The 55589-nt window shown below is 64.7% G+C and carries 55 protein-coding genes, 1 tRNA gene and 1 pseudogene (1 of these 57 cut by a window edge); 29 read left to right on the forward strand and 28 right to left on the reverse strand.

All coding sequences use genetic code 11. The features are described 5' to 3' along the window. Positions 1-42: 42 nt before the first annotated feature. Complete coding sequence (locus NCR34_RS04830) at positions 43-312, reverse strand: hypothetical protein (protein ID WP_250499196.1); 270 nt, start codon at positions 310-312, stop codon at positions 43-45. A gap of 269 nt (positions 313-581) precedes the next feature. Between NCR34_RS04830 and NCR34_RS04835 the strand changes: the two genes are divergently transcribed. Further along, positions 582-1283, forward strand: coding sequence for a TetR/AcrR family transcriptional regulator (locus NCR34_RS04835; protein ID WP_250499197.1), 702 nt, complete (start codon positions 582-584; stop codon positions 1281-1283). 52 nt (positions 1284-1335) lie between these two features. On the opposite strand, the gene NCR34_RS04840 is transcribed toward NCR34_RS04835, so the two are convergent. Next, positions 1336-2202 carry a shikimate dehydrogenase gene (locus NCR34_RS04840; protein ID WP_248321692.1) on the reverse strand — a complete coding sequence of 289 codons (867 nt, stop codon included), beginning with the start codon at positions 2200-2202 and terminating at the stop codon, positions 1336-1338. A 259-nt stretch (positions 2203-2461) separates the two neighbouring features. Here NCR34_RS04840 and NCR34_RS04845 point away from each other — a divergent pair, with 259 nt between their 5' ends. Next, positions 2462-4354, forward strand: a complete 1893-nt coding sequence (locus NCR34_RS04845; protein WP_248322265.1) for a bifunctional sugar phosphate isomerase/epimerase/4-hydroxyphenylpyruvate dioxygenase family protein — start codon at positions 2462-2464, stop codon at positions 4352-4354. A gap of 97 nt (positions 4355-4451) precedes the next feature. Then, the gene (locus NCR34_RS04850; RefSeq protein WP_248321693.1) at positions 4452-4634 is read left to right on the forward strand and encodes a hypothetical protein; all 183 of its coding nucleotides are present in this window, start codon (positions 4452-4454) and stop codon (positions 4632-4634) included. Between the two features lie 12 nt (positions 4635-4646). Here NCR34_RS04850 and NCR34_RS04855 read toward each other — a convergent pair whose 3' ends face one another. Continuing rightward, positions 4647-4958, reverse strand: coding sequence for a hypothetical protein (locus NCR34_RS04855; RefSeq protein ID WP_248321694.1), 312 nt, complete (start codon positions 4956-4958; stop codon positions 4647-4649). A gap of 202 nt (positions 4959-5160) precedes the next feature. Here NCR34_RS04855 and NCR34_RS04860 point away from each other — a divergent pair. Further along, positions 5161-5235: transfer RNA gene (locus NCR34_RS04860), tRNA-Arg, on the forward strand. A gap of 87 nt (positions 5236-5322) precedes the next feature. Here NCR34_RS04860 and NCR34_RS04865 read toward each other — a convergent pair. After that, positions 5323-6186, reverse strand: a complete 864-nt coding sequence (locus NCR34_RS04865) for an SDR family oxidoreductase (RefSeq protein WP_248321696.1) — start codon at positions 6184-6186, stop codon at positions 5323-5325. Positions 6187-6312: 126 nt separating this feature from the next. Between NCR34_RS04865 and NCR34_RS04870 the strand changes: the two genes are divergently transcribed. The 3 genes from NCR34_RS04870 (at position 6313) to NCR34_RS04880 (ending at position 9406) form a co-directional block, all read left to right on the forward strand. Further along, the gene (locus NCR34_RS04870) at positions 6313-7203 is read left to right on the forward strand and encodes a LysR family transcriptional regulator (RefSeq protein WP_248321697.1); all 891 of its coding nucleotides are present in this window, start codon (positions 6313-6315) and stop codon (positions 7201-7203) included. An 82-nt stretch (positions 7204-7285) separates the two neighbouring features. Further along, entirely contained in the window at positions 7286-7684 is a 399-nt protein-coding gene (locus NCR34_RS04875) for a cupin domain-containing protein (protein WP_371747386.1), read from the forward strand. A gap of 102 nt (positions 7685-7786) precedes the next feature. Then, complete coding sequence (locus NCR34_RS04880) at positions 7787-9406, forward strand: histidine kinase famiy protein (protein ID WP_284506469.1); 1620 nt, start codon at positions 7787-7789, stop codon at positions 9404-9406. 128 nt (positions 9407-9534) lie between these two features. Here NCR34_RS04880 and NCR34_RS04885 read toward each other — a convergent pair whose 3' ends face one another. After that, positions 9535-10698, reverse strand: a complete 1164-nt coding sequence (locus NCR34_RS04885; protein WP_250499199.1) for an alpha/beta fold hydrolase — start codon at positions 10696-10698, stop codon at positions 9535-9537. A gap of 110 nt (positions 10699-10808) precedes the next feature. On the opposite strand from NCR34_RS04885, the gene NCR34_RS04890 reads away from it, so the two are divergent. The 3 genes from NCR34_RS04890 (at position 10809) to NCR34_RS04900 (ending at position 13376) form a co-directional block, all read left to right on the forward strand. After that, positions 10809-11726 carry a LysR family transcriptional regulator gene (locus NCR34_RS04890; protein ID WP_250499200.1) on the forward strand — a complete coding sequence of 306 codons (918 nt, stop codon included), beginning with the start codon at positions 10809-10811 and terminating at the stop codon, positions 11724-11726. 103 nt (positions 11727-11829) lie between these two features. Beyond that, positions 11830-12633 (forward strand): bestrophin-like domain, encoded by an 804-nt coding sequence (locus NCR34_RS04895; RefSeq protein WP_248321703.1) that lies wholly within the window; start codon positions 11830-11832, stop codon positions 12631-12633. Further along, a complete protein-coding gene (locus tag NCR34_RS04900) occupies positions 12633-13376 on the forward strand; it encodes a class I SAM-dependent methyltransferase (protein ID WP_248321705.1) in 744 nt (247 codons plus the stop codon). Before NCR34_RS04895 ends, NCR34_RS04900 begins: the two co-directional genes overlap by 1 nt. A gap of 31 nt (positions 13377-13407) precedes the next feature. Here the strand turns inward: NCR34_RS04900 and NCR34_RS04905 are convergent, their stop codons facing one another. Further along, entirely contained in the window at positions 13408-13590 is a 183-nt protein-coding gene (locus tag NCR34_RS04905; protein WP_159835653.1) for a rubredoxin, read from the reverse strand. 191 nt (positions 13591-13781) lie between these two features. On the opposite strand from NCR34_RS04905, the gene NCR34_RS04910 reads away from it, so the two are divergent. From NCR34_RS04910 to NCR34_RS04930, 5 genes are all read left to right on the forward strand, one after another. After that, a complete protein-coding gene (locus NCR34_RS04910; protein ID WP_248321706.1) occupies positions 13782-14183 on the forward strand; it encodes a DUF4399 domain-containing protein in 402 nt (133 codons plus the stop codon). A 130-nt stretch (positions 14184-14313) separates the two neighbouring features. After that, positions 14314-16248 carry an ATP-binding cassette domain-containing protein gene (locus tag NCR34_RS04915; protein ID WP_248322266.1) on the forward strand — a complete coding sequence of 645 codons (1935 nt, stop codon included), beginning with the start codon at positions 14314-14316 and terminating at the stop codon, positions 16246-16248. A 310-nt stretch (positions 16249-16558) separates the two neighbouring features. Further along, positions 16559-18538, forward strand: coding sequence for a DNA topoisomerase IV subunit B (locus tag NCR34_RS04920; RefSeq protein WP_175939858.1), 1980 nt, complete (start codon positions 16559-16561; stop codon positions 18536-18538). Positions 18539-18571: 33 nt separating this feature from the next. Further along, a complete protein-coding gene (gene parC / locus NCR34_RS04925) occupies positions 18572-20893 on the forward strand; it encodes a DNA topoisomerase IV subunit A (protein WP_206467834.1) in 2322 nt (773 codons plus the stop codon). A gap of 145 nt (positions 20894-21038) precedes the next feature. Then, positions 21039-21497: a CopD family protein gene (locus NCR34_RS04930; protein WP_248321707.1), complete on the forward strand. Its 459-nt coding sequence runs from the start codon at positions 21039-21041 to the stop codon at positions 21495-21497. A 22-nt stretch (positions 21498-21519) separates the two neighbouring features. Here the strand turns inward: NCR34_RS04930 and NCR34_RS04935 are convergent, their stop codons facing one another. From NCR34_RS04935 to NCR34_RS04960, 6 genes and pseudogenes are all read right to left on the reverse strand, one after another. Beyond that, positions 21520-23958 carry a bifunctional diguanylate cyclase/phosphodiesterase gene (locus NCR34_RS04935; RefSeq protein ID WP_248321708.1) on the reverse strand — a complete coding sequence of 813 codons (2439 nt, stop codon included), beginning with the start codon at positions 23956-23958 and terminating at the stop codon, positions 21520-21522. Positions 23959-24301: 343 nt separating this feature from the next. Next, entirely contained in the window at positions 24302-25192 is an 891-nt protein-coding gene (locus NCR34_RS04940; protein WP_248321710.1) for a PhzF family phenazine biosynthesis protein, read from the reverse strand. Between the two features lie 80 nt (positions 25193-25272). Beyond that, the gene (locus NCR34_RS04945) at positions 25273-25734 is read right to left on the reverse strand and encodes a RidA family protein (RefSeq protein WP_248321711.1); all 462 of its coding nucleotides are present in this window, start codon (positions 25732-25734) and stop codon (positions 25273-25275) included. 49 nt (positions 25735-25783) lie between these two features. After that, on the reverse strand, positions 25784-26980 hold the full coding sequence (locus NCR34_RS04950) for an aminotransferase-like domain-containing protein (RefSeq protein ID WP_248321712.1): 1197 nt from the start codon (positions 26978-26980) through the stop codon (positions 25784-25786). Positions 26981-27065: 85 nt separating this feature from the next. Beyond that, entirely contained in the window at positions 27066-28007 is a 942-nt protein-coding gene (locus NCR34_RS04955; RefSeq protein WP_248321713.1) for a DMT family transporter, read from the reverse strand. A gap of 190 nt (positions 28008-28197) precedes the next feature. Beyond that, positions 28198-28860: pseudogene (locus NCR34_RS04960) on the reverse strand (VOC family protein); the annotation flags it as partial. 186 nt (positions 28861-29046) lie between these two features. Here NCR34_RS04960 and NCR34_RS04965 point away from each other — a divergent pair. Next, complete coding sequence (locus NCR34_RS04965; protein WP_248321716.1) at positions 29047-30495, forward strand: aminotransferase-like domain-containing protein; 1449 nt, start codon at positions 29047-29049, stop codon at positions 30493-30495. Here the strand turns inward: NCR34_RS04965 and NCR34_RS04970 are convergent. Beyond that, the gene (locus NCR34_RS04970) at positions 30492-31034 is read right to left on the reverse strand and encodes a Rhs element Vgr protein (protein ID WP_248321718.1); all 543 of its coding nucleotides are present in this window, start codon (positions 31032-31034) and stop codon (positions 30492-30494) included. The genes NCR34_RS04965 and NCR34_RS04970 overlap by 4 nt on opposite strands. A 177-nt stretch (positions 31035-31211) precedes the next feature. Here NCR34_RS04970 and htpG point away from each other — a divergent pair, with 177 nt between their 5' ends. Next, positions 31212-33116: a molecular chaperone HtpG gene (gene htpG / locus NCR34_RS04975; protein ID WP_250499201.1), complete on the forward strand. Its 1905-nt coding sequence runs from the start codon at positions 31212-31214 to the stop codon at positions 33114-33116. A 57-nt stretch (positions 33117-33173) separates the two neighbouring features. Here the strand turns inward: htpG and NCR34_RS04980 are convergent, their stop codons facing one another. Beyond that, positions 33174-33431, reverse strand: coding sequence for a hypothetical protein (locus NCR34_RS04980; protein ID WP_248321722.1), 258 nt, complete (start codon positions 33429-33431; stop codon positions 33174-33176). A gap of 126 nt (positions 33432-33557) precedes the next feature. On the opposite strand from NCR34_RS04980, the gene NCR34_RS04985 reads away from it, so the two are divergent. The 6 genes from NCR34_RS04985 (at position 33558) to NCR34_RS05010 (ending at position 38814) form a co-directional block, all read left to right on the forward strand. Further along, on the forward strand, positions 33558-34202 hold the full coding sequence (locus NCR34_RS04985; protein WP_248322267.1) for a chorismate--pyruvate lyase family protein: 645 nt from the start codon (positions 33558-33560) through the stop codon (positions 34200-34202). Continuing rightward, positions 34199-34681 carry a DNA-deoxyinosine glycosylase gene (locus NCR34_RS04990; protein WP_248321724.1) on the forward strand — a complete coding sequence of 161 codons (483 nt, stop codon included), beginning with the start codon at positions 34199-34201 and terminating at the stop codon, positions 34679-34681. The genes NCR34_RS04985 and NCR34_RS04990 overlap by 4 nt, the downstream gene beginning before the upstream one ends. Beyond that, positions 34678-35562 carry a class I SAM-dependent methyltransferase gene (locus NCR34_RS04995; protein ID WP_248321726.1) on the forward strand — a complete coding sequence of 295 codons (885 nt, stop codon included), beginning with the start codon at positions 34678-34680 and terminating at the stop codon, positions 35560-35562. Before NCR34_RS04990 ends, NCR34_RS04995 begins: the two co-directional genes overlap by 4 nt. A gap of 218 nt (positions 35563-35780) precedes the next feature. Then, entirely contained in the window at positions 35781-36035 is a 255-nt protein-coding gene (locus NCR34_RS05000; RefSeq protein WP_175939874.1) for a DUF3311 domain-containing protein, read from the forward strand. Continuing rightward, complete coding sequence (mctP, locus tag NCR34_RS05005; RefSeq protein ID WP_248322268.1) at positions 36035-37585, forward strand: monocarboxylate uptake permease MctP; 1551 nt, start codon at positions 36035-36037, stop codon at positions 37583-37585. Before NCR34_RS05000 ends, mctP begins: the two co-directional genes overlap by 1 nt. 128 nt (positions 37586-37713) lie before the next feature. After that, complete coding sequence (locus tag NCR34_RS05010; protein WP_248321727.1) at positions 37714-38814, forward strand: FUSC family protein; 1101 nt, start codon at positions 37714-37716, stop codon at positions 38812-38814. Positions 38815-38824: 10 nt separating this feature from the next. Here NCR34_RS05010 and NCR34_RS05015 read toward each other — a convergent pair whose 3' ends face one another. The 7 genes from NCR34_RS05015 to NCR34_RS05045 form a co-directional block, all read right to left on the reverse strand. Further along, positions 38825-39286 carry a VOC family protein gene (locus tag NCR34_RS05015; RefSeq protein WP_248321728.1) on the reverse strand — a complete coding sequence of 154 codons (462 nt, stop codon included), beginning with the start codon at positions 39284-39286 and terminating at the stop codon, positions 38825-38827. Positions 39287-39465: 179 nt separating this feature from the next. Next, on the reverse strand, positions 39466-40419 hold the full coding sequence (gene tal, locus NCR34_RS05020) for a transaldolase (protein ID WP_206467850.1): 954 nt from the start codon (positions 40417-40419) through the stop codon (positions 39466-39468). A 216-nt stretch (positions 40420-40635) separates the two neighbouring features. Continuing rightward, the gene (locus NCR34_RS05025) at positions 40636-40881 is read right to left on the reverse strand and encodes an energy transducer TonB family protein (RefSeq protein ID WP_248321729.1); all 246 of its coding nucleotides are present in this window, start codon (positions 40879-40881) and stop codon (positions 40636-40638) included. Positions 40882-40956: 75 nt separating this feature from the next. Then, positions 40957-42156, reverse strand: a complete 1200-nt coding sequence (locus NCR34_RS05030; RefSeq protein WP_248321730.1) for a benzoate/H(+) symporter BenE family transporter — start codon at positions 42154-42156, stop codon at positions 40957-40959. A gap of 25 nt (positions 42157-42181) precedes the next feature. Then, positions 42182-43357: a vWA domain-containing protein gene (locus tag NCR34_RS05035; protein WP_248321731.1), complete on the reverse strand. Its 1176-nt coding sequence runs from the start codon at positions 43355-43357 to the stop codon at positions 42182-42184. A gap of 25 nt (positions 43358-43382) precedes the next feature. Continuing rightward, a complete protein-coding gene (locus NCR34_RS05040) occupies positions 43383-43973 on the reverse strand; it encodes a GNAT family N-acetyltransferase (RefSeq protein WP_206467854.1) in 591 nt (196 codons plus the stop codon). A gap of 28 nt (positions 43974-44001) precedes the next feature. Beyond that, positions 44002-44844: an AAA family ATPase gene (locus NCR34_RS05045; protein WP_175939882.1), complete on the reverse strand. Its 843-nt coding sequence runs from the start codon at positions 44842-44844 to the stop codon at positions 44002-44004. 447 nt (positions 44845-45291) lie between these two features. Here NCR34_RS05045 and NCR34_RS05050 point away from each other — a divergent pair, with 447 nt between their 5' ends. Beyond that, positions 45292-45657, forward strand: coding sequence for a c-type cytochrome (locus NCR34_RS05050; RefSeq protein WP_175939883.1), 366 nt, complete (start codon positions 45292-45294; stop codon positions 45655-45657). A gap of 147 nt (positions 45658-45804) precedes the next feature. Further along, positions 45805-46209: a c-type cytochrome gene (locus NCR34_RS05055; RefSeq protein WP_248321732.1), complete on the forward strand. Its 405-nt coding sequence runs from the start codon at positions 45805-45807 to the stop codon at positions 46207-46209. A gap of 100 nt (positions 46210-46309) precedes the next feature. On the opposite strand, the gene NCR34_RS05060 is transcribed toward NCR34_RS05055, so the two are convergent. From NCR34_RS05060 to rsxB, 3 genes are all read right to left on the reverse strand, one after another. After that, positions 46310-46741, reverse strand: coding sequence for a DUF1841 family protein (locus NCR34_RS05060; RefSeq protein ID WP_250499202.1), 432 nt, complete (start codon positions 46739-46741; stop codon positions 46310-46312). 76 nt (positions 46742-46817) lie between these two features. Beyond that, on the reverse strand, positions 46818-47462 hold the full coding sequence (gene nth / locus NCR34_RS05065; protein WP_248321735.1) for an endonuclease III: 645 nt from the start codon (positions 47460-47462) through the stop codon (positions 46818-46820). Beyond that, positions 47459-48313 carry an electron transport complex subunit RsxB gene (gene rsxB / locus NCR34_RS05070; RefSeq protein ID WP_248321737.1) on the reverse strand — a complete coding sequence of 285 codons (855 nt, stop codon included), beginning with the start codon at positions 48311-48313 and terminating at the stop codon, positions 47459-47461. Before rsxB ends, nth begins: the two co-directional genes overlap by 4 nt. 365 nt (positions 48314-48678) lie before the next feature. Here rsxB and NCR34_RS05075 point away from each other — a divergent pair, with 365 nt between their 5' ends. Continuing rightward, positions 48679-49311 (forward strand): TetR/AcrR family transcriptional regulator, encoded by a 633-nt coding sequence (locus tag NCR34_RS05075; protein WP_244848279.1) that lies wholly within the window; start codon positions 48679-48681, stop codon positions 49309-49311. Positions 49312-49438: 127 nt separating this feature from the next. On the opposite strand, the gene NCR34_RS05080 is transcribed toward NCR34_RS05075, so the two are convergent. The 3 genes from NCR34_RS05080 to NCR34_RS05090 all read right to left on the reverse strand — a co-directional run bounded on the left by NCR34_RS05080 (position 49439) and on the right by NCR34_RS05090 (position 53288). Then, positions 49439-50710, reverse strand: a complete 1272-nt coding sequence (locus NCR34_RS05080) for a polyhydroxyalkanoate depolymerase (RefSeq protein WP_248321738.1) — start codon at positions 50708-50710, stop codon at positions 49439-49441. Positions 50711-51055: 345 nt separating this feature from the next. Next, positions 51056-52924, reverse strand: a complete 1869-nt coding sequence (locus NCR34_RS05085; protein ID WP_248321740.1) for a glycoside hydrolase family 15 protein — start codon at positions 52922-52924, stop codon at positions 51056-51058. Between the two features lie 208 nt (positions 52925-53132). After that, positions 53133-53288, reverse strand: coding sequence for a hypothetical protein (locus tag NCR34_RS05090; RefSeq protein WP_248321742.1), 156 nt, complete (start codon positions 53286-53288; stop codon positions 53133-53135). On the opposite strand from NCR34_RS05090, the gene NCR34_RS05095 reads away from it, so the two are divergent. Next, on the forward strand, positions 53287-53535 hold the full coding sequence (locus NCR34_RS05095; RefSeq protein WP_175939890.1) for a hypothetical protein: 249 nt from the start codon (positions 53287-53289) through the stop codon (positions 53533-53535). The two genes, NCR34_RS05090 and NCR34_RS05095, sit on opposite strands and share 2 nt — an antisense overlap. 139 nt (positions 53536-53674) lie before the next feature. Here NCR34_RS05095 and NCR34_RS05100 read toward each other — a convergent pair whose 3' ends face one another. Continuing rightward, positions 53675-53827 carry a DUF3096 domain-containing protein gene (locus NCR34_RS05100; RefSeq protein WP_175939891.1) on the reverse strand — a complete coding sequence of 51 codons (153 nt, stop codon included), beginning with the start codon at positions 53825-53827 and terminating at the stop codon, positions 53675-53677. A gap of 179 nt (positions 53828-54006) precedes the next feature. On the opposite strand from NCR34_RS05100, the gene NCR34_RS05105 reads away from it, so the two are divergent. Both NCR34_RS05105 and NCR34_RS05110 read left to right on the forward strand, forming a co-directional pair. Further along, complete coding sequence (locus NCR34_RS05105; protein ID WP_371747387.1) at positions 54007-55335, forward strand: lactonase family protein; 1329 nt, start codon at positions 54007-54009, stop codon at positions 55333-55335. 138 nt (positions 55336-55473) lie between these two features. Continuing rightward, positions 55474-55589: the start of an antimicrobial peptide resistance and lipid A acylation PagP gene (locus NCR34_RS05110; protein WP_248321743.1), read on the forward strand. It continues 406 nt past the right edge of the window; 116 of the gene's 522 nt are visible here — the first part of the coding sequence; its start codon is at positions 55474-55476; its stop codon lies off the right edge, out of view.

Consider the following 55589-nt stretch of genomic DNA (forward strand, 5'->3'; position numbering starts at 1 on the left):
TAAGAGGCGCCATGCCGCGATGCTCGATACAGGCGTCCGCCGCTATTGCAGCTGCGTGACTTCGTCGATACCGCGGTTCAGCGCGGGACACGCCTCGTCGATTTCCTTCTTGTACTCGGCCGGATTGCTCGTCTTCAGCTTGTCGAAGCGGTCCACCGTCGCTTGCGCCTGGCGATAACCGAGCGTCCATTCGGCCTCGAAGTCGGGCGCGTCCACGAAGTTGGCGCGCGCAGCGTCCTTGAAGCGCGCGACCTTGGCGGCATCGATATGGCAGATATCGGCCGCGCCGCGCGCGATGTTCGCGCTCGTCATGACGCCTTCGGCCGCGAGCAGTTGCGGCCTCGATGGATGGCCCGGCGGAAGCTGCGTTTGCGCCGACGCACTCGCGCAGAGCGTGCAAAACAAGGCCAAGCATGCGGCGAAAACTGCGGGACGCGGCATGTGGAATGAGTGGAATCGAATGAGGGAATCGGGCATCGAAAAAGTATAGATGAAGCCTTGAAAAGAAGGGCTTTCCTTGGCCAAGAAGGCTATGACCCCCATGCTAGAATCGTTTCCCAATGCCGTTCTCAGACGCAAACATGAAAAAAGCAAGCAAGGCCGCCACCGAGGTGAGCAAGGCCGCCAGTGCTGCGTCCACGCCGGCCGGATCGGAGGGGCGACGCAAGTACGATCCAGAGGAGACCAAGCGCAATATTCTCGACATCGCCACGCAGGAATTTTCGGCGATGGGCCTCACGGGCGCGCGCGTCGATGCCATCGCGGAGCGCACCAACACTACCAAGCGCATGCTGTACTACTACTTCGGCAGCAAGGAAGGGCTGTACGAGGCGGTGCTGGAACAGGTCTACGGCGATATCCGCGCGCTGGAACAGGAGCTGGAACTCGCGGAGATGGACCCTGAAGAGGCGCTGCGCGAGCTCATCGGTTTCACGTTCGACTACCACGACAAACATCGCGATTTCGTGCGTCTCGTGACGATCGAGAACGTGCACGGCGCGAAGTATGTCGAGCAGTCGAAGACCTTCAAATCGCGCAATGCCACAGTCGTCAAGACACTCGAAGATCTCATCGCGCGAGGCGTCGCGGCGGGGCGTTTTCGCGACGATGTCGAGCCGCTCGACCTGCATCTGATGATCAGCTCGTTCTGCTTTCATCGCGTGGCGAACCGCCATACGTGGAGCGCCGCATTCGGGCGCGAGCCGTCCGGGCCGCGCTCGCGGGCGCGGCATCGCGAGATGATTATCGAAGCGGTGCTGTGCTACATGCGGCGCGAAGACTAAAACAAAACGGCGGCTCTCTTGCGAGGCCGCCGTTTTGTTTTCGATGCCGCGCTTAACTGGCGTCAGCGGGCAGCAAAGTCTGGAAGTGGGCGAACATGCGCTCGGCGTCCGGCTCGCGTCCCGTGAAGATGCGCAGCGCATCCACCGCCTGACACACCGCCATGCCGCCGCCGCTCACCGTGCGGCAACCGAGCGCCTTCGCCGTCTTGAGCAACTCGGTTTCGAGCGGAAAGTAGACGATCTCCGCCACCCACAAGTCCTTGTGCAGATACTCCGCGGGCAGCGGCATGCCGGGCAGCTTCGCCATGCCGGTCGGCGTCGCGTGAATCAGGCCGTTGGCCGGACGCAATGTCTCGCGCAGGTCGCCGCCGCTCGTCACTTCGCGATCCGGAAAGCGCGCCGCCAACTCCGCCGCGAGCGACGATGCGCGCGCCTCGTCCGAATCGAACAGCGTAAGCGCGTTCGCGCCCATGACGAGCGCCGCATGCGCGACCGCCGCGCCCGCGCCGCCCGCGCCCAGTTGCACGACGCGGCCGAGCGGCGCATCCGGCAGGCCGCGCTGGAACGCGCGCGCGAAGCCGGACCAGTCCGTGTTGTAGCCGATGCGCTTGCCGTCCCGCAGCACGACGGTATTCACCGCGCCGAGCGCGCGGGCGTCGGGATCGAGCTCGTCGAGCAATGGGATCACGCTTTGCTTGCACGGATACGTGATGTTCAGGCCGTCGTAGCCCATGCGCTCGGCGGCGATCAACAAGTCGGCAAGCGCGGACGGCTCCAGCTTCAGCGCCTGCAGGTCGATGCGCCGATACACGTAGTTCAGCCCGAGCACGCGGCCTTCCTGCTCGTGCATGGCGGGCGTCAGCGATCCGGCGATGCCCGAGCCGATCAGTCCGATCAGATACGAAGTTTTGCTGGTCATGCGAGTGCTCCCGCGAGAAGAGGCTAGACGCTCGCACGTAGCGTACAGCAGTGAAAGAGGGCGCGATGGTGCAGTGCGGCGATTGCAAGCGCAGTGTGCGCGTGCGCGCGCATCCTGTCCTTCGGTATTTTCACGTATTTTGTACCATCTAGTTAGTTTGTTATGCTCGCACACAATGACGTGGACTGCGTGCAGAGCGCCTACACTCTAACGGTTCACCCCGCAACGAAATGCAGAGGAGGCAGCGATGCCGCGTTCCATCCCGACATCCATCGCGACGGTATCCATCAGCGGGACGCTCGTCGAAAAGCTGAAGGCCATTCGCGCGGCGGGCTTCGACGGCGTCGAGATCTTCGAAAACGATCTGCTCTACTTCGACGGCACGCCCGCCGACGTCCGGCGTCTGTGCGACGACCTGGGCCTCGCCATCTATCTGTTCCAGCCGTTTCGCGATTTCGAGGGCGTGAGCGGCGAGCGGCTCGCCAAGAACGTCGAGCGCGCGAAACGCAAGTTCGACCTGATGCACGAACTGGGCGCGGACCGCATGCTCGCGTGCAGCAACGTGTCGCCGGACACCGTCGCCGACGACGCGCTCATCGTCGATCAGCTCGGCGTGCTCGCGCGCCTCGCCGAGGAAGCGGGCGTGATCGTCGGCTACGAGGCGCTCGCGTGGGGCCGGCACGTCAACTCGTACAAGCACGCTTGGCGGCTGGTGGATGCCGTGAATCATCCGAGCCTCGGTCTCGTGCTCGACAGCTTCCATACGCTGTCCATTGCCGATTCCGTCGATGAGATCGCGGCCATTCCCGGCGATCGCATCGCCTTCGTGCAGATCGCCGATGCGCCCGTGCTCTCGATGGACGTGCTCGAATGGAGCCGTCACTATCGCTGTTTTCCGGGGCAGGGCGCATTCGATGTCGCCGGATTCATGGCGCGCGTGCTGGAGGCGGGCTACACCGGGCCGCTGTCGCTCGAAATCTTCAACGACGGCTTTCGCGCCGCGCCGACCGCCATCACCGCGGCGGACGGGCATCGCTCGTTGCGCTTTCTCGAAGAGCAGACACGCGCGCGCATGGGCGAGCGCGCGCCCGCGGAACTCTTCGATCCGCCCGCGCCGCCCGCGCACATCGGCTTCCAGTTCCTCGAATTCGCCGTGGACGACACGACGCGCGAGCACGTCGCCGACTGGCTGCGCAAGCTCGGCTTCCGGCTCGCGGGCACGCATCGGTCGAAGGACGTGACGCTGTATCGGCACGGCGCGGGATCGATCGTGCTGAACGCGGAAGCCGATTCTTTCGCGAGCGCGTTCTTTCAGCAGCACGGCTTGTCGCTGTGCGCGTCGGCGTTTCATGTCGATGACGCCAAATGCGCGTTCGAGCGCGCCGCCGCTTACGGCTCGAAGCCGTTCTCGGGCCGCGTGGGACCGAACGAGCGCGTGGTGCCGGGCGTGCAGTCGCCGGACGGCAGCCTCGACTATTTCGTCGATGAAGCGCCCGGCGCGCCGACGTTATGGGAATCGGACTTCGTTCTGACGGATATCGACGGCCCTTACGAAGTCGGGCCGCTTTCGCGCATCGATCACGTGTGCCTTTCGCTGCCGGCCGAGGCGCTCGATACGTGGGTGCTCTTCTTCCGCAGCGCGTTCGGCTTCGAGACGGAAGCGAGCGTGCTCGTGCCCGATCCGTACGGGCTCGTGCGCAGCCGCGCGGTGCGAAGCCGCGATGGCTCCGTGCGCATTGCCCTCAACGCGTCGATGGACCGCTTCACGGCCGTGTCGGAATCGCTCTCGACGTATCGCGGCTCGGGGTTGAATCACGTCGCGTTCAGCACGCCCGACATCTTCGACGCGATTCCTCGCTTGGAGGCGGACGGCGTGCAGTTCCTGCGCATTCCGCGCAATTACTACGACGACCTCGTGGCGCGCTACGGCCTGCCCGACGAGCAGATCGACGCGATGCGCGAACACAACATCCTCTACGACCGCGACGAGCGCGGCGGCGAGTTCTTCCACGCCTACACGGAGCAGCTCGATCAGCGCTTCTTTCTCGAAGTGATCGAGCGACGCGGTGGCTACGATGGCTACGGCGCGGCGAACGCGGCGGTGCGGCTAGCGGCGCACGCGCAGCAACAGCGCGCTCGGCAGGCAGCGTAGGGCAGTATCGGCGCAAATACCGCCTCGCATGTCACTGACTTGCGCCGCGCGCCGCCTATCATGGAATCATCACGGCAGCCGCAAGCAGGAGGGCGCCATGCTCGATTTCTCCGACATCCTCATCGGCGTCGCGGCGCTCGCCGCGATCGGCCTCGTGTTGCTCGCGCATGATTGGCGCGACGAATATCGCGAGAGGCGGGCGCATCGCGGGAAAGCAGCGACGCGCGCGGCCGCGCCGGGCCATTCGCTGCGCGAGTGGTGGCTCAGGCACCGGCACTGACCGACGGGCCGCTCACGCGCCTGACGCGGCTTGCGGATCGTCGGGCGCGGGGCGTTCTGCATCGGCATCGCTCGTGGCCGACGCGGCTTCGAACGCATCGATCACGAGATACAGCCGGTGGACGATCTGAATCTGCGTATGCGACAGATGTGCCTGCCGCGTGATGGCAGCCAGCCGCTCCCGCCAATACGAGGGCGGCAGCAATGGACCGCCGAGATCGCAAGACAGCGAACGACGCAGCACCTTCTGAAGATGCGCGAGGTCCTGGTCTGCCAGCAACGCCGAAAACGCGCCCTGGGGCTTGATATCGGATGTGGGGTCCATGTGTCCGATGGCGGCGCGCTCGGGCGGAACTTGATAGGGACAAACCCGCGGTTGTGTCGCCAAACCTTTGCGCCGATGCTTTTTGGGCCGGCGCGCGCATGGCTGTCGAATGCGTTTGCTATACTCTGCGCTCCCGCCAGCCCGGACGCCCGCTTGGGTGCCCGCTTTAGTCGATTCGGCCCTCGGCGGGACGTGCGGTCCGCTCCCCGTAGTTCAATGGATAGAACGAGTGCCTCCTAAGCGCTAGATACAGGTTCGATTCCTGTCGGGGGGACCACGATAGCTTCCCAATGCGCCGCCGACGCCTCCCTTCGTCGGCACCCGCGGATGCCGATTCGTCCTCGTCAATCAGCAACCGCGCCGCTCAACCCGCCAGCTGCGTGACGAAGTCGCGGTACGTGTGCAGCGGACGGCCCAGCATGCGCACAAGCCGTTCGACGTCGCCCGCTTCCGGCACCATGCCGTCGCTGACATAACGCTCGGCCATCAGGCGCATCTCGTAGGCCATCCACTTCGGCATGAAGCTCGCAAGGTTCTGTTCGAACCCGCTCGGATCGTCGCCGCCGTAGACCACCGGCCGGCCGAGCACGTCGGACCAGATGGACGCCAGCGCGGTGCCCGTCAGTGTGTCCGGTCCGACGAGATCGATGACCTCCACGGGAAGATCCGCGCCGGCCTCGTTGCGACGCAACAGTTCGATGGCCGCGACCTCCGCAATGTCGCGCGTGTCGACCATGGCGACGCCCTTGCTCCCGATCGGCATCGGATAAACGCCGTGATCGACGACGACGTCCCGAATCATCAGTTCGTTGTCGATGAAGTACGCAGGGCGCAGGATCGTGGCGCTGAACCCCATTCGCTCAATCATCCGCTCGGCGCCGAACTTCACCGCGAAGTGCGGCACGTTGACGAACCGGTCCGCGTGCATGACGGACAGATAGACCACGCGCTCGACGCCCGACTCGCGCGCAATGTTCAGCGTGATCAGCGCCTGCGTGAACTCGTCGCCCGCGACTGCGTTGAGCAGGAACAGCGTGCGCACGCCGGCGAAGGCCCGGCGAAGGGAATCGACGTCGAGCATATCGCCCTGTGCGACCGTCACTTCGGCCGGGAAGTGCGCTTTCGATGGATCGCGCACGAGCACGCGCACGTCTACATGGCGGCTGACGAGTTGTTCGACGACCTGACGGCCGACGCGGCCGGTGGCGCCGGTAACGAGAATAGTCATGGCGAAACTCCTTCAAGTGGTTGGCATGCAGTTAAGGTAAGTGATCCACTGACTGTCCGGAAGATGTGATATAGAGACGAGGCGTCTCACTCATGGAACACCCCTGGCACGCTGACTAGGACCCGCATGGACCTTCTCGCTCTCGCTGACTTCAATCTCGTCGCGCGTTACGGCAGCTTCGGAGAAGCCGCTCGCGCGTCCGAGCGGCCCAAAGCGACGCTCTCGCGCCGCGTCACCGAACTCGAAAACGACCTTCGCATTCGGCTTTTCGAACGCGGGCCGCGCGGCGTCGTGCTCACGCAGGAAGGCCGCGCGCTCTACGAGCGCACGGGTGCGCTCCTTGCCGAACTCAACGAGAGCGCCGCCGCCATTGCATCCGGTAGCGATGAGCCGCGCGGCCGCTTGCGCATCAGCGCGCCCGCGCTCTTCTCGCAGATAGCCATGGGAAAGCTGGTCGCGTCGTTCGTCCTGAAGTACCCGCACGTCCGCATGGAAGTGACGACAGAAGATCGCCCGGTCAACATGATCGAAGAAGGGTATGACCTCGTGATCCGCGTCAATCCCGAACCGAACGAGACGCTCGTCGGGCGCATCTTCTTGCGCGACCGGCTCGTTGTCGTGGCCAAGCCGGGCCTCAAGCGACCCGCTGCGAAATCCAGCGTTCGCGCAGTCGTTCGGGGCACGCCCGAAGACACGGCGTACTGGGACGTGATCGGCGCGCGCGGAAAAGCGCGCATCCTCATCGAGCCGGTCGCGCAACTGTCGTCGCTCGTCATGGTGCGCGACACCGTTCGCCTCGGCGTGGGCGCCGCCTGTCTGCCGCTGTCGCTGGTGAGCCGGGATATCGCCGCGGGCAAGCTCGCACATTGGGGCGATGTCGACGGGCCGGAGATTGCGTTGTGGGCGCTGTATCCGTCGAGGCGCTTGTTGAGCACGCGCGTGTCGGCTTTTCTCGCGCACCTCAAGGCGTCGTTTCCGTTGGGCACGGCGGACGAACTCGCGGCACTCATCGAATGACGGTGATTCGGGCAGATCGTCCGCTTATGCGCTAGAGTCCGCGTCACGCTCGACCAAACGTCCTGTTCATGTGGAGATGACCATGTCTGTTCTTCAGTTTGCCGAATCATTCGACCTCGAAGCCGCGTTCAGCGATGTCCGCGAATATTGGTCGCCGAAAGTCGTCGCGCAGGTCAACGATCAGTATGTGAAGGTCGCCAAGGTGCGCGGTCAACTCGCGTGGCACGACCACGCGAACGAAGACGAGTTGTTCTTCGTCGTGCGCGGCAATCTCACCATCGAATACGAAGGCGGCCGAGCCGTGCATTTGCCCGCAGGCTCCATGCACGTCGTGCCGCGCGGCACGCTGCATAACCCGGTCGCCGACGAAGAATGCTGGATCGTGCTGATCGAGCCCGTAGAGACGAAGCACACGGGCGACGTGCAGTCGCCGCTGACGCGGACGATAGACGAGCAGTTGAGCGGTGCGCCGCGAGCGTGATTCACGTCTACGCGAAAGCGACAACGTTGGGCGCCGCAAGCTAGAATCCTCGTCGACACATCGCCGGGTTTCGGCGGTCCTCGCGCACCGCCAAGACGGTGGATGCGGCTAAAACGAGGACAAAAATTGAACATCGAGCGCCCCACCGTAAGCAACGTACGGCCATCCTTCAGCGACCATTCGAACGATATCTTTTTCGCGGCTGTTTCGACGACACGCATGCCCATGCTCGTCACCGACCCGAATCAGCCCGACAATCCGATCGTCTTCGTGAACTCGGCATTCCTCAATCTGACGGGCTTCAGCGTCGAAGAACTGATCGGGCAGAACTGCCGGCTCTTGCAAGGGCCGGAGACGAGCCAGGCCACCGTCTCCGAGATTCGCGATGCCGTCCAGCAGGGCCGCGAAATCAATATCGAGGTGCTGAACTATCGCAAGGACGGATCGACCTTCTGGAACGCGCTCTTTATCTCGCCGGTCAGGAACGAGGCCGGCGAGATCGTGTATTTCTTCGCGTCTCAACTCGATATCAGCCGCCGCCGCGACGCGGAAGAGGCGCTGCGGCAATCGCAGAAGATGGAGGCACTCGGGCAGTTGACCGGGGGCATCGCGCACGACTTCAACAACCTGTTGCAGGTAATGAGCGGCTATGTCGATGTGATGAAGCTCGGCATCGAAGAGCGGTTCGATCTCAGCAGGTTCGTGATGCCGGTGGAACGGATGCGCGATGCCATCACGCGAGCTTCCACGCTCACGCAGCAACTGCTCGCATTCGCGCGCAAGCAGGAACTGCGCGGCCGAATCATCAACCTGAACGCGCGGCTCGCCGACATTCGTGAACTCGCGGAAAACACGTTCGGCGACAGCGGAGCGCTCAACTTCGTTCCGGACCCGGCGCTGCGCAATTGTCAGCTCGACGCTTCGCAACTGGAAGTGGCGGTGCTCAACCTGCTTCTGAACGCGCGCGACGCGCTGCACGGCAAGGACAAGCCTCAAGTCACGGTGCGCACCGGCAATCTGTCGCTGACCGATAGAAGGCCCATCGGATTCGCGCAACTCACGCCCGGCGAGTATGTGTGGGTGTCGGTGAGCGACAACGGCACCGGCATTCCTGCTCATATCCTTGCGCATGTGATGGACCCGTTCTTCACGACGAAGGAAGAAGGAAAGGGAACGGGCCTGGGTTTGTCGATGGTCTACGGCTTCGCGAGACAATCGGGCGGCGCGGTCGATATCTACTCCGAGCCGGGCCACGGCACAACAGTGCGGCTCTACTTCCCGGCGGTGGCGGCGGAACCATCCACCGAGCAGCGGCACCGGCGTGTCGCCGAGTCCGCGCACAACGAGACGATCCTTGTCGTCGATGACCGGCCCGACGTGGCCGAAGTCGCCGCGATGATCCTGCAGCAAGGCGGGTACAAGACGCGCGTCGCACATGGGGCGCATGACGCTCTCGAGATACTGGGCGGGGACGCGCAGATCGAACTGCTCTTCACCGATCTCATCATGCCGGGAGGCATGAACGGCGTGATGCTCGCGCAGGAAGCGAAACGCCGCAAGCCACTGCTGCGCGTCTTGCTGACGACCGGTTATGCCGACACGTCCATCGCGAGAAACGACATCGACGGCACGGAGTTTCCGGTGCTCCACAAGCCGTATCAGGCGATCGAATTGCGCGCGGCGATATCGCAGGCGCTGCACAATCCCGGCACCGACAGTTGACCGCGAAGCCTGCGACGAGCGCAGGCTTACCTGAGCGTCGCGGTGTATTGAATTCGGTATGCTTATCGTTTTGTTCGTAGGTGGCCACTTTCGTCGGTGGCGGCGTTCGAACTCCGACGACTCTCATCTCAATCCAGTCCCAGCGGATTCGAGATTCTCAGCCGCCAGGCATCGTCCGGTCCTTTCTCCATGACCTGCGTGGCGCAGCCCGCTTCGACATGCGGCTGCCCGTCAGGTAGGGTAACAGTCAGCGTCCAGTCCGCCAGAACCAGCGCGATGTTTCCGCTCGACACCACGCGGCGCACCGTATTGCGAATGCGCGGCTTCGCGGCCAGCAGTTGCGCCATCGCGCGGCGCAGTTCATCCGGGCGCGCGCTGATTTCGACGCCGTTCGTCAGACGCATCGTGGCATCGTTGCGAAAGAGGCGCAGGAGTCCGTCGAGATCGCCGGCATTCATCGCTGCATCGAAGGCCAGCGGCACGTCCTCCGGCGCACGACAGCCCGCGGATCCGCTCTCGATCTCGCCGACAAAGCGCGCGATGACGCGTGCGATGTCGTTCGGCGCTTCGAGCGGCGAAAGATGTCCGACGCCGGGCAGCACGACCATCGCCGCATGCGGGATGCGCGGCAGAAGCTCGTTCTGCAACGTGTCGATGCGATCGACCCGGTCCAGTTCTCCGGAGATGACGACGGTAGGCACGTCGATCGACGCCACCGCGGCCGTCAGATCCTCGCTCATGCCGATTTCGGGCCACGCGGCTTTCGCTTGCGGCGCGCCCTTGAGGCTGTCGTCGATGACTCGTTCGCGACGGGCCGCGTCGAGCGGTCTTCCGGTCAGCACGTGGTCGATGACGAATTCGACCGATTCGCGCGATGCGTAGGCGCCCGACAAGGTCGCGCGTTCTTGCTCCGAGAGGCGCATGGGCGAGGGCGGCGACGGAGCAACGAGCACGAGCCCTTGAAGTCCCTTCGGCCGCCGTGATGCGATCAGTTGCGCGACCTTGCCGCCCATGGAATGACCGACGAGCACGTAGCGCCGCAAGCCGAGCGCGTCGATCACGCCTTCGGCATCGGCGGCCAGATCGACGATGCCGTAGCCACTCGCGGGGGCGTCGGAATCGCCCCATCCGCGATGATCGGTGGCAACGATGCGATAACGGTCAGCTAGTTCGTCCGCAACGCCGTCCCATGTCCGCGACGAGCCGCCGTAATAGTGCAGGAACACGAGCGCCATATCCCCGCTGCCGCGCTCTGTGACGTGAATCCGCGTGCCGTTCGTTTCGATATTCATCTTCTCGCCTCCGTTCGTGACATGCGGGAATCGTAGGCGTGCGCTTGCGCGCCGATAATTGCCCGATCAGTGGCGGCAGTCGATAATGCGGCGATCGAATCGGGGGAGTCATGGACCGACTGACCAGTCTTGGCGTGTTCGTCGCCGCGGTGGAGGCAGGAAGTCTGGCTGCGGCGGCGCGTCGTTTCGGATTGTCGCCTGCGATGGCGGGCAAACATGTGTCCGAGATCGAGGCAAGGCTGAATGCGCGCCTGCTTCAGCGCACGACCCGGCGTCTCAGCCTGACCGATGCGGGCCAGACCTATTACGAGCGCAGCAAGCAGATTCTGGAGGCCTTCGCCGAAGCGAACCGCGAAGTGAGCGATTCTCAGGCCACGGTGCGCGGGGTGCTGCGCGTCGAGGCGCCCGTCACGTTCGGCGCGATGCATCTCGGTGATGTCATCGCGCGATATGTCCGCGACCATCCGCAAGTGAATGTGGAAGTGGACCTCGGCGACCGGTATGTGGACCTGCTCGACGCCGGCATAGACGTCGCGATCCGCATCGGTCGTCTGGATGATCCGGCGCTCGTGACGCGCCGCATCGCGCCATGCCGCATGGTCGTGTGCGCGTCGCCGGAGTACATCGAGCGGCAAGGCGCGCCGCGCACGCCCGACGATCTGCTGGGCGCGCCGAGGCTCGTGTTCAGCGAAGCCGTTTCGGCGGGCGACTGGACCTTGTTCGATGCGGACAACCGCGCATACGTCATCGACGGACCTTCGCGCATTTCGGCGAACAACACGCAGATGCTGCTTTCCGCCGCGCTCGCCGGAGCCGGAATCGCGTACGGCCCGAGCTTCGTCTTCGGAGAGCACGTGCGGCGCGGCGAACTCGTCGCGCTGCTGCCCGACTACCGCGCGACCGAACTGCTGGTTCAGGCGGTCTATCCGGGCGCGCGGCGCATCCCGCTCAAGGTGCGCCGATTCGTGGAGTACCTCGTGGACGCGTTCGGCGATGAACCGCCGTGGGACACGGGAACGCGGCCATGACAAGGCGCTAGTCGTCGGCCTCAGCCGCCGCCCGCATTGGACCGCGAGCCGTTTCCACCGGATAATGCGAGCACACTCATCCTCGCTCGCGGCCCATGCGCTCATGACGGAAATCGAATCCGCGCTGCTCGTGTTCTTTCTGCTGCTCGCGAGTACCGGCATCGGCGCGATCATTCGGCCGCTGTTGCCGGAGGAGCACAAGGCGCAGGAAACGGTGCAGCTCGTGCAACTCCTCGTCGGCATGCTGGTGACGTTCGCGGCGCTCGTGCTGGGCTTGCTGACGGCATCCGCGAAAACCGTGTTCGATACCACCGATAACGACGTGCGCGCCTACGCCGCCGCGATCATCGAACTCGACCGGGCGATGCGCGACTACGGCGCGGACCTCGACGAAACGCGCACCGTGCTGCGCAGCTACACGGCGGCGGCGATTGCGAGCACATGGCCGGCCGAGCCGCATCCGCCGGGCGATTACTATCCGCAAGTGGAACCGTCGCCGCACGCAAGCGGCAAGCTCGAAAGTCGCGCGCTGGGCGAACTGCTCGATCGCGGGCAGCGTCAGGTCCGGCTGCTTCAGCCCGCGGACGCGTACCACCGCACGCTCGCCGACAACACCGCCACGCGCTTCGAGCAGCTCATCGCGCTGCGCTGGAAGCTGATCGAGGAAGCGCACGGCACCATTTCGTATCCGTTTGACCGCATTCTCGTCGGCTGGCTGCTCATCATCTTTCTGTGCTTCGGGCTGATCGCCCCGCGCAACGCGCTGTCTCTCGTGACGATCATGCTCGGCGCGCTTTCCATCGCGTCGGCTGTGCTCGTCATTCTCGATCTCGATACGCCGTTCACCGGCCCGATCATGGTCCACAGCCAGCCGATGCGCGAAGCGCTCGCCTACCAAACCCGCTGATGCCGACGAACCTCTATGACGACCCGCGCCTCGTCGCGCTCTACGACGCGCTCAATCCCGCCGCTGCCGACACGGCGTTCTACGTGGCGCTCGCCGAGTCGGCGGCGCATGTGATCGACCTCGGATGCGGCACCGGTCTGCTTGCCTGCGAGCTTGCCGGGCGCGGCTATCGCGTGACGGGCATCGATCCGTCGCCGCAGATGCTCAAGGTCGCGCGCGGCCGTCCGTCCGGCGACCGCGTGACGTGGATCGAGGGCGATGCGTCCGCGCTGCCGTTCGTCGGCGCGGCCGACCTGCTCGTGATGACCGGCCACGTCGCGCAAGTGTTTCTCGACGATGCATCGTTCCTCGCGACGCTTGTCGCCGCGCGACGCGCGTTGCGCCCTGGCGGGCGCATCGCGTTCGAGAGCCGCAATCCGGCGGCGCGGGCTTGGGAGAACTGGACGGCGGAACGCTCGCTGCGTCGCGTGCAAAGCGCCGATGGACGTGCCGTCGACGTGTGGCAAGAGCGGCACGCGAAAGCCGATCCGCTCGGCACCGGCCGCGTCGCGTTCACGACTCACGCGCGCTTCGAGGGGGAGACCGAGACCCTGCGCGCCGAAAGCGAACTGCGCTTTCGCAGCCGCGACGAGCTCGCGCAATTGCTCAACCGCGCGGGCTTCGCTCACATCGACTGGTATGGGGACTGGAACCGCGCGCCGGTGGACGAGACGAGCCGCGAGTTGATCGCGGTGGCGCGCTGAAAGAGCGCCGCAAGCGCGGCGCCGTGTTGCGTCAGAACTCGACGACGACGAAATCTTCCTTGCCGACGTCGCATTCCGGGCAGCGCCAGCTAGCGGGAATATCGGCGAACCGCGTGCCTGGCGCGATGCCTTGACCCGGCAGGCCGTCCTGCTCGTTGTAGACCCAGCCGCAAATCAGGCATACCCAGCTTTTGTATTCGATGACTTCGCTCACGACAGACTCTTGATTCAAATGGAAAGGGCCGCGCAAGCCCAGCGAAGGGCTCGGGAAACGGCGAGCCGGCATCTTACCCGAAGCGCCGTCGCAAAAAACGCGCGTCGGATGCGGTTGGCCGTAAGGCAGGTGTATGCTGGGGCGCCGTTGCTTTCCGGAGCGACGCTCGCTCCACCAATAAGGAGAAGATCATGCTGAACAAGACCGTATTTGCCGGCGCCATCGTCGTCGCGGCGGCCTTCGCGGGCCACGCGCACGCGCAGTCGCGCGTGTACTTCATCGAGCCGAAAGACGGCGCGACCGTCACGAGTCCCGTCCACGTGAAGTTCGGCGTCGAGGGCATGACGCTCGCGCCGGCCGGCACGATGACGGAAGGCGCGGGGCATCATCATCTGCTGATCGACAGCGGTCCGCTGCCCAAGGGAACCGTGATCCCGGCGAGCGAGACGTCGCTGCATTACGGCAAGGCGCAGACCGAAGCCGACGTGAAGCTGCCGCCCGGCGACCACACGCTGACGATGCAGCTCGGCGACGGCGCACATCGCTCGTACGGGCCCGAGATGGCGCAGACGATCAAGGTCCACGTCAAGTAGGCGTGATGGCACACGGGCGCGCGCTACGGCCCGCGCGCCCTTGTCCATTCGGCTGATGCGACCTTCGGCGCGAGGGAACATCGGTACAATGACCGCTTCCTCGGTATCGCCTTCGTTCGCATTCATCCCCATGTCGCTTTATTCCATCACGGACGCACAACTCGCGTTCGGCCACGTCGCGTTGCTGGATCACGCCGACTTCTCGCTCGAAGCGGGCGAACGTGTCGGGCTGATCGGCCGCAACGGCGCGGGCAAGTCGTCGCTGCTCAAGATCGTCGCGGGGCTCGCCGCGCCCGACGACGGTCTCGTCACGCGCCAGAGCGAACTCACGACCGTCTATGTGCCGCAGGAGCCCGAGTTCGATCTCGACGCATCCGTGTTCGATGTCGTCGCCTCCGGCCTCGTCGATGCGCGCACGCTGCTCGACGAATACGATGCCGTCGCGCACCGGCTCGCGGACACGCCCGAGGGCGCGGAGCACGACGCGTTGCTCGCGCGCATGAACACGCTGCAATCGGCGCTCGATACGCGCGATGCCTGGAACTGGCGCACGCGCGTCGCGACGACGCTCGCGCAAATCGGGCTCGACGGCGAGGCCCGCGCGGGTGCGCTGTCCGGCGGCATGAGAAAGCGCGTCGCGCTGGCGCGGGCGCTCGTCGTGCAGCCGGACGTGTTGCTGCTGGACGAGCCGACCAACCATCTGGACTTCGAAGGCATTCGCTGGCTCGAAGAACTGCTCGTCACGCTGCGCACGGGCTTGCTCTTCATCACGCACGACCGCGCGTTTCTGGATCGCGTGGCCACGCGCATCGTCGAACTGGATCGCGGGCGCTTGCTGTCGTATCCGGGCAACTTCAGCGCGTATCAGATTCGCAAGGCGCAGCAGCTCGAAGTCGAGCAAGTAGAGCAGGCCAAGTTCGACAAGCTGCTCGCGCAGGAAGAAGTGTGGATTCGCAAGGGCGTGGAGGCGCGGCGCACGCGCAGCGTCGGGCGCATTGCGCGGCTCGTCGAAATGCGCAAGGAACGCGCCGAACGGCGCAACGTGCAGGGCAACGTGAAGCTCGACGTCGGGCAGGGCGAGAAGTCCGGCAAGATCGTCGCGGAACTGACGGACGTGACGAAGCGTTATGGCGCGCGCACCATCGTCGATAGTTTCACGGCCACGGTCATGCGCGGCGACAAGATCGGTCTCGTCGGGCCGAACGGCGCGGGCAAGACCACGCTGCTCAAGCTGATTCTCGGCGAGTTGCAGCCCGACGCAGGCCGCGTGCGCACCGGCACCAACATTCAGACCGCGTATTTCGATCAGATGCGCGCGCAGCTCGATCTCGACAAATCGCTCGCGGACACCATCAGTCCCGGCAGCGAATGGGTCGAAGTGAACGGCGTGAAGAAGCACGTGATGAGCTATCTCGGCGACTTCCTGTTCGCGCCCGAGCGCGCGCGTTCGCCCGTGCGGTCGCTCTCGGGCGGCGAGCGCAATCGCCTGTTGCTCGCGCGCCTTTTCGCGCGTCCGGCGAACGTGCTCGTGCTCGACGAACCGACCAACGACCTCGATATTCCCACGCTCGAACTGCTCGAAGAACTGCTCGCGGACTACGACGGCACGGTGCTGCTCGTGAGCCACGACCGCGCGTTTCTCGACAACGTGGTGACGTCCGTGTTCGCGGCCGAAGGCGGCGGCAAGTGGCGCGAGTATGTCGGCGGCTTCTCGGACTGGCAGGTTCAGCGCGAACGTTCGGACCGCATCGCCGAGGAAGCCGCGCGGCAAAGCGCGAAGGAAGCGCCCAGGGAAGACGCGCCGAAGGAAAGCGCGGCGGGCCGCAACGCGCAGCGCACGGTCAAGCTCTCGTTCAAGGAACAGCGCGAACTCGAAGCGCTGCCCGCGCGCATCGCGGAACTGGAAGACGAGCAGAAACGCATCGGCGCACAGCTCGAAGACGGCTCCATTTTCGCCACGGACGCGAAAGAAGGCGCGCGCCTGTCCGAGCGCCACGCGGCCATCGAAGAGGAATTGCTCGTCGCGCTGGAACGCTGGGAAGAACTCGAAGCGAAGCGCGGATAGGCTGGGGGCTGGGCGGCGCGATTCGCCATTCGGCGCTCGCTTTAGCGCGCCCGAGGTGGGCGCGGCGGGCGAAAACCGCTATTCTCCTAGCGCGGCCGGACGGGCGGACGGGGCGAAGGCCTTCGCGACGCCTATCCGGTGAGGCAATCTTGAGCATTCGATAAAGCATTTGCCGGCATCGCGGCGTCGTGCGGTGACCATTCCCGCGCGGGGTCGCAAGCCGGATCAACGTTCAACTATGTCCACGAAAAAATCCAGTGTGGCCCAAGCAGCCACTCCACAGCGCGCCGAGGGCGCCAGGCCGCGCGCGATGAGCGCGAAGGCGGCGGGCTACAGCGAAGCATCGATCAAGGTCCTGAAGGGCCTCGAGCCGGTCAAGCAACGGCCCGGCATGTACACGCGCACCGAAAATCCGCTGCATATCGTGCAGGAAGTGATCGACAACGCGTCGGACGAAGCCCTCGGCGGCTACGGCAAGCAGATCACCGTGACGGTCCATGCGGACAACTCCGTCTCGGTGGAAGACGACGGCCGCGGCATTCCGTTCGGCCTGCATCCCGAGGAAGGCGTGCCGGTCGTCGAGATCGTGTTCACGCGGCTGCATGCGGGCGGCAAGTTCGACAAGGCCGCGGGCGGCGCGTACACGTTCTCGGGCGGCCTGCACGGCGTCGGCGTGTCGGTCACGAACGCGCTCGCCACGCGCCTCGAAGTCACGGTCTGGCGCGACAACAAGGTCGCGCATCTGGCGTTCGCCAATGGCGACGTCATCGAGCCGCTCACGACGCGTTCGCCCGAACGCGGCGAGAAGAAGAGCGGCACGCGCGTGCGCGCCTGGCCGAACGCGAAGTATTTCGATTCGCCGAATCTGCCGCTCGGCGAGTTGCAGCGCCTGTTGCGCTCGAAAGCCGTGCTGCTGCCGGGCGTCGAAGTGGTGCTCGTCATCGAGAAGACCGGCGAGCGCCAGACGTGGAAGTACGAAGACGGTCTGCGCGGCTATCTGCTCGAAGGCATGGGCGGCAGCGAACTGCTGATTCCGCTTTTCGAAGGCGAGCGTTACGCGGACAACTCGCGCACGACGGAAGAGACCTTCGCGGAAGGCGAAGGCGCGTCGTGGGTTGTCGCGTGGAGCGAGGAAGGGCCGCTGCTGCGCGAATCGTACGTGAACCTGATTCCGACGCCCGCGGGCGGCACGCACGAATCCGGCTTGCGCGACGGGCTCTTTCAGGCGGTCAAGAACTTCGTCGAGATCCACAACCTTCAGCCGAAGGGCGTGAAGCTGCTCGCCGAAGACGTGTTCGCGCGCGTCTCCTTCGTGCTGTCGGCGAAGGTGCTCGACCCGCAATTCCAGGGGCAAATCAAGGAGCGTCTCAATAGCCGCGATGCCGTGAAGCTCGTGTCGTCGTTCTCGCGGCCGGCGCTGGAGTTGTGGCTCAATCAGCATGTCGAATACGGCAGGAAGCTCGCCGAACTCGTCATTCGCCAGGCGCAGGCGCGCACGCGCGCGGGTCAGAAGGTCGAGAAGCGCAAGAGCTCGGGCGTGGCCGTGCTGCCGGGCAAGCTCACGGACTGCGAATCGACCGATATCACGCGCAACGAGCTTTTCCTCGTCGAGGGCGATTCGGCGGGCGGCTCCGCGAAAATGGGCCGCGACAAGGAGTTCCAGGCCATTCTGCCGTTGCGCGGCAAGGTGCTGAACACGTGGGAAACCGAACGCGACCGGCTCTTTGCCAACAACGAAGTGCATGACATCGCAGTGGCGATCGGCGTCGATCCGCACGGTCCCGACGATCAGATCGATCTCTCGAATCTGCGCTACGGCAAGATCTGCATTCTGTCGGACGCGGACGTGGACGGCGCGCACATTCAGGTGCTGCTGCTCACGCTCTTCTTCAAGCACTTCCCGCAACTGATCGAACGCGGTCACGTCTGCGTCGCGCGTCCGCCGCTTTTTCGCGTCGATGCGCCCGCGCGCGGCAAGAAGCCCGCGCAGAAGCTCTACGCGCTCGACGAAGGCGAACTCGAAGCGATTCTCGACAAGCTGCGCAAGGACGGCGTGCGCGAAACGCAATGGAGCATCAGCCGCTTCAAGGGCCTCGGCGAAATGAGTGCCGAACAGCTCTGGGACACGACGATGAACCCCGACACGCGGCGTCTCTTGCCCGTCCGGCTGGGTGATCTCGGCTTCGATCTCACCGTCTCGCGCATGACCATGCTGATGGGCAAGGGCGAAGCGGCGTCGCGCCGAAGCTGGCTCGAAGAGAAGGGCAACGAAGTGGAAGCGGACATCTGATGCCGGCTTCGGAAAACGCATAACGGATATTCGATGGGAATCACTGACGATCTTTTCGCCGAACAGCAAGCCGCGCCCGACGGAGAACACCTGACGCTCGGCGATTACGCCGAACGCGCGTATCTCGACTACGCGGTGAGCGTGGTCAAGGGCCGCGCGCTGCCCGACGTATCGGACGGGCAGAAGCCCGTGCAGCGCCGCATCCTCTACGCGATGAACGAGATGGGCCTCGCGAGCACCGCGAAGCCGGTGAAGTCGGCGCGCGTGGTGGGCGACGTGCTCGGCAAGTATCACCCGCATGGCGATCAGTCCGCGTACGACGCGCTCGTGCGTCTCGCGCAGGACTTCTCGATGCGCTATCCGCTCATCGACGGTCAGGGCAACTTCGGCTCGCGCGACGGCGACGGCGCGGCGGCCATGCGATACACCGAAGCGCGCCTCACGCCGATCGCGCGCCTGCTGCTCGATGAAATCGACCAAGGCACGGTCGACTTCATGCCGAACTACGACGGCTCGTTCGAGGAGCCGAAGCTCTTGCCCGCGCGCCTGCCGTTCCTGCTGCTCAACGGCGCGTCGGGCATTGCGGTCGGTCTCGCGACGGAAGTGCCGTCGCACAATCTGCGCGAAGTCGCGCAAGCCGCCGTCGCGATGATTCGCGATCCGAAGATCGGGCACGCAGGCGTGATGGAGAAGCTCAACGGGCCGGACTTCCCCGGCGGCGGGCAGATCATCTCGTCGCAAGCGGAAATCTCGGCGGCCTACGAAACCGGGCGCGGCAGTCTGAAGGTGCGCGCGCGCTGGAAGATCGAAGACCTCGCGCGCGGCCAGTGGCAGCTCGTCATCAACGAACTGCCGCCGAACACGTCGGGTCAGAAGGTGCTCGAAGAAATCGAGGAGCTGACTAACCCAAAGATCAAGCTCGGCAAGAAGACGCTGACGCCGGATCAGTTGCAGACCAAGCAGACGCTGCTGGCGCTGCTCGACACCGTGCGCGACGAGTCCGGCAAGGACGCGCCCGTGCGCCTCGTGTTCGAGCCGAAGTCGAGCCGCATCGACCAGACGGAGTTCGTCAATACGCTGCTCGCGCATACGAGCCTGGAATCGAACGCTGCGATCAACCTCGTGATGATCGGCGCGGACGGCCGGCCGAGGCAGAAGGGCATCGTCGAAATCCTGCACGAGTGGGTCGGCTTCCGGTTCGTCACCGTCACGCGCCGGACGCAGCATCGCTTGGGCAAAGTGAACGACCGCATCCATATTCTCGAAGGGCGGATGATCGTCTTCCTGAATATCGACGAAGTCATTCGCATCATTCGCGAGGCCGAGGAGCCGAAGCAGGCGCTGATCGCGCGCTTCAATCTCTCCGATCGTCAGGCCGAAGACATTCTCGAAATCCGTTTGCGGCAACTCGCGCGGCTCGAAGCGATCAAGATCGAGCAGGAGCTCTCCGACTTGCGCGACGAGAAGAAGAAGCTCGAAGAACTGCTGAACAGCGACGCCGCGATGAAGCGCCTGCTCATCAAGGAAATCGAAGCGGACGCGAAGCAATATGGCGACGACCGCCGCACCCTGATCCAGCAGGAAAAGCGCGCGACGTTCGAGGTGCGCGTCGTCGACGAGCCGGTGACGGTCGTCGTCTCGCAGAAGGGCTGGGTGCGCGCGCTGAAGGGCCACGGGCTCGATCCGGCCGGCTTCACGTTCAAGGCCGGCGATTCGCTGTACGCCGTGTTCCAGGCGCGCACGCCGGACACGCTCATCGCGTGGGGCAGCAACGGCCGCGTGTATTCCGTGCCGGTGGCCGCGCTGCCGGGCGGTCGCGGCGACGGCGTGCCGGTCACGTCGCTGATCGAACTCGAATCGGGCACGCACCTGCTGCATTACTTCGCGGCGTCGGCGGAGCAGCCGTTGCTGCTGGCGTCGAGCAACGGCTTCGGCTTTATCGCGAAGCTCGGCGACATGGTGAGCCGCAACAAGGCGGGCAAGTCGTTCATGACCATCGACGAAGGCGCGTTGCCGCTCGCGCCGATGCCGGTGCTGCCGGGCGCGCTGTACGTCGCGTGCCTGTCGAATGCGGGCCGACTGCTCGTCTTCGGCATGGACGAGATGAAGACGCTTTCGGGCGGCGGACGCGGTGTCACGCTGATGACGCTCGATCCGAACGAAACGCTGCGTCAGGCGCTCGCCATCGACGCGCGCGGCGTCGTGCTGATCGGCGCGGGGCGCGGCGGCAAGATCCGCGACGAGAAGCTCTCGGGCGCGCAACTGCAACAGCATCTCGGCAAGCGGGCGAGAAAGGGCCGCACGCCGGATACGTCGCTGAAGGTGAGCGAAATGCGGCCGGTGTTCGAAGGCTGACTCTGCGTCAAAGCATAGATAAGCGCCTCGCTGCGAACCTCGCAGCGAGGCGTTTTCTTTTGGCATCGCGCCCGATGTTTAGGAACTGACGCGCCGCGCCTGAGTCGAACGGCCAAACTTCACTTACCTTCTGCCCTCGAAACCCATGACTCATGCCATCGAAGCCGCGCTCTTTCTTCACTTGCTCGGCGTGGCCGTATGGATAGGCGGCATGGTCTTCGCGCACTTCTGCCTGCGCCCCGCGCTCGGCGACCTCGCGCCGCAACTGCGCCTGCCGCTCTGGGAAGCCGTATTCGCGCGCTTCTTCAACTGGGTCGCGGGCGCCGTGCTCGTGATCCTGATCACGGGCGGCTTTCTGCTCGCGCAATACGGCGGCGCGCATGCCGCATGGCCGCTTCACGCGATGGCAGGCTTAGGCATCGTGATGATGCTGATCTTCGGGCATATCCGCTTTGCCGTGTTTCCGCGCATCCGCCGCGCGGTGCAGGCGCAGAACTGGCCCGATGGCGCGCGGGCGGTCGGCACCGTGCGCAGGCTCGTCGTCGTCAATCTCGTGCTCGGCGTCGTGACGATCGGGACTGCGGTGCTATCGCGCGGCATCTAACCGCAGCAACCGGATCAACCGATCAACTGCCGCGCTCGTCGCTCAACGCGGTGTTCGACGGCTCCTGGCCGAGCGTGCCGAGCCCGAGCGCGCCGCTTGAGAGCGCCCAGCCGCATACGCCGAAGCGGTCCAGAAGCGCCTGCACGCCGTCGGCGGGAACGGGCCGCGAGAACAGGAAGCCTTGCGCTTCCACCGGGCCGAGCGCCGCGAGCCAGGTGATCTGTTCCTCGCGCTCGGTGCCTTCCACCACCACGGTCAGCCCGAGCGAGCGGGCGAGGTGGATGATCGCGGACACCATTACGCAGACGCTGCGGTCCTCCGGAATCGCCTGAATGAACGAGCGGTCCACCTTGAGCGTATCGACCGAAAAGCGGTTCAGGTACGACAGCGACGAATAGCCGGTGCCGAAGTCGTCGAGCGCGATGCGCACGCCCAGACGCTTGAGCGCAACGATTTTTTCCTGCACCAGTTCCGGATACTCGACCATCACGGTCTCGGTGATTTCGAGTTCGAGCTTGGCCGGCGGAATGCCGGACGCTTCAATCGCGCGGGCGACGGTTTCGAGCAAGTCGCCGCGCCAGAATTGCACGGCCGAGATGTTGACGGCGAGCGACAGGCCCGTGTAGCCGTCGCGCTGCCACTGCGCGAGTTGCGCGCAGGCCGTGTGAATCACGAAATCGCCGACCGCGACGATCAGCCCGGTCGATTCCGCCACCGGAATAAATTCGTTCGCCGGAATGAGCCCGTGCTGCGGATGGTTCCATCGCACGAGCGCCTCGAATCCGGTAATGCAGCGGCGGGCCAGATCGATCTTCGGCTGATAGACGAGGAACAATTGGCGCTCGGCGAGCGCCACGCGCAGTTGCTGCTCCCACTTCATCAGATGGTCCGCGCGATGCGAGAGTTGCGGCGAGTAGAACTGATAGCAGTTCTTGCCCGCGTCCTTCGCGCTGTACATCGCGAGGTCGGCCTTCTTCAGCAAGTCGATCTCGCTTTCGTTCGACACCGAATAGAGCGCAATGCCGATGCTCGCGTGCAGCACGAACGCGCTGCCGCGCACGTCGAAGGGCGTCGCGAACATGGTCACGATGTCGTTGGCGAGTCCGACCGCGCGCTTTTCGACTTCATCGCCCTTGACGATCACGACGAACTCGTCGCCGCCGATGCGCGCGAGCGTCCCGCCGTGGCCCACCGTTTCTGCGAGCCGCGACGCGGTCATTTGCAGCACGATATCGCCCGCGTTGTGGCCGAGCGTGTCGTTGACCGTCTTGAAGTTGTCGAGATCGATAAAGAGCAGCGCGAGCCGCCCGATGTTGTCCGTCTGCGCGACATCGGCCCGCAACGCGCGCAGCGTCGAATAACGGTTGCGCAGTCCGGTGAGCAGGTCGTATTCGACGAGATGCGTCATCTCGCGCTCGCGTCCGAGCAGCTTGCCGATCAAGCCTGTCGCGACGGCGAAGAAGCCGAGCATCGCGAAGGAGATGAAGCTCGCCATCAGCAGATAGACGTTGCGCGTGTGGTTGTAGTCCGCGAACTCCTCGCGCTCCGAGAGACCGACGAGCACGCCGAGCGGATAACCGTCGATATGCCGATAAGAGACGATGCGCTTCACATGGTCGATGGGATCGACGTAGATGCCCGACGCGTGTTCGGAAGTCGGATAGACGCCGCTCGCGCTGAACGCGGCGCGCGCGGAGCCTGACGCGCCACCCGTTTTGCGCGCGCCGGCTGTTGACGCCGCATTGCCGGCCGGATTCTCTCCGAGCGCGACGCTCGTGCTGCGCGCAAGCACCGAGCCGTTGTCCGACACCACGGCGATCACGCCTTCGCGCCCGATGGACGCGACGTTATAGAAGTCGCTCGTGAAGTAGGTCGGGTCTTCGGAAACGACGACCACGCCCGCGAACGAGCCGTCGGGATGATTGAGACGTCGCGTGATCTGGAGCGTCCACAGGTTCGATACGCGTCCGCGCACCGGGCGGCTGATGTAGAGCAGATCGTCGTTCGCGTGCAGATGGACCTTGAAGTGCTCGCGGTCGGACAGGTCGATCGGCTTCGGATGCGGGTCCGACGTATTCGCGACCAGAATGCCGTCCTCGTCGATCAGCGAAACCTGCACGAGCGTGTCGCTCTGCACGACGCCTTTTTCGACGGTGGCGATCAGATTGAAGTGGTCGGGCGCTTTCTCGTACTCGTATTTGACGAAGCGCGTGATCTGATCGACCTGATGAATCGCCTTGATCGTGTGCTGTTCCAGCGCGGACGAGAGAATCGCGGCGGAGGCCATCGATTCGTGCGTGGTGGCGTCCCGTTCCACCGAAAGCCGCGCGAAGATCACCGCCCACAGCAGCACCAGCAGCAGGCTGCCGAGCACCGGGATCGCCAGCAGCGCGCGACGCCGCCGTGCCGACGGGGCGTTGACGCGCGAATCGCTCGCCGCGTGGGAGCGCGTACGCTTCATGGAGTGCCCGGCGCGGCCCTGCCGCGAAGCGCGCGCCATGCGACAAGGCGCGCGTGGTGAAAGTGGCGATGCATGTCTCGAGACGTTCGGCCAAAGCCGTTCAATATACCGCTAGACGAGCTTTGGCCGCCTGAAGGCGACCGTTTAACCGTTTGCGTGATGACGAAGCGGGCGTCGGCGCTTGCATTTTCGTTTGCGTTCGCGGCCTCGCGGCACGGCGCGGACCGAATCCGCGCCTTTCTTCCGGCCCGCGAATGTTCGGATAGTACTGAAGCCGCAGCGATTAAGAAAGCAAAAGCATGGCCGCTCGGGGTTTACGGCTAGCCGCGCGCAGGTCATTGTTTCACAAGCGGATTGTCCCTTCGACGACCGTCACGGAGTCGCCACCGATCCACACCGGCGAGCCGTCGGCGCGGTCGTCGTAGATGACGGTCACGCGGCCGTCACGATCGAGCGCCGTGCCCTGGCGCACCGTATAGGCGTCGCCCGGCCGCCTGCCCTGGCGCGTCAGCAACATGGCGAGCCCGGCGTTGGCGCTGCCCGTCACCGGATCTTCGACGTTCTCCGCGCCGAGCAAGAGCGCGCGCAACTCGAAGGTCGCCGGCACGCCGTTCTCATGCGGGCCATAGACCACGAGCCCGTGCGTGCCGGCTTCCGCGACGAGGGCCGTCAGCGCCTGCCGTGCCTCGCCGCGAAGCGACATCGCGAGGCATTGTGCAGCGTCGCGCAGACGCACGATCAGCCACGGCGCGCCGTTGTCGACGGCGCACGGCGGCGCGCTGAAGTCGATCTCGGCGGGCGCGAGCGCGGCGGCGAGACGTTCGCGCTGCGCGTCATTCAGCTCGACCATGCGCGCGGGCGGCGCGGCGAACGCCCAGCATCCGTCATCGCGCTCCCGCAGCGTCACCAGCCCGACGCCGCATTCCTGCACGAGCGTCCCCGGTTCTTTCGGCACATAGCCGCTCGAACGCAGCGCGTGCGCGCTCCCGAGCGTCGGATGGCCTGCGAACGGAAGCTCGGTCGCCGTCGTGAAGATGCGCACGCGATAATCGGCGCGCGGATCGGTCGGCCGCAGAAGGAACGCGGTCTCGGAGAGATTGGTCCAGCGCGCGACGGCCTGCATGCGCTCGGTGGAAAGATCGTCGGCGTCGAAGACCACCGCGAGCGGGTTGCCTTTGAACGCGACGGACGTGAAGACATCGACCTGACTGAAGCGCACGGTGCGGGCGGACATGGTTTGAAAGTGGAAGGGTGATAAAAAACCCGGCGCGCTCGCGCGGCCGGGTTTGCGGGACTGCGCAAGAACGGCCGCGATCAGCCGACTTCGGCGATCAGCTCGATCTCGACGCACGCGCCGAGCGGAATCTGCGCGACGCCGAACGCCGAGCGCGCGTGCTTGCCGGCATCGCCGAACACGTCCGCGATGAGTTCCGACGCGCCGTTCGTCACGATGTGCTGCTCGGTGAAATCGAAGGTCGAGTTCACGAGGCTCATCACCTTGACGATGCGCTTCACGCGGGACAGATCGCCCGTGTGCGCGTGCAGCGTCGCGATCAGGTCGATGGCGACATTGCGCGCGGCGGCCTTGCCTTCTTCGGTCGTGAGCGTGTCGCCGAGCTTGCCGACGTAGGGCTTGCCGTCCTTCTTCGCGATATGGCCCGACAGATAGACGGTGTTGCCGCTTTGCGCGCTCATCACGTAAGCGGCGGCCGGCGCGCCCGCGCTGGGCAGGTCGATGCCGAGTTCCTTCAGCTTGTCGTACACGTTGGATGCCATCGTTGCTCCTGTTCAAGAGTGAAGGGCGCCCGGGCGCCCGTGAATCCCGTCAGATGCTCGCGCGAATCAGCGCGCCCAGCTTCGCGACGCCTTCGTCGATCGTCGCGGGCGGAACCGTGACGAACGAGAGGCGCATCGTATTGTGTTCGGCCTGGTTCGCGAAGAACGGACCGCCCGGCACGAACGCCACGTTCTGCGCGATGGACTGTTCCAGCAGCTTCATCGAATCGATGTGCTTCGGCAGCTTCACCCACACGAACATGCCGCCTTCCGGCCGGTTCCATTCGACTCCCGCCGGCATGTGGCGTTCCAGCGCGGCGAGCATCGCGGCGCACTGGTCGCGGTACAGCGCGCGGATGGTCGGCACGTGCGTATCGAGAAAGCCGTCCTTGACGACTTCGTACACGATGCGCTGCGTGAGGCTCGGGGTATGCAGGTCGGTGGCCTGCTTCGACTGCACGAGCTTGAAGTGCAGTTCCTCGGGCGCGATGATGTAGCCCACGCGCAGGCCCGGCGCGAGCACCTTCGAGAACGAGCCCAGATGCACGATGTGATCCGGCGCCATGGAGAGCAGCGTCGGCAGCGGCGCGCCGGCGTAGTCGAGCGCGCCGTACGGATCGTCTTCGATCACCGGGAACGCGGCCTTCTGCGCGAACGCCGCCAGCGCGCGGCGGCGTGCGAGCGGCAGGCGGCGGCCGGTCGGGTTCTGGAAGTTCGGCTGCGCGTACAAGAGACGCGCATTCGCGACGAGCGCGGCATCGAGACCTTCGGGAATCAGGCCTGATTCGTCGGTCGGCACCTGCACGTAGTTCGGCTCGAAAAGCGAGAACGATTGCAGCGCGCCGAGATACGTCGGCGTTTCGACGAGCACGCGGCTGCCCGGATCGATCAGCACCTTGCCGAGCAGGTCGAGCGCCTGCTGCGAGCCGGTCGTGATGAGCACCTGCGTCGGTCGGATGGTCACGCCGTTCGCCGAATAGCGCGCGGCCACCCATTCGCGCAGCGGCATGAAGCCTTCGGTCGCGCTGTACTGCAACGCCGCCGACGGCTGATCGCGCAGAATGCGCTCCGACGCTTCGCGCATTTGCTCGACCGGAAACGTGGCCGGCGAGGGCAGTCCGCCAGCAAAGGAAATGACTTCGGGCCGCTCCGTCACCTTCAGAATTTCGCGAATCGCCGAACTGGTGAGCTTGCGGGCGCGTTCGGAGAGTTGCCACGGCGTGGCGCGGAGGTCGGCTTGATTCATGAAATGTCTCGGTTGTCTCGGGTTTCGGTTGTTGCGTTCGCGTGGGCAAGAAAGACGCGCAAACTGCGATTATCGCCCGCGTGGGTTATTTTGCGTGGCCGGTGTGAGCGGCGACGGGCGTCGCGCCCTTTGCCGCAAGCGGCGCACCGCGCACTGCTGTCTTGCGGCCGATCACCACCGTGACGATCACCGCGGCCGCGTAGAGCCACGTCGATGCGCTCACGTGCTCGCCGAAGAAGAGCGCGGAAAACGCCATCGTGAAGAAGATCTGCAGCAGTTGCACCTGTCCGACGCGCGCGATGCCGCCCATCGCGAGTCCCGCGTACCACGCGAAGAAGCCGATGAATTGCGAAAAGAGCGTAACGTAGCCGAACGCGAGCCACGTGCGCAACGCGAGCGGCTCCGGGTGCGCGGCGTGATGCGCCCACGCGAGCCAGCCCACCGGCAGCAGCAGGAACGGCGCGGACAGCACGAGCGCCCAGCAGATGACCTGCCAGCCGCCCATCTGACGCGCGAGCCGCGCGCCTTCCGCGTAACCGAGCGCGCCGATGCCGACCGCGACGAGCATCAGGAGGTCGCCCGCCTGCAGGCCGCCGCCGCCCGCCTGCAACGCAAACGCGACGACGATCGCGCTGCCCGCCACGGCGCTCGCCCAGAACGCCTTCGACGGCCGTTCGTGCGACAACCACGCCGCGTAGATGGCGACGCAGAGCGGCTGCAAGCCGTTGACCACCGCGCCGTGCGACGCGGGCACGGTTTTCATCGCCCAGGCGGAAAACACCGGGAACGCGATGACCACGCCCAGCGATACGACCCCGAGGCTCTTCACCTGCGGCCAGGTCGGGCGTTTCTCGCGCCGCCACGCGAGCAGCAGCGCCGCCGGAATCGCCGCGACGAGCGCGCGCCCGAGGCCGTTCAGGAGTGGATGCACTTCCTGCACCACGATGCGCGTCATCGGCAGCGTCAGGCTGAAGATGACGACGCCGACCAGGCCGAGCAGCATGCCTTCGGTTTCGCGGGTTCTCATCGTGGGGCGTCTCCTTTCTTATGCGTCAGTCGGGTATTTCGGGTGAAAGCGGGAGTTCCGGCTGCGGCGCGTCTTCGTCTGCTTTGCGGGTCTTCGCGCGGCGGCGCTTGTTCGACGCTTGCTGCGCTTCTTCCTGCGCGCGCCGGGCCGCATCCGACGATTCGGCGGTTTCGCCGAGCGCCACGACGGAGCCGTCCGGCAACTCGAATTCCGCGACGAGCGCGGGCGCGCCCGCTGTCGCTTCGACGCGCATCAGATGCGCCGCGCCGAGCCACGCGAGCTGTTCCGCGACTGCCCCCGCGTTCAGGTGATAGCCCGTCAGCGAGCGCAGCAGGATGCCGGTCTCCGGCAGCGCGCCGCTCGGATGGCGCGGCGTGTCCCACTGAATCAGCGAGGGCAGCACGCCGTCGCCGGCGCCTTGCCACGCGGGGAACGCGCCGTCGTGGGGAACGGTGAGGCCCCACGTATTGCCGCCGCGCGACATCGCGACGACGGGCGCGATGCGTTGCGGATACTGCTCGCGCCAGCGCGCCAGCGACTTCGGACGCTCGACGCGCGCGACCCAGTGCACCAACTGCGGACCGTCGGCGATGCGTGCCTGCATCGCCCGATCGTCGAGCGCGAATAGGCGTGCCCGCGGCGTTTCGCGTGCCGGCGCGCCCGGATCGACGGCGATCACTTCGAGATACGCGCCGCCCCACAGATTCAAAAGCCGGTTATGCGTGCCCATCTGCGCGTGCGCGCCGCCCGGCGCCGTCTCCACGCCGAACTTCGCGGCGACGAACCGCGCGCCTTCTTCGAGCGTGCGCGCGGCGATCACGAGATGGTCGAGTTTCAGCGGATGAGCGGTCATGGCTGGCGTGAGGCGGTAATCGGGGGCCGATAGCATAACCGCTGATTCTGGCCTGTCGGGCGTCCGTACCGGTCGCCGGAAAGGAAAATGTAGCGGTAATCACCAGAACAGTAACGGTACAATCGGCCTGATCCCATTCGGTACAGTTTTCGCCGATCCTGTGCCGATCCGTCCGCCGAGGTCCGCATGTCCGTTCCGCTCGACCAGATTCCCGCGCCGCACGACGCGCAGCAACTCACGCTCGTCGACCAGCTCGTGCAGTGGGGCCGACGCCGCATCGACGAGCGCGTGTTCCGGCCCGGCATGCGCATGCCGTCCATCCGCAAGCTCGCGATCGACAAGGGCGTGTCGCGGTTCACCGTGGTCGAAGCGTACGAGCGGCTCGTCGCGCACGGCTATCTCGATTCGCGGCGCGGCTCGGGCTTCTACGTGCGCGATCGCGTCACGCCGTCTGCGCCGGGCGCGCTCGCCGCGTCGCAACGGGAGCCGGTGCAGAGCACCATCGACGTCGTCTGGCTCTTGCGCAACATGCTGCACACGGCGAGTCCCGAGAAGGGGCCGGGCCTGGGCTACCTGCCTTCGCGCTGGCTCGACGGCGAACTCATCACCAACGCGCTGCGGTCGATGAGCCGTCTCGCCGGCGCGCAAATGCTCGGCCTCGGCACGCCGCAGGGCTTTCTGCCGCTGCGACAGCAGTTGCAGACGCGCCTCGCGGAGCTGGAGATCGGCGCATCCGAGCAGCAGATCGTGCTGACGTCGGGCATCACGCAGGCCATCGACCTGATTGCGCGCATCTACGTGAAGCCGGGCGATGCGGTGATCGTCGGCGATCCCGCGTGGTTCCAGATGTTCGGCCGCTTCGCGTCGCAGGGCGCGCGGCTCGTCGGCATGCCGTACACGCCCGAAGGTCCGGATCTGAACGCGCTGGAGACGCTCGTCGCGACGTGGCGGCCGAAGATGCTCATCGTGAACTCGGTGCTCCACAATCCGACCGGCACGTCGCTGACGGCGGCGCAGGCGTTCCGCATTCTTCAGCTCGCGCAGGAATACGACTTCATCGTCGTCGAGGACGATGTCTACGGCGATCTTTGCCCGACGGGCTTCGCCGCCACGCGACTCGCATCGCTCGATCAACTGAAGCGCGTGATTTTTCTCGGCAGCTTCTCGAAGACGCTCGCCGCGAACCTGCGCGTGGGCTACGTCGCGGCGTCGGTGGACGTGGCCAACGCGCTTGCCGATCAAAAGATGCTCGTCGGCATGACGAGCCCGGAGCTGAACGAACGCGTCGTCTACAAGATTCTGACCGAGGGCCACTACCGGCGCCACGTCGAGCGGCTGCGGACGCGGCTCGATACCGTGCGCGACAAGACCGCGCGGATGCTGGAAAGCACCGGTCTGCGGCTCTTCACGACGCCCGAGGCGGGCATGTTCCTGTGGGCGGACGCGGGCGTCGATTCCGATGGTCTGGCGGCGGCAGGTCACGAAGCCGGCTTTCTGATGACGCCCGGCAGCCTCTTTTCGCCGCAGCAGTCGCCGACCACATGGATGCGCTTCAACGTCGCCAATTGCGGCGATCCGGCGCTGCCCGCGCTGATCGCGGGCCACCTGGAGAAGGTCGCGCGGCGCTCGGTCTAACGGCCGCCCGGCAGATGGCGTCGTGAGAGCGGCGCGTCGATGAAATCCGCGAGCACGGTTATGTAAAGCGCGAGCGCATCCGGCGCGTGCCGGTAGCGGTGTTCGTAGAGCGCGCCGGGCGCGTCGCAGAACTTCAGCGCGAAATAGTCGGCGAGCAGATTGCCTTGCGCTTCCATGTTGTAGTCGGGCAGGCGCTTGTTCGCTCCGAGCGCATACCCGTAGCCGAGCCCGATGCGAATCGCGCCGCGCAGGCGCACCCAATAGCCGAGCTGGAACTGCCAGACGTGCGTCATCTCGTGGATGAACCACATCTGATCGCCGATGCCGCACGCCGAGAAGTCGTCGCGATGGCACGCGCGCGGGAAATACAGGCTGCCGTTCGGCGCCATTGCGGTATGCGGCGGTTGCAAGCCGAAGGGCAGATACGCCCGCGCATGCACGCGGACCGTCGAATAGTCGATCGAATCGCGAAAGACGAGTCGTGCCAGCGCGATCTCGCCGGACGTGAGCGGGCGGGAGCGGCGGGCGGGCTTGAGCATGTCGTTCGGCGAGCTTGAAAGTGGCGCAGGCGCATCTTATCGAAAGCGGCGCTCGCGCTCTTGAAATGGCGCGGGCCGCCCTCATATCGGACGAATTCGCCGGGCGGCGCGCCGAAAGCCGGCCGCATTGCCCGGCGGCACGACAGCATCTGACGACATCAACCAGAGGACCCGACCATGGCGCAAGAAACCATGAGCTTTCAGGCGGAAGTGAAGCAGCTTCTGCACCTGATGATCCATTCGCTGTACAGCAACAAGGAAATCTTCCTGCGCGAGTTGATCTCGAACGCATCGGACGCGGCGGACAAGCTGCGCTTCGAAGCCATCGAAAACAGCGCGCTGTACGAGAACGATCCCGACCTGCGCATCCGCATTTCGTTCGATAAAGCCGCGCGCACCGTCACCATCGACGACAACGGCATCGGCATGAGCCGCGACGAAGCCATTTCGCATCTGGGCACCATCGCGCGGTCCGGCACCAAGGAGTTCTTCTCGAAGCTCTCCGGCGACCAGCAAAAGGACGCCGCGCTCATCGGCCAGTTCGGCGTGGGCTTCTATTCGGGCTTCATCGTCGCGGACAAGATCACAGTGGAAACGCGCCGCGCCGGCCTGCCGGCGAGCCAGGGCGTGCGCTGGACGAGCGCGGGCGAGGGCGATTTCGAAGTCGAGGACATCGAGCGCGCGCAACGCGGCACCACCATCACGCTGCATCTGCGTCCGGACGAGGACGATCTGCTGTCGTCGTATCGCCTGAAGTCGATCATCCAGAAGTACTCGGATCACGTCGCGCTGCCCATTCTGATGAAGAAGGAAGAATGGGACGCCGAGAAGAGCGAGATGGTCGTGAAGGACGAGGACGAGACCGTCAATCAGGCGAGCGCGCTCTGGACGCGCCCGAAGAGCGAGATCACCGACGAGCAGTACAAGCAGTTCTATCAGCACATCTCGCACGATCACGACGATCCGCTTGCGTGGACGCACAACCGCGTCGAGGGCCGCAGCGAGTACACGCAACTGCTGTACGTGCCGAAGCACGCGCCGTTCGACATGTGGAACCGCGAGCATCGCGGCGGCCTGAAGCTCTACGTGAAGCGCGTGTTCATCATGGACGACGCCGAGCAACTGCTGCCCGCGTATCTGCGCTTCGTGAAGGGCGTGGTCGATTCGGCGGATCTGCCGCTCAACGTCTCGCGCGAAATCCTGCAGGAAAGCCGCGACGTGAAGGCCATTCGCGAAGGCGTGACCAAGCGCGTGCTTTCGATGCTCGAAGAACTGGCGACGTCTTCGGCCGAAGCGACCGAAGACGCCGACAAGGAAAAGTACGCGACGTTCTGGCGTGAGTTCGGCCAGGTGCTGAAGGAAGGCATCGGCGAAGACTTCAGCAATCGCGAGCGCATCGCGAAGCTCGTGCGTTTTGCATCGACACATAACGACAGCGACGTGCAGAACGTGTCGCTCGCCGATTACGTCGCGCGCATGAAGCCCGAGCAGACGAAGATCTACTACGTGACCGCCGACAACTGGCAGGCCGCGAAGAACAGCCCGCATCTCGAAGTGTTCCGCAAGAAGGGCGTCGAGGTGTTGCTGCTGACGGATCGCGTCGACGAATGGATGCTGTCGTTCCTGAACGAGTTCGACGGCAAGCCGCTCGCAAGCGTGGCGCGCGGCGACCTCGACCTCGGCGCGCTCAACGACGAGGAAAAGCAGCAGCAGGAGAAGGTCGGCGCGGAAATGAAGCCGCTCGTCGAGAAGATGAAAGAGGCGCTTCAAGGCAAGGCGAAGGACGTGCGCCTCACGTTCCGCCTGACCGATTCGCCGAGCTGTCTCGTCGCGGACGAAGGCGACATGAGCGGCTATCTCCAGCGCATGCTGAAGGCGGCGGGGCAGAAGGCGCCGCAGGCGGAGCCGATTCTCGAAGTGAACCCGGACCATCCGCTCGTGAAGGCGCTGAACGCCGAGAACCCGAATTTCGCGGACTGGTGCCATCTGCTCTTCGATCAGGCGCTTCTGGCCGAAGGCGGCATGCTGGAAGATCCGGCGAGCTTCGTGAAGCGGACGAACGCGTTGTTGCTCGCGCGTTAAGCCGTATTGAAACGCGCATGAAAAAACGCGCTGCCGGGTGAGCCGGCAGCGCGTTTTTTATTTGCTCTTGCGGTCTTTAGTCGACTGCGCGAGCACGGATGCGGCGAGCGTCTTCGTCTCTTCCGAATACTTCGTGCTGTGAAGCACTTCGCCCGCTTTGTGCTCCATTTCAGCGCTGGTCTGCTTCGAAGAATGCGATTGCGCGAGCGCCGATCCAGCCAGCTTCTTCGCGATAGCGGACGCCTTCGGATCGTGCAGCGTTTCGGCGGCGAGGTGCGCGACCTTCGGCGAGGTTTGCTTCGTGTTCTTAGTCATTTTGATGTCCTCAAGGTTTTTCCGATTCCGGCGCTCGACGGCGCGCGGATTCGAGAGTCTTGCCCGCCCGCGCCACGCGCGCCATACGATTCATCCGAACCCGAGGCCGGTTTTATAATGGCCGCCATGCCGATTCCGAACGATCCCGTCGATGCGCATTGGCGCATCGCGCCGCATCCTGTTTGCAGTGACGATCAGAAAGACTGGCTCACGCGTGGCGGCTCGTTGACCGCCCATCTGCGCACGCTCGGCGCGGTGACGGTCGACGTCACGCGCGAAGCCGTCGATAAACCGTGGCGCGACGAATGGCGCGCGCTCGGCGCGACGCCGCGCACGCCGGTCTGGGCGCGCGAAGTCGTGCTGAAGGTCGACGGCGTGCCGTTCGTCGCGGCGCACAGCATCGTCGCGCTGTCGCACAGCACGGGCGCGTGGCAGTCCATGCGACGCCTGCGCACGCGGCCGCTCGCCGAGCTTCTCTATAGCGACAGCAGCGTGTCCCGTTCGATGCTCGCCAGCCGCGTGCTGACCGCGCGGCATCCGCTGTATCGGCTGGCGGCGAAGCACGCGGAGGCGAGCCATGCGCTCGTCGCGAGGCGGTCCGTGTTCCTGCGCCACGGCGCGGCGCTGATGGTCACCGAATGCTTTCTCGATGCGCTCTGGTGCGCGCTCGCATCGTGCCATGTGCCGCATGCGGTGCATCGGGAACATGCGCGTGCCTACGAGCATTTGAGCTCGCATGCGAAGCGCGTCGCGCACGGTGAAGCGCGATGACACTCGCGGGCTTTGCGCCGGTCGGCGACGCGCATACGCATACGCTGATTCTCGGCAGCTTTCCGGGCGTCGCGTCGCTCACGGCGACGCAGTACTACGCGCATCCGCGCAACCAGTTCTGGCGGCTGGTCGGCGCGGTCATCGGCGAACCGGTGCACGAACTCGCTTACGAAGAACGGCTCGCGCGCGTGATGAAGCACGGCATCGGCTTGTGGGACGTGCTCGCCGCATGCGAGCGCGAAGGCAGTCTCGACAGCGCGATCCGCAACGCATCGCCGAACGATTTCGCCGTGTTCCGCGAGCGCTTTCCGACGCTGCGCAAGGTGTGCTTCAACGGCAAGACATCGGGCAAGTTCGCGCCGGTGATCGCTGCGGCGGGCTACGCCACGCTCGTGCTGCCGTCGTCCAGTCCCGCCAATGCTATCCTCTCGTTCGATCAAAAATTGCGCATCTGGCGCGACATTCTCAGCACACAATGACGACTCTCATCAAGCGCGCATCGGCCGAAGCGCGTGCGTTCAGCCGCAAGAAAAACGACAAGCATCGACACGACGAAGACGATCTCGCCAACGCGCCGCGCATCGACGCGCCGCGCAAGCCGCGTTTCGCGCCCGTGACGTTTTCGGAAGAGGGCGGCGTGCGCTATCTCCATTTCGGCACCGAATGGGTGCAAGGCGCGATGCGCCTCCGAAAGCCCGATCACATCGAACTGGAATACGCGCAGCAGATGATGGCGTGGCTGCTTTTCATCGAGACGCCCGAGCGTATCGTGCAACTGGGGCTCGGCGCCGCGGCGCTCACGAAGTTCTGTCATCGGTATCTGAAGCGCGCGAAGGTCGAAGCGGTCGAACTCAATCCGGCGGTCGTGATCGCCGCCCGCGCCATGTTCGAGCTGCCCTACGACGACGCACGCCTCACCGTGACCGAGCGCGACGCATGGGAGTTCGTCAACGACCGCGCGAATCACGGCACCATCGGCGCGTTGCAGATCGATATCTACGATGCCACCGCGCGCGGTCCCGTGCTCGACAGCGTGTCGTTCTATCGTGCGTGCCGCGCGTGTCTCGCGCCGCAAGCGGGCGTCGTGACGATCAACCTCTTCGGCGATCACCCGAGCTTCGTGCGCAACATGCGCCATCTGAACGAAGCATTCGATCATCGCGTGATCGCGCTGCCCGAAGTGCATGACGGCAATCGCGTGGCGATTGCGTTCGCCGGTCCCGCGCTCGACGTGCCGTTCGCCGCGCTCGTCGAACGCGCGAAGCTGATCGAAGCGGAGCTCGGCTTGCCCGCGCGCAAGTGGGTGAAGGGGCTCGCCGAAAGCGCGGGCCTGCCGTTGAACGGCTCTTTCTCTATCTAGTTGGAAGCGAATCACGCAGGGCGCTGACGCGTTTGCGCGCCTTTCACATCTGGGGAATGCTCGGGATTCTCCCTGCTTGACCGTGTTTTGGCGGTCCCTATACTCCTCCTGTTATTTCGGGGCGCTTTCTGCGGCGTGTCGTCTGCGCGAGGGCCGCACCTGACGGCTCCGCGGGCCACGGCTCGAAGCAAATGCTCAAAAACAAACTGGAGACCATCATGGCTCAAGATCCGGGCCGCACTGGACAACCGCGCAACAAGCATTGGCTCTGGCTTCTGATCCTTCCGTGGATCGGCGTGGTGTGGGTGCCGTTTTACAACAAGATCGAGCCCGTGCTGTGGGGCTTCCCGTTCTTCTACTGGTATCAGCTTCTCTGGGTGCTGGTGAGCGCCGTCATCACGGCCGTCGTCTACAAGAAAACTAAGGCGCTGTCGTCCGGCCGCGCGGGGCAAGGCCAAGGAGGCGCGCGATGATGAACGTCACCGCAACTTTCGTATTCGTTCTGTTCTTCGTCGGGGTGACGATTCTCGGGTTCATCGCGGCGCACTGGCGCAAGGCGGACCTCGGCCAGCTCGACGAATGGGGTCTCGGCGGCCGGCGCTTCGGCACCATCGTGACGTGGTTCCTGCTCGGCGGCGATCTCTATACGGCGTACACCTTCGTCGCGGTGCCGGCGCTCGTGTTCGGCGCGGGCGCGACGGGCTTCTTCGCGTTGCCGTACACCATCCTGATCTATCCGTTCGCCTTCGTCGTGTTCCCGAAGCTCTGGAGCATCGCGAAGCGTCACGGCTATGTGACCGCCGCCGACTTCGTGCACGCGCGCTACAACAGCCGCATGCTCGCGCTCGCCATCGCGCTGACGGGCATCGTCGCGACCATGCCGTATATCGCGCTGCAGCTCGTCGGCATCGAAGTGGTGATCGGCGCGCTCGGCTTCAGCACGCAGGGCTTCGTGGGCGACCTGCCGCTCATCATCGCGTTCGCGATTCTCGCGGCCTACACGTACACGTCCGGCCTGCGCGCGCCCGCGATGATCGCGGTCGTCAAGGACGTGCTGATCTACATCACCATCATCGCCGCGATGATCGTGATTCCGGCGCAACTCGGCGGCTTCGGGCATATCTTCGGTACCGTGCCGCCCGCGAAGCTGCTACTGAAGGCGCCCGACGCCGCGAGTCTGAACGGCTACAGCGCCTACGCGACGCTCGCGGTCGGCTCGGCGCTCGCGCTCTTCCTGTATCCGCATTCGGTGACGGCGATCCTCTCGTCGAACTCCGGCAACACCATCCGCCGCAACATGGCGCTCTTGCCCGCGTATTCGCTGGTGCTCGGGCTGCTCGCGCTGCTCGGCTACATGGCGCTCGCCTCGGGCGTGAAGGACATGCCGGAGTACGCGTCGTACTTCAAGGCTTACGGCGCGAACTTCGCGGTGCCGGCGCTCTTCCTGCACTACTTCCCGTCGTGGTTCGTGGGCGTGGCGTTCGCGGCCATCGGCATCGGCGCGCTGGTTCCGGCCGCGATCATGTCCATCGCAGCGGCCAATCTGTACACGCGCAACGTGCATCGCGAGTTCCTCAATCGCTCGATGACGCCGGAGCAGGAAACCAACGTCGCCAAGCTGGTGTCGCTGATCGTGAAGGTCGGCGCGGTCGTGTTCATTCTGGCGCTGCCGCTTACGTACGCGATTCAGCTGCAACTGCTCGGCGGGATCTGGATCATCCAGACGTTGCCCGCGCTCGTGCTGGGTCTCTATACGCGCGTGCTGGATCATCGCGGTCTTCTTATTGGCTGGGCGGTGGGCATTGCCGTCGGCACGTGGATGGCCGTGTCGCTCCAGTTGAAGGGCTCGATCTTCACGGTGCACATGTTCGGTTACGCCGTGCCGGGCTATGCGGCGGTGTGGGCGCTGATCGTCAATCTGATCGTGTCGGTGGGCGTCAGCGTGCTGGTGCGCGCCATCGGCCTGAAGCGCTCGGACGACCGCACGCGGCCCGAGGACTATCTGGACGTCGTGGAAAGCTAAAGACGCGCCGCGTTTCATGACGCGGTGGCGGCTCTGATACGCTAACGCCCGTAATGGCCTTCGGCCGTTGCGGGCGTTTTTCATTGACACCCGCTGATCGACAAACCGCTTACCGACGCGAGCGACTCATGTTTTCATCGACATCGGCGTCAGCGCGCAGAAGCCGCGCGATGCGGCTCATGCACGGCCTGGCGTCCCCATTCTTTCGCTATCGCCACGCGAAGATGATCCACGCGGTGCGCGTCGCGCTCGGCATGGCGACGTCGTTTCTCGTCACCACGGGCATCAATATCCCGCACGGCAGTTGGGCGTCGGTCTCGCTGCTCGTTGTAGTCGGCGGGTTGCAGCACTACGGCAATATCCGCAAGAAGGCGGCCGAACGCGCGCTCGGCACGGCGCTCGGCGCGGCCATCGGACTCGCGCTGATTCTGGTCGAGACGCTCTTCGGCTCGCTCACGCTGTTCTTCATTCTGATGTCCGCCATCGCCGGGGCGTGCGCGTATTACGCCATCGGCAAGGCGGGCTACGTCGCGCTGCTCACGGCGATCACCATGGTCATTGTCGCGGGCCACGGCGATTCGCCGTTCGATGTCGGCTTGTGGCGAACAGCGAACGTGCTGATCGGCATTGCCATTGCGCTCGCGTTCTCGTTCGTGCTGCCGCAGTACGCGACATACTCGTGGCGTTATCGCCTCGCCGACAATCTGCGCGAAAGCGCGCGTCTCTACGGTGCGTTGCTCGACGGCACGCCGTTGCTTGCGGAAGAAACTGCGCGCCGCTTCTTCGCGATGAGTCAGCGTCTCGTGCAGTCGCGCGCGCTGATGGAATCCGTCGCGAAGGAAACGCGCGTGCCGGTGGCGCGGCTCGAAGAGATTCAGCGGCTGCATCGCTCGATTCTCGCCGCGCTGGAGATGCTCGTGACGTCGATGCCGGACACGCCGCGCGCGACGTGCGGTTTCGCGCTCGACTGCTCGCCGCACGAGCAGCAGGTGCGGCAGAAGCTGCTGAAGATGGCGCGCGCGCTGCGTTTCGGCCGCGTCGGTTTGCTGTACATGCGTGCCGACGCGAACGCGGATGCGAGCGTCGAAGCGGAGGAGGGCGATGGATCGACGCAGGGCATGCACTGGCTCGCGATGCGTTTCGCGGAGCAGGTGGATCGCTTGCGGCTGCGTCTGAGTGAAATAGAGCGTCAGTGGAATATCGAAGGCGCGCGGCCGCTTCCCGGCTGACGCGCCGCGATCACGACTGCGCTGCCGCTTCCTGCGGCGGTTGTGGCGCGTCGGCCATGTCGACGGCGTTGACGACGTTGATGAGCCACGGCACGCCGAAGCGGTCTTTCAGCATGCCGAAGCCCGCCGTGAAGAACGTGGACTGCCACGGCGTCAGCACCGTGCCGCCTTCGCTCAATGCGTTGAATGCGCGCTCGCCCGATTCGGGGCTGTCCGCGCCGATCGACAGCGTGAAACCCTGGTATTCGCGCTGCGGCTGGCCGAACTGGCCGTCCGACACCATGATTGCCGTGCCGCCGACGCTGAATAGCGCGTGCATGACCTTGTCGTGCCACTCTGCCGGCACGTTCGCCGCGTCGGGCGTGTCGCGGAAACGAATGAGCGTCTGAATTTCCGCGCCGAACGCGGATTGATACAGCGCGAGGGCGTCCGCGCAATCTCCGTGGAAGAAAAGATACGTATCCAGTTGCATTGAAAGCTTCTCCGAGCTTGGGCGGCGCTCCCGCCAAAGCACGAAAGTCTATTGCAACCGGAAGCCGCGCCGACCCGGAGAAGGTCAATTTACGTCAAAAGACGCCTGGAAACCGTACTTGTCTGAATGGCCTACGGCAGCCGATTCGCGAGGCGCGCGAAGCGCGCCTCGCGTCCTACTTATTGCAGCGCCGTGATCAGCTTTTCGAGCTTGATGGCGTCTGCCGCGAACGCGCGGATACCTTCCGCGAGCTTTTCGGTCGCCATGGCGTCTTCGTTCACGGCGAAGCGGAACGACGGCTCGTCGACGCTGATCTTCTCCAGATCCGTGTTGTCCGCTGCGTCCGGCGACAGCTTGCGCTCGACCTTCTCGTCGCTGTCGGCCAGCTTCTTCAGCAGGTCAGGGCTGATGGTGAGCAGATCGCAGCCGGCCAGTTCGGTGATCTGGCTCACGGTGCGGAAGCTCGCGCCCATGACTTCGGTCTTGTAGCCGAACTTCTTGTAGTACGAGTAGATACGGCGCACCGACTGCACGCCGGGATCGTTCGCGCCGCCGTTCTTCACTTCGTCCCATTCCGCGCCGGCCGACTTCTTGTACCAGTCGTAGATGCGGCCGACGAACGGCGAAATGAGCTGCGCGCCCGCTTCGGCGCACGCCGCGGCCTGCGCGAGCGAGAAGAGCAGCGTCATGTTGCAGCGGATGCCTTCCTTCTGCAGCACTTCGGCCGCGCGGATGCCTTCCCACGTCGACGCGAGCTTGATCAGCACGCGCTCGCGGTTGATGCCCGCGGCTTCGTACAGCTTGATGATTTCGAGGCCCTTGTCGATGGATCCCTTCGTGTCGAACGAAAGGCGCGCGTCGACTTCGGTGGACACGCGGCCCGGCACGATCTTCAGGATTTCGGTGCCGAACGCGATGAGCAGATGGTCGATGATCTGGCCCATCGGCTTGCCGGCGTGCTCCTTGACGGTTTTCTCGAGCAGCGGCTTGTAGTCGTCCTTCTGGACGGCCTTCAGGATCAGCGACGGATTCGTGGTCGCGTCCTGCGGCTTGAACTGAACGAATTGCTGGAAGTCGCCCGTATCGGCGACGACGGTGGTGTATTGCTTGAGCTGGTCGAGAGCGGATGTCATGTCGAGTCGTCGGCGCCAAGCGCCTTGTCAAATTGCGGTAACCCGCGGGTGTCCATGATCGCGATGCCGGCGCGCGCCTCTGAAGCGCCGGGCTCGCCCCTATTGCCAATGTCTCATTTTAGACCCGCGCGTGCGGTTCGCGCTCGGGGCGTGCGCGTCGCTGGTTCGACCGGGCGCGCGCCGGGGCGTTCCTTAGCCAGGCGCGCGATGCATCCGTCAGTCGACAGCGTAGGCGAGTTCGTGCCAGCGCCGCACGGTGCCGGAGCCGAGCTGCCCCCGGGCGAAGCGCATCTTGCGCACTTTTTCGAGCGCGTGCGCGTCTTTCGCGGGATCGCCGCAGCTCATTTTCAGGACGACGTCCTGAACGTGGCCGGCGTCGTCGAGCAGCACGCGGACGATCGTCTTGCGTTTCGTGGAGCCGGGCGGCGCGGTGCGCGCCAGCAGTTTGTCGAGCAAAGCCATCTTCGTGATTCTGAAATGCGGTCGTGATGCATCGGCGCGAAGCACGTTCGGCCGATTCCCGCATTGTAGGCCGCGTCAGCCGCGCCGGGCGTTCAGAATGACATGCGTCACGACGCCCGCGATCAAGCCCCAGAACGCCGGCCCGATGGACAGCAGCGTGAGGCCGGACGCCGTCACCATGAACGTGACGAGCGCGGGTTCGCGCTGGCGGGCGTCGTGCATCGCGTTGGCGAGCCCGCTCATGATCGAGCCGAAGAGCGCGAGTGCCGCGACCGAGACGACCAGCGCCTTCGGAAACGCCGCGAAAAGCGCGGCGATGGTCGCGCCGAAAATGCCGGCGATCAGATAGAAAACGCCGCACCAGACCGCCGCCGTATAGCGCCGGTCGTGGCGCTCGTGCGCTTCGGGGCCGGTGCAAATGGCGGCCGTGATCGCCGCGAGATTCACGCCGTGCGAGCCGAACGGCGCGAGCAGGAGCGACGCGATGCCGGTCGTCGCGATGAGCGGCGCGGAGGGCGTCGTGTAGCGGTCCGCGCGCAGCACCGCGATGCCCGGCACGTTCTGCGAAGCCATCGCGACGATGAAAAGCGGCACGCCGATGCTCACGATGGCGGAGAACGAAAACGCCGGCATCGTGAACACGGGATGCGCGAGCGCGACGTGAAAGCGCGAGAAGTCGAGCAGGCCGAGCGCATCCGCGACGGCCACGCCTGCTGCGAGCGTGGCTGGAATGGCATAGCGCGGCGTCACGCGCTTGACGACGAGGTACGTGAAGAACATCGCCAGCACGAGCGCCGTCTGGTGCTCGGCCGCCCGAAAAATCTCGATGCCGATTTCGAACAGGATGCCCGCGAGCAGCGCCGCCGCGATGCCCGAAGGAATGCGCTTCATGAGCGCGTCGAACCAGCCGGTGACGCCGACCGCCGTCAGCAATACCGCGCAGGCGATGAACGCGCCGATGGCCTCGGCGTACGGCACGTTCGGCAGCGACGTGACGAGCAGCGCCGCGCCGGGCGTCGACCACGCGACGACGATCGGCGCGCGAAAACGCAGCGAGAGGCCGATCGTGCACAGCGCCATGCCGATGGAAAGTGCCCAAATCCACGACGAAATCTGCGCGTCCGACAGATGCGCGGCCTGTCCCGCCTGAAACATCAGCACGAGCGAGCTGGTGTAGCCGGTCATCATCGCGACGAATCCGGCGACGACCGCGGACACCGACGTATCGGAAAAAGGGCGCAGCGGGGCGCGCGCGACAGACGGCGTGGCTTTCATGCGGGTTCTGCTTCTTTCTAACGTGTTATTTGGACAGCGCGCGCATGGCGCTTTCGAGGCCGGACAGGGTCAGCGCGTACATGCGGTTGCCGAGCACGTGGCGGATCGCGGAAATGGACTGGCGGTATTCCCAGAGCCGCTCGGGCTCCGGATTGAGCCACGCGTGATGTGGAAACTGATCCGCGAGCCGCCGCAGCCACACGGCGCCGGCTTCGGCGTTGTTGTATTCGACCGAGCCGCCCGGCTGAAGCACTTCGTACGGACTCATCGTCGCGTCGCCGACGAAGATCAGCTTGTAGTCCGGCGTGAACTTGTGCAACACGTCGAACGTCGGCGTGCGCTCGGTGTGACGGCGGCGATTGTTCTTCCACAAATAGTCGTAGACGCAGTTGTGGAAGTAGTAGAACTCCAGATGCTTGAATTCGGCCTTCGCGGCAGAGAACAGTTCTTCGACGCGCTTGATGTGGTCGTCCATCGAGCCGCCGACATCGAGCAACATCAACACTTTCACGTTGTTGTGCCGCTCGGGCACCATCTTGAGGTCGAGCCAGCCCGCGTTCGCCGCGGTGCTGCGGATGGTATCGGGCAAGTCCAGTTCCTCGGCCGCGCCTTCGCGGGCAAAACGCCGCAAGCGCCGCAGGGCGACCTTGATGTTGCGCGTGCCGATTTCCACCTGATCGTCGTAGTCCCGAAACGCGCGCTCGTCCCACACCTTCACCGCCGTGCGATTGCCCGCCGATTCGCCGCCGATGCGGATACCTTCCGGGTTGTAGCCGCCATGTCCGAACGGCGACGTGCCGCCGGTGCCGATCCACTTGTTGCCGCCTTCGTGCCGTTCCTTCTGCTCGTCCATCAGCTCTTTGAGGCGCTCCATGAGCTTGTCGAGCCCGCCCAACGCCTCGATGCGCTTTTTCTCCTCCGGCGTGAACTCGCGGTCGAGCCGCTTCTTGAGCCAGTCGAGCGGAATGTCGAACGCTTCGTCGGGCAACTGCGTGACGCCATGAAAGTACGCGCCGAACGCGCGGTCGAACTTGTCGAAGTACTTCTCGTCCTTCACGAGCGTCATGCGCGCGAGGAAGTAGAACTCGTCGAGCGACGGCGAGATGACCTGCGCCTTCAACGCTTCGAGCAGCGTCAGATATTCCTTCACCGACACGGGCAGCTTCGCGTCGCGCAGCGAGTAGAAGAAGTCGATCAGCATGGCGCGCCTTCCTTCATGACGTGAATCAGCGGTCGAGCCGGTGCGTGAGATGCGCGCGCACGGCCGGCCATTCCGATTCGATGATCGAGAACACGACGGTATCGCGATACGCGCCGTCCCGGCCGATCTGGTGATTGCGCAGAATGCCGTCCTGCTTGGCGCCGAGCCGCGCGATAGCCGCGCGCGACTGGTGGTTCATGAAATGCGTCCGGAACTCGACGGCAATGGCCTTCAGTTGTTCGAAAGCGTGGCCGAGCAGCAGGCGCTTCGCTTCGGTGTTGAGCGCCGTGCGCTGCACGCGCTTCGCGTACCACGTATGGCCGATTTCCAGCCGCCGGTGCGCCGCTTCGACGTTGAAATAGCGCGTGGAGCCGACGACATCGCCCGTCTTCGCATCGATGACCGCGAACGGATGGGCGCCGAGCCGGTCGCGCATGTCGATGGCCGCGTCGATATAGGCGCGCGCCGTATCGGGCGAAGGCACGCTCGTGTACCAGAGCTTCCAGAGCTCGCCATCGGCGGCGGCCGCCGCAAGCGCCTGTTCGTGCTCGACGCTCAGCGGCACCAGCCTCACGTGCTCGCCTTCGAGCGTGACGGGTTCGATCCAGCGGCTCATGCGTGGTTTCCTCTTCTTGGCGTGCTGATCAGCGGTTGTGGCGGTTCATGTACAAGAGCCGCTCGAAGAGCGCGACGTCCTGTTCGTTCTTGAGCAGCGCGCCGTGCAGCGGCGGCACGATCTGCTTCTGATCCGACGACTGCAGCGCCTCGGGCGGAATGTCTTCGGCCAGTAGCAGCTTCAGCCAGTCGAGCAGTTCGGAGGTCGACGGCTTCTTCTTGAGTCCGGAGACGTTGCGCAGTTCGAAGAAGCTCTGCATGGCGGCGGCGAGCAGATCCTGCTTGATGCCGGGGAAGTGCACTTCGACGATTTCCTTCATCGTCGAGGCATCGGGGAACTTGATGTAGTGGAAGAAGCAGCGGCGCAGAAACGCGTCCGGCAGCTCCTTCTCGTTGTTCGACGTGATGATGACGAGCGGCCGATGCTTCGCCTTCACGAGCTCGCGCGTCTCGTAGACGTAGAACTCCATGCGGTCGAGTTCGCGCAGCAGGTCGTTCGGAAACTCGATGTCGGCCTTGTCGATCTCGTCGATCAGGAGCACCGATTGCCGGTCCGACTCGAACGCCTGCCACAGCACGCCCTTCACGATGTAATTGCGGATGTCCTTCACGCGCTCGTCGCCCAGCTGCGAATCGCGCAGACGCGAGACGGCGTCGTATTCGTAGAGACCTTGCTGCGCCTTCGTCGTGGACTTGATATGCCATTGCAAAAGCGGCATGCCGAGCGCGCCGGCCACTTCCTCGGCGAGCATGGTCTTGCCGGTGCCGGGTTCGCCCTTGATGAGCAAGGGCCGCTCTAGCGTCATCGCGGCGTTCACCGCGAGCTTGAGGTCGTCCGTTGCGACGTATTGCGATGAGCCTTCGAAGCGCATGACGAAGATTCCGGTGAGGAAAAAAATCCCAGTATAAGTCAGAAGCCCTGTTGCGATGGACGCCTCGCCGGTATTGTGGCAGCCGTCCGCGACGGTCCACGAAAGCACGAAGGAAGCGATGCATGCGGCTTGCTGAGAACACGCGGTGAAGCGCGCCGAGGCCCGCGCACAGAGGCGAATTGTCGCAGGCCGAGAAGGCGTCTTTCAGCCGGTTCCCATTGCCAGAGGCGGCTCTGCGCTATCTCGGAGAATGGACGCTAGGGTGGTCGCGCGGTACAATTAGCCCGATTTTTTTGGCCTGCGCGGCAAGGCGGCCGCATTTCCGGTGCGCATGCGCCGCTTGCGAAGCAGTGAAAGGCAGCAAACAGTCCCGAGAAGGTTGTGATGCGCTCGGCGCGGGCCGCGGCTTTCGAGCGCCGGTTTTCCCCTCATGCTAGGTTACAAGCTATGAACTATTTCGTCGGCAAACTTGCCGTGATTGCAGTGCTGTCCGGTCTTGCCGGCTTCGCGACCCAGGCGTCGGCCGACGTCGTGGGCAATGCAAAGGCCGCAGAGGGCAAGGTCGCGATGTGCATCGGCTGCCACGGCATTCCCGGCTATCGCACGGCTTACCCCGAGGTCTACGAGGTGCCGATGCTGGGCGGTCAGAACGCGCAGTACATTTCCAACGCGCTGCACGCCTACAAGAAGGGCGACCGCCACTTCGACACCATGCGCGCCATCGCGGTGACGCTCTCGGACCAGGATATCGCGGACATCGCCGCCTACTACGCCGCGCAGACGCCGCAGTCGAAGAACAACCCCGACAAGTAATCCCGTTGCGCGATCGAGCGGGTCAAAGCGCCCGCCGCCGTGACAGGACAATCCGATGCACGGCAATCCGACAACGCAGGCAGCCATCATCTTGCATGGGACCGGGTTCAGGCGCCGCGCCTCGAAAACCGGTCGACAGGAGAATTCATGAAGCCCTATCAGGCACAGTCGCAGGCACAGTCTCAGGCATTTCGGTTCAGCTTCAAGGCAGCATGCGCCGCCGCCGCGATCATCGGCTCCGCGGCGTTCGGCACGGCGCACGCAGCGGATGCGGGCAACGGCAAGGTGCTTTCCGAAAGCCACAACTGCGCGGCCTGCCACGGCCCCGGCCTCAACAAGCCGGTGAGCGGCGAATATCCGAAGCTGGCCGGCCAGCATGCGACCTACATCTACTGGGCGTTGCGCCAGTATCAGATGGGCAACGGCAACCCGAACTTCGGTCGCAATAACGCGATCATGGCCGCGCAGGTGCAGAACCTGTCGCAGAGCGACCTGAAGGACATCGCCGCGTACATCGAATCGCTCGATGGCAGTCTCGTACTGAAGAAGTAAGCGCGTCGTCGCATCGCAGGAAACGAAACACCCCGCTTTCGCGGGGTGTTTTCGTTTGTGCGCGTGGTGCGTCGGGGCTCAGTCGCGCGTCAGTCGCGCCTCAGTCGCGCGATGCCCGCCGCTCGATGAGCGCGAGGTACGCATCCGTATCCGGCGGCGTGTTGCTGCGCTGTGCTTCCCAGATGACCTGACCGAGGCATTCCATGATGGCATGCTGCGCGTCGTGCGGCGAGCCGAGCCGCGCGACGAGCTTGTCGTGCGCGGGGCGAATGCCCGGCGGCTGGTCGATCGACAACTGCTCGCTGATGGCGAGATGCATCGACAGGTGCAGGAACGGATTGGTGCGGCCCGCGTCGGGCGAATAGTCGGCCTGCCGCGCGTCCGGGTCCGCAAGTTCGGCCTGATACTCGGGATGCTCGCGGATCCAGTCGGCGGCCATGCTTTCGAGCGGCGTCAGGATGTCGCCCGCGCGCTCCTTGCGCCACGTCTCGGTGAAGAACTGGCGGACTTCGTCGCGGCTAGGGTTGAACATGAGAGTACGGTTCGGCTCGGGAATTCATCATTGTAGATCGCGGCGGCATGTCGGTGCTCGGCCCGCAGGCGAGGTGTCACTCGGCAGGCGCGGGCGTCTTCGGCCGATACTCGCACAGCGGCTCGATCGCGCAATGCCAGCACTCCGGCACGCGCGCCTTGCAGACGTATCGGCCGTGCAGAATGAGCCAGTGATGCGCGTCCTGGATGAACCCCTTCGGCACATGCTTTTCGAGCGCCGCTTCCACCGCGCGCACGTCCTTGCCGGGCGCGATGCCCGTGCGATTCGCGACGCGAAAGATATGCGTATCCACCGCGATCGTCGGTTGCCCGAACGCAATGTTCAGCACGACATTCGCTGTCTTGCGTCCGACGCCCGGCAGCCCTTCGAGCGCCTCGCGATTGTCCGGCACTTGGCCGCCGTATTGCTCGACGAGCATGCGGCACGTCGCGATCACGTTCTTCGCTTTCGTTCGATAAAGCCCGATCGTGCGGATGTATTCCGTCACGCCTTCTTCGCCGAGCGCGAGCACTTTCTCCGGCGTATTCGCCACCGGAAACATCTTGCGCATGGCCTTGTTGACGGAGACATCGGTGGCTTGCGCCGATAGCATCACGGCAATCAGCAGTTCGAACGGTGTCGTGTATTCGAGCTCCGTCTTCGGATGCGGATCGATGCTTTGCAGCGTCTCGAAGATGGCGCGGCGCTTCTTCGCGTTCATTGCGTCGTGTCTGAATCAGTCTCGTTTGGATCGCCGCCTGCATCGCTCGCTGCGCTCGCTTGTTCGGCGAGGCCGAGGCGTTTGCGGCGTGCTTCGGCGGCGTCGATCTGCGCCTGAACGGCGGCGCTGACGTGCTCCGTATTCTTCGGACGTGCGCCGAGCTTGGCCATTTCCTCTTTCTTCTTGCGCGCGCGTTCGAGCGCGGCCTGAATGATGGCGCGTTTCTTCGCTTCAGGGTCTTCCGTCGATGCGGACGGCATAGCCGATGCCGCAGCGGCCGCTGTCTGCGCGGCGCGCGACGCCTGCCGCGCGGACGCTTTCGCTTCGGCCTGCGCGCGCTCGCGTTCCAGCCGCGCGAGGCGTCGGTCATGCCGCGCGCGCGCCGCATCCGCTTGTTCCTGGCTCCATGCGTCCCAGCCGGTGGCGTCGCCCGTGACGGGAATCATCGCGATGCAATCGACCGGGCAGGGCGGCACGCACAGGTCGCAGCCGGTGCACAGCGCGTCGATGACCGTATGCATCTGCTTGGCCGCGCCCGCAATGGCATCGACCGGACATGCCTGCATGCACAGCGTGCAGCCGATGCACAGGTTCTCGTCGATGACCGCGAGCGGTCGCGCGCGCTCGACGCCATGCGTGGTATCGAGCGCGATCTCCGGCTTGCCGAGCAACGCCGCAAGACGCGCGACGCCTTCCTGCCCGCCTGGCGGGCACTGGTTGTAGTTCGCCTCGCCCGCAGCGATGGCGTCGGCGTAAGGACGGCAGGCCGGATAGCCGCACTTGGTGCATTGCGTCTGCGGCAGAAGGTCTTCGATGCGCTCGGCGAGCGTCTTTGAAACAGTTGCGGTCACGTGAAATTGCGCGGTGGCAAATAAGGCGGGCAAAAAGCAGTTGAAACGGCAGCAACGAATAGCGGCAAGAACCAGCGAGAGACAAGACAGCGCGCCCTTGAAAACGCAATGACGCAGAACGCGGTGGCAGCGGCGCAATCCATTGCAGCAGACGTGATTATCGCGCAAGTGCGCGATGCCCGCCGCAGGGGATCCTTATCCTAATTGCCAATGCCTCCATGATGTGCGCATAATCGAAGCGCTTTATCGTTTGACCGCAGGACGGTGTTCCCCCATAACCATGGGCAGCGCCCGTTCACGTCATGTACCCCACTGCGGGCCGCGTGACGCATATCCGGACAACGCGGCTCCCGACTCATGCCATCATGAATCAGCCGAAAATCAAAAGAGATCCCGAAGGGACACGCCGCCGTATCCTGCTTGCCGCCGCGGAAGAGTTCGCAGCCGGCGGCCTGTTTGGCGCACGTGTGGATCAAATCGCCCGGCGGGCAGAGACCAATGAGCGCATGCTGTACTACTACTTCGGCAGCAAGGAGCAGTTGTTCACAGCCGTGCTCGAACATGCACTGTCCGCACTCGTCGAGGCCGAGCGTTCGCTCGATCTCGAGGGCCTCGCCCCTATCGAAGCCATGACGCGGCTTGCGCATTTCGTTTGGGATTACTACCGTGACCATCCCGAACTGCTGCGTCTGATCAACAACGAGAACCTGCACGAGGCGAGATATATCAAGGGATCGAATCGCATGCGCGAGGTGATTTCGCCGGTGGTCGAGACGCTCGCGACCATTCTCGAGCGCGGACAGAAGGCCGGACTGTTTCGCACCGACGTCGATCCGCTGAAGTTCTATATCACGCTGTCGGGCCTCGGTTATTACATCGTATCGAACCGTTTTACGCTTCAGGTGAGCTTCGGCCTCGACTTCAGCGAACCTACGCAGCGCGAACAAATGGTGAAGATGAACACGGAATTGCTGCTTGCATACTTGACACGCCGCTGACGCCGCTAAAAAAGAGCGCCGTCTGAAGAAAAAAACGTCGCGCCTTGCAAAGGGCGCGACGTTTTTCTTTTGCGAGTGGAATCGGTACCGAAGCGCAGGTTGAAGCACTGCGCCGCGATAAATCGACTTACGCAGGGACCGCTTCTTTCTTCGGCGACTTGTCGTGTTCGAGAATGAACTCGCGCAATTGCGGATACACCATCGTGCGCCAGCGCCGGCCCGAGAATATGCCGTAGTGGCCGGCCTTTTCCGCAGTGAAATGGCGCTTGTCCTTCTGCGAAAGGCCTGTGCAGAGGTCGTGCGCGGCGCGCGTCTGGCCGTCGCCGGAGATATCGTCGAGCTCGCCTTCAATGGTGAAGAGCGCCGTCTGCGTGATGTCCTGCGGGCGCACGCGCTCGCCGTTCACGTCCCACGTGCCTTCGGCCAGACGAAACTCCTGGAACACGATGCGGATGGTTTCGAGGTAATACTCGGCGGCCATGTCGAGCACGGCGTTGTACTCGTCATAAAAGCGGCGATGCTGTTCGGCATCGTCGTCGTCCCCGCGCAGCAGGTTTTGATAGAAGTCCCAATGGGCCGTGAGATGGCGTTCGGGATTCATCGCGACGAAGCCCGCATGTTGCAGGAAGCCCGGATACACCTTGCGGCCCACGCCCGGATAATTCGCCGGCACCGTGTAGATGACGTTGTTCTCGAACCATTCGTACGAGTGCTCGCTCGCGAGCGAGTTCACCGATGTCGGGCTGCGTCGCGCGTCGATCGGGCCGCCCATCATGGTCATCGTGCGCGGCGTGTCCTCGCCGCGGCTCGCCATCAGCGAAATGGCGGCGAGCACGGGCACGGTCGGCTGACACACCGAGATCACATGCAGATCTTTCGCGCCGATGTGACGGATGAACTCCTGAATATATTCGACGTAATCGTCCAGATGGAACGCGCCGTTTTCCACCGGCACCATGCGCGCATCGAGCCAGTCGGTGATGTAGACCTTGTGGTCCTGCAACAGCGTGCGGACCGTGTCGCGCAGAAGCGTCGAGTGATGCCCGGAGAGCGGCGCGCACACCAGCACGATCGGCTCGTCCTTGAGCTTCGTCACGGTCGCGCTGTCATCGGCGAACCGTTTGAAGCGCAAGAGCCGGCAGAACGGCTTCTCGATCACCGTCTGTTCGACGATCGGAATGTTGTGGCCGTCCTTGACGATCTGGTGAATGTTGAACTCCGGTTTCTCGTAGTCCTTCCCGAGCCGGTAGAGCAGTTCATAGCCGGCCGCGAGACGCGTGGAGCCGGGAACGTAGGCGAGGGGGCTGGCCGGATTCACGAACGACTTCGAGGCGGCCTGGGCCCATGCCGTGAGAGGAGACAACATGGCCCGCTGAAATTCGTGGATTTGGTAGAGCATGGTGGCCCCAATGACTTCGGTACGAACCGGTAATGCCCGTTGGTCCCGGCAATTCGGCCGGCAAGCTGACCCAACGGCAATCGAAAAATCCCCGCCGTGCGGCTGAACCGCGCCGCGGGGCTGCTGTATCTTGCGCGAAGCGCGTCTTCGCGCTTCGTCGCCGGGCTGTAGCCTTGGTTCTCTACATTAACGACCAGCGTCGCAGAATTTTCATACCAGGCAACAGTTTCCGCCTAACGTTTGCAGAACACAATCGACCGGTCAAAGTTGCTGGTTTTCCCGCAACAGCTTGATCGTTGTGCATTGCACCATTCTAGCCTCAAATGCACCGAGGCTCGTCGTTTCTCAGGAGTCTTCGGTCATGCCGACCGCAGGCTCTTTTCCGGCGGCGCTTCTGTGCGCGTCGGATGGCTGGCCGGTCGCATGCGCCATCGCCTGCTCGTGCTTCATCAGGTTCATCCCTGTATGCACCAGCGCGACGTGCGTAAACGCCTGCGGGAAATTGCCGACCATGCGCTTCGCCACCGTGTCGTATTCCTCGGCGAGCAGCCCGACGTCGTTCGCGAGACCGACGAGACGCTCGAACATCGCGTGCGCTTCGTCGATCCGGCCCTGCAACGCCAGGTTGTCCACCAGCCAGAAGCTACAAGCCAGAAACGTGCCTTCTCCGGGCGGTAGGCCGTCCGCCGTTTCCGTCGTGTGATAGCGCTTCACGAGACCATCGTGCGTCAGGTTGGTCTCGATCGCATGTACGGTGGCGGTCACACGGGGATCGTCCGGCGGCAAAAAGCCGAGCAGCGGTATGAGGAGCAGGCTCGCGTCGAGCGCGTCGCCGTGATAGACCTGCGTGAACGCGTTCAACGTCGGATTCCAGCCTTTTTCGCAGACGTCCGCGTGAATGCGCGCGCGCATGTCCCGCCAATGGTCGACCGGTCCTGCCAGCGCGAACTGTTCGGCCGAACGGATGGCCCTGTCGTACGCGACCCACGTCATGACCTTCGAGAACGTGAAGTGCTGACGGCCGCCGCGCACTTCCCAGATGCCTTCGTCCGGCTGATCCCAGACCGTATCGAGATGCTGGAGCATCGTGCACTGGACGGACCACGCGGTTTCGTCGCTTTGCAGGCCGCCGACGCGCGCGAGATGCAGCGCGTTCATCACTTCGCCGTACACGTCGAGCTGCAACTGCTCGACCGCGCCGTTACCCACGCGCACCGGTTGCGATCCCTCGTAGCCCGGCAGCCACGGAATCTCCCATTCGGCGAGCCGGCGCTCGCCCGCGATGCCGTACATGATCTGCACCTGCGACGGCGCGCCGGCCATCGCGCGGCCGAGCCACGCGCGCCAGGCGCGGGCCTCGTCGTAGTAGCCGCCGCGCATCAGCGCGAGCAGCGTAATGGTGGCGTCCCGCAGCCAGCAGTAGCGGTAGTCCCAGTTGCGCGCGCCGCCGAGCTGTTCGGGCAGCGAGGTCGTCGGCGCGGCCACGATGCCGCCTGTCGGCTCGTAAGCCAGCGCCTTCAGCGTGATGAGCGAGCGGCGGATGGCGCCCGCCCAGCGGCCCGAGACCTGGCTCTTGCCGGACCATTCGCGCCAGTGATTCTCGGTGCGCGCGAGTTGCGTGTGCGGATCGTGGGCGGGCGGCAAGCGCAGATGCGACTGCGAATAGCAGAGCGAGAAGGGCACGCGCTCGCCTTCGGTGACGTCGAAGCAAGCGGTCGTGCGCATGTTCTCGCCGACCAGTTCCACCGGCGTGCGCAGCACCGCGAGGTCCGGCCCCGCGATCGCGCGGATGCCGCTGTCGTTCGGCAGGCGACTGACCCACGGCACCACCGACCCGTAATCGAAGCGCAGCACGAGTTCCATCTTCATGCGCACGACGCCGCGCCGTCCGATCACGATGCGCACCAGTTCCGAATGACCATTGCGCGACGGCATGAAATCGACCACCGTCACCGCGCCCTGCGGCGTTTCGAAGTCCGTCTCCAGAATGAGCGTGTCGTCGCGATAGCGGCGGCGCACGACCGGCGCCTCGCCGTCCGGCATCGACGGCGCGAGCAGCCATCGGCCATGCTCGGGCGTGCCGAGCAGCGCGGCGAAGCACGCGCCCGAATCGAAGCGCGGCCAGCAAAGCCAGTCGACGGAGCCGTCGCGGGAGACCAGGGCGGCGGTATGGCCATCGCCGATCATGGCGTAGTCTTCAATCAGAGCGGGCATAGTGAGCGTGGTTGTGCTGGCGGCGACGCGCCGCGGTCGACGGGTGGCCACGCTCGGGCGGCAAGCCGGAACGACGGGCCGTTCATGTGGTCGCATTCTGCCGCATTCGCTTGGCGCAAGCAGAAAACCGGGCGCGTGCCGTGGCTGCCGGCCCGTCCTGCGACCGCGCGCCGCGCGCGTTGGCGGAAAAGCGCTACTGAAGCGCCGATTAAACCGTTGTCACGCGTTTCGGCTGATGTTTAGAATGGAAGCTAAACGTAACCGCGATGCGCATCACTGCGCCTTCGGCTTCGTTTTCCCCAGTCGGCTTGCCGGGGCGGCCGGCATCATTCGTTGCTTTGCGTTTCGAGGAAACCATCACCATGCTCAATCCGTCGAAAGCAGACTGCATCGCCATTCTTTCCGCTGCGAGCCGCGTGCGCGACAGCGACAACCTGCTTCCTCTCGATCACAAGCGCCTCGGCCTCTCCCGCAACGCGATGGACACGGCTGCCGCTTTTCTCACCGAACGAGGCTGTTTCAGCCGCTACAGCTTCGATATGAGCGGGCTGTCGGTCGGGGCGCTGTCGCTGCAAGGGCGTCTGCGTCTGGATCAGCTTGCGAACGGCTGAACGCCGTCGCCAGCCGCGCGCTTTCGAAGCGCGGCACCTTCCGTCATCCATCACACCCTGCGCACGTTTGCGGCCCGATCCGCGCGTGCGCCTTTTGCGTTCTGCGCTCGGCGCGCGGAACCGCGAGCGCGCATCGCCGTCACAAGTGTGTCGTGCCCATGCCGAATAGTCCGATCAGCCCGATGACGATCAGGTAGATCGCCACGATGAAGTTGAGCAGGCGCGGCATGACGAGGATGAGGATGCCCGCGATCAGCGAAACGAGCGGCCCGAGGCTTACGTGGATGTTCATCGCATCAGCTCCTTTTGTTGGTTAGAGTGCTGTGGCTGGACGGAACGCGCGACGCATCGACCCAGGCTTCGCGCGAGCGGTCCGCAATTTGCTGCCCACGCACGCCAGTCACGCCGGTCACGCGACGCCTGGGCGCGTGATATCCATAACACGCAGCAAACAGTCGATGAGGAGGTCTCATGCAACCGAGCCGTTCCTGCGCCCCGATGCGTGCGCCGTTGCAAGCGCCGCGCCCGCTCTTGCGCGCATGGCCCGCCCGCGCGAAGCCGGCGCGCTGGGCCAAAGGCGTGGCGCTGATGCTCTCACTTGCCGCCGCGCAATCGTTCGCGCAGACGGCCGGCAACGCGACGCCGCCGGCGACCGCCGCGAGCAGTAGCGCAACCGGCGCTGCAACGGGAAACTCAGGAGACGTGTTCGACCTGCTCATCGGCACGTACACGGGCAGCGGGAAAAGCGAAGGCATCTATGTTTATCGTTTCGATGCGGGCAATGGCGAGCTCACGCGCATTGCATCGGCGCAGACGGTGAATCCGTCGTATCTCGTCGTCAGCCGCGATCGAAACTATGTCTACGCGGTGAACGAATTGCCGGGCGACAATGGCCCGGCGTCGCAGCGCGGCGGCGTCAGCGCGTTTCGCTTCGATCGCGCGAGCGGGCAGTTGAGCTTTCTGAACCGCGTGTCGGCGGACGGCAACGATCCGTGCTATCTCGCCATCTCGCCCGACGGTAAGTACTTGCTCACGGCCAACTATTCGGTCGCGGCGAATCCGGGCGGCAGCTTCGCGGTGTTTCCGCTTTCCGCCGATGGACACGTCGGCACGTCGGTGCTGACCGTGCATCACGAAGGCAGCGGCCCGGTCAAAGGACGGCAGGACAACTCGCACGTGCATTCGACTGTCTTCTCGCCCGACGGCAAGTATCTTTTCGCGCAGGACCTGGGCGTCGACAAGGTGTTCGGCTATCGCTACACGCCGGACGGCAGCCGCGGTCTGTTCGGCCCGACCGAGTCGCGCTACACGCCGATCAAACCGGGCTCCGGCCCGCGCCATCTGGTTTTCAACGCGAGCGGCAAGCACGCCTATCTGACGACCGAACTGAACGCATCGGTCCTTGTCTTCGACTACGCCGACGGCAAGCTCACGGAAACGCAGTCCGTGCCGATGACCGCGCCCGGCTTCAAAGGCAAGATCGGCGGGGGCGCGCTGCACCTGTCGCAGGACGGGCGCTTTCTCTACGCGACGAATCGCGGCGACGCGAATCAGCTCGTGGCATTCGCCGTCGATCCGGCCAACGGGCATCTGAAGCTGCTCAAACGCTATCCGACGCTCGGCAAGACGCCGCGCGAATTCGCCATCGATCCGAGCGGACGCTGGCTCGTCGTCGGCAATCAGGAGAGCGACAGCGCGTACTTCTTCCGCCGCGATCCGGCGACGGGCGAACTCGCGTCCGATCCCAAGCAGTTGTCGATCGGCTCGCCGGTCGATTTCAAGTTCGTTTCGCCTTCGTGAGCTCATGACGAAGCGCCGCGCGGCGTTTGACGCGCGGCGCCCCGGCGTCTTACCTTCACAGCGATACGCAGTCCATCGACGATGACAAGAAAAATAGCGGTCAGGGCGGTCACGGTTTCGTTGCTGAGCGCGTGCGCGATGAGTTCTCTCGCCGCGCGCGCCGACGAAGGGCAATGCGATTTCAAGCGCGACTGGATGTCGTCGGCGTGTGAGCGCGTGATGCGCGTCGCGCGCGACGGCACGTGGGATCTCTA

It is taken from the genome of Caballeronia sp. GAWG1-5s-s, from assembly GCF_023631445.1.
GTDB lineage: Bacteria > Pseudomonadota > Gammaproteobacteria > Burkholderiales > Burkholderiaceae > Caballeronia.

Coding starts and splice junctions, on each gene's coding strand:
- NCR34_RS04830 (WP_250499196.1), bottom strand. CDS start 312: ATGACGAGCGCGAACATCGCGCGCGGCGCGGCCGATATCTGCCATATC.
- NCR34_RS04835 (WP_250499197.1), top strand. CDS start 582: ATGAAAAAAGCAAGCAAGGCCGCCACCGAGGTGAGCAAGGCCGCCAGT.
- NCR34_RS04840 (WP_248321692.1), bottom strand. CDS start 2,202: ATGACCAGCAAAACTTCGTATCTGATCGGACTGATCGGCTCGGGCATC.
- NCR34_RS04850 (WP_248321693.1), top strand. CDS start 4,452: ATGCTCGATTTCTCCGACATCCTCATCGGCGTCGCGGCGCTCGCCGCG.
- NCR34_RS04855 (WP_248321694.1), bottom strand. CDS start 4,958: ATGGACCCCACATCCGATATCAAGCCCCAGGGCGCGTTTTCGGCGTTG.
- NCR34_RS04865 (WP_248321696.1), bottom strand. CDS start 6,186: ATGACTATTCTCGTTACCGGCGCCACCGGCCGCGTCGGCCGTCAGGTC.
- NCR34_RS04870 (WP_248321697.1), top strand. CDS start 6,313: ATGGACCTTCTCGCTCTCGCTGACTTCAATCTCGTCGCGCGTTACGGC.
- NCR34_RS04875 (WP_371747386.1), top strand. CDS start 7,286: ATGTCTGTTCTTCAGTTTGCCGAATCATTCGACCTCGAAGCCGCGTTC.
- NCR34_RS04880 (WP_284506469.1), top strand. CDS start 7,787: ATGCGGCTAAAACGAGGACAAAAATTGAACATCGAGCGCCCCACCGTA.
- NCR34_RS04885 (WP_250499199.1), bottom strand. CDS start 10,698: ATGAATATCGAAACGAACGGCACGCGGATTCACGTCACAGAGCGCGGC.
- NCR34_RS04890 (WP_250499200.1), top strand. CDS start 10,809: ATGGACCGACTGACCAGTCTTGGCGTGTTCGTCGCCGCGGTGGAGGCA.
- NCR34_RS04895 (WP_248321703.1), top strand. CDS start 11,830: ATGACGGAAATCGAATCCGCGCTGCTCGTGTTCTTTCTGCTGCTCGCG.
- NCR34_RS04900 (WP_248321705.1), top strand. CDS start 12,633: ATGCCGACGAACCTCTATGACGACCCGCGCCTCGTCGCGCTCTACGAC.
- NCR34_RS04910 (WP_248321706.1), top strand. CDS start 13,782: ATGCTGAACAAGACCGTATTTGCCGGCGCCATCGTCGTCGCGGCGGCC.
- NCR34_RS04915 (WP_248322266.1), top strand. CDS start 14,314: ATGTCGCTTTATTCCATCACGGACGCACAACTCGCGTTCGGCCACGTC.
- NCR34_RS04920 (WP_175939858.1), top strand. CDS start 16,559: ATGAGCGCGAAGGCGGCGGGCTACAGCGAAGCATCGATCAAGGTCCTG.
- parC (WP_206467834.1), top strand. CDS start 18,572: ATGGGAATCACTGACGATCTTTTCGCCGAACAGCAAGCCGCGCCCGAC.
- NCR34_RS04930 (WP_248321707.1), top strand. CDS start 21,039: ATGACTCATGCCATCGAAGCCGCGCTCTTTCTTCACTTGCTCGGCGTG.
- NCR34_RS04935 (WP_248321708.1), bottom strand. CDS start 23,958: ATGAAGCGTACGCGCTCCCACGCGGCGAGCGATTCGCGCGTCAACGCC.
- NCR34_RS04940 (WP_248321710.1), bottom strand. CDS start 25,192: ATGTCCGCCCGCACCGTGCGCTTCAGTCAGGTCGATGTCTTCACGTCC.
- NCR34_RS04945 (WP_248321711.1), bottom strand. CDS start 25,734: ATGGCATCCAACGTGTACGACAAGCTGAAGGAACTCGGCATCGACCTG.
- NCR34_RS04950 (WP_248321712.1), bottom strand. CDS start 26,980: ATGAATCAAGCCGACCTCCGCGCCACGCCGTGGCAACTCTCCGAACGC.
- NCR34_RS04955 (WP_248321713.1), bottom strand. CDS start 28,007: ATGAGAACCCGCGAAACCGAAGGCATGCTGCTCGGCCTGGTCGGCGTC.
- NCR34_RS04965 (WP_248321716.1), top strand. CDS start 29,047: ATGTCCGTTCCGCTCGACCAGATTCCCGCGCCGCACGACGCGCAGCAA.
- NCR34_RS04970 (WP_248321718.1), bottom strand. CDS start 31,034: ATGCTCAAGCCCGCCCGCCGCTCCCGCCCGCTCACGTCCGGCGAGATC.
- htpG (WP_250499201.1), top strand. CDS start 31,212: ATGGCGCAAGAAACCATGAGCTTTCAGGCGGAAGTGAAGCAGCTTCTG.
- NCR34_RS04980 (WP_248321722.1), bottom strand. CDS start 33,431: ATGACTAAGAACACGAAGCAAACCTCGCCGAAGGTCGCGCACCTCGCC.
- NCR34_RS04985 (WP_248322267.1), top strand. CDS start 33,558: ATGCCGATTCCGAACGATCCCGTCGATGCGCATTGGCGCATCGCGCCG.
- NCR34_RS04990 (WP_248321724.1), top strand. CDS start 34,199: ATGACACTCGCGGGCTTTGCGCCGGTCGGCGACGCGCATACGCATACG.
- NCR34_RS04995 (WP_248321726.1), top strand. CDS start 34,678: ATGACGACTCTCATCAAGCGCGCATCGGCCGAAGCGCGTGCGTTCAGC.
- NCR34_RS05000 (WP_175939874.1), top strand. CDS start 35,781: ATGGCTCAAGATCCGGGCCGCACTGGACAACCGCGCAACAAGCATTGG.
- mctP (WP_248322268.1), top strand. CDS start 36,035: ATGAACGTCACCGCAACTTTCGTATTCGTTCTGTTCTTCGTCGGGGTG.
- NCR34_RS05010 (WP_248321727.1), top strand. CDS start 37,714: ATGTTTTCATCGACATCGGCGTCAGCGCGCAGAAGCCGCGCGATGCGG.
- NCR34_RS05015 (WP_248321728.1), bottom strand. CDS start 39,286: ATGCAACTGGATACGTATCTTTTCTTCCACGGAGATTGCGCGGACGCC.
- tal (WP_206467850.1), bottom strand. CDS start 40,419: ATGACATCCGCTCTCGACCAGCTCAAGCAATACACCACCGTCGTCGCC.
- NCR34_RS05025 (WP_248321729.1), bottom strand. CDS start 40,881: ATGGCTTTGCTCGACAAACTGCTGGCGCGCACCGCGCCGCCCGGCTCC.
- NCR34_RS05030 (WP_248321730.1), bottom strand. CDS start 42,156: ATGAAAGCCACGCCGTCTGTCGCGCGCGCCCCGCTGCGCCCTTTTTCC.
- NCR34_RS05035 (WP_248321731.1), bottom strand. CDS start 43,357: ATGCTGATCGACTTCTTCTACTCGCTGCGCGACGCGAAGCTGCCCGTG.
- NCR34_RS05040 (WP_206467854.1), bottom strand. CDS start 43,973: ATGAGCCGCTGGATCGAACCCGTCACGCTCGAAGGCGAGCACGTGAGG.
- NCR34_RS05045 (WP_175939882.1), bottom strand. CDS start 44,844: ATGCGCTTCGAAGGCTCATCGCAATACGTCGCAACGGACGACCTCAAG.
- NCR34_RS05050 (WP_175939883.1), top strand. CDS start 45,292: ATGAACTATTTCGTCGGCAAACTTGCCGTGATTGCAGTGCTGTCCGGT.
- NCR34_RS05055 (WP_248321732.1), top strand. CDS start 45,805: ATGAAGCCCTATCAGGCACAGTCGCAGGCACAGTCTCAGGCATTTCGG.
- NCR34_RS05060 (WP_250499202.1), bottom strand. CDS start 46,741: ATGTTCAACCCTAGCCGCGACGAAGTCCGCCAGTTCTTCACCGAGACG.
- nth (WP_248321735.1), bottom strand. CDS start 47,462: ATGAACGCGAAGAAGCGCCGCGCCATCTTCGAGACGCTGCAAAGCATC.
- NCR34_RS05075 (WP_244848279.1), top strand. CDS start 48,679: ATGAATCAGCCGAAAATCAAAAGAGATCCCGAAGGGACACGCCGCCGT.
- NCR34_RS05080 (WP_248321738.1), bottom strand. CDS start 50,710: ATGCTCTACCAAATCCACGAATTTCAGCGGGCCATGTTGTCTCCTCTC.
- NCR34_RS05085 (WP_248321740.1), bottom strand. CDS start 52,924: ATGCCCGCTCTGATTGAAGACTACGCCATGATCGGCGATGGCCATACC.
- NCR34_RS05095 (WP_175939890.1), top strand. CDS start 53,287: ATGCTCAATCCGTCGAAAGCAGACTGCATCGCCATTCTTTCCGCTGCG.
- NCR34_RS05090 (WP_248321742.1), bottom strand. CDS start 53,288: ATGGTGATGGTTTCCTCGAAACGCAAAGCAACGAATGATGCCGGCCGC.
- NCR34_RS05100 (WP_175939891.1), bottom strand. CDS start 53,827: ATGAACATCCACGTAAGCCTCGGGCCGCTCGTTTCGCTGATCGCGGGC.
- NCR34_RS05105 (WP_371747387.1), top strand. CDS start 54,007: ATGCAACCGAGCCGTTCCTGCGCCCCGATGCGTGCGCCGTTGCAAGCG.